At 37.2% G+C, this 57,671-nt stretch carries 55 protein-coding genes, 1 riboswitch and 1 other annotated feature (2 of these 57 cut by a window edge); of the genes, 22 read left to right on the forward strand and 33 right to left on the reverse strand.

Annotated features, from left to right (window positions below; all coding sequences use genetic code 11):
* Positions 1-519, reverse strand: partial view of a hemolysin family protein gene (locus tag BLE01S_RS13505; protein WP_066143035.1) — the beginning only. 804 nt of this gene lie to the left of the window's left edge; 519 of the gene's 1,323 nt are visible here — the first part of the coding sequence; the start codon lies at positions 517-519; its stop codon lies beyond the left edge, outside the window.
* A gap of 385 nt (positions 520-904) precedes the next feature.
* On the opposite strand from BLE01S_RS13505, the gene BLE01S_RS13510 reads away from it, so the two are divergent.
* From BLE01S_RS13510 to BLE01S_RS13550, 9 genes are all read left to right on the forward strand, one after another.
* A complete protein-coding gene (locus tag BLE01S_RS13510) occupies positions 905-1,768 on the forward strand; it encodes an undecaprenyl-diphosphate phosphatase (RefSeq protein ID WP_066143038.1) in 864 nt (287 codons plus the stop codon).
* A gap of 103 nt (positions 1,769-1,871) precedes the next feature.
* A complete protein-coding gene (gene pxpB, locus BLE01S_RS13515) occupies positions 1,872-2,567 on the forward strand; it encodes a 5-oxoprolinase subunit PxpB (protein WP_082788742.1) in 696 nt (231 codons plus the stop codon).
* The gene (locus tag BLE01S_RS13520; protein ID WP_066143043.1) at positions 2,564-3,532 is read left to right on the forward strand and encodes a 5-oxoprolinase subunit C family protein; all 969 of its coding nucleotides are present in this window, start codon (positions 2,564-2,566) and stop codon (positions 3,530-3,532) included. Before pxpB ends, BLE01S_RS13520 begins: the two co-directional genes overlap by 4 nt.
* Positions 3,519-4,274, forward strand: coding sequence for a LamB/YcsF family protein (locus BLE01S_RS13525; RefSeq protein ID WP_066143046.1), 756 nt, complete (start codon positions 3,519-3,521; stop codon positions 4,272-4,274). Before BLE01S_RS13520 ends, BLE01S_RS13525 begins: the two co-directional genes overlap by 14 nt.
* Positions 4,275-4,536: 262 nt before the next feature.
* Positions 4,537-5,946 (forward strand): LysM peptidoglycan-binding domain-containing protein, encoded by a 1,410-nt coding sequence (locus BLE01S_RS13530; RefSeq protein ID WP_066143434.1) that lies wholly within the window; start codon positions 4,537-4,539, stop codon positions 5,944-5,946.
* 169 nt (positions 5,947-6,115) lie between these two features.
* A complete protein-coding gene (locus tag BLE01S_RS13535; RefSeq protein WP_066143049.1) occupies positions 6,116-7,084 on the forward strand; it encodes a ring-cleaving dioxygenase in 969 nt (322 codons plus the stop codon).
* Positions 7,085-7,096: 12 nt separating this feature from the next.
* Entirely contained in the window at positions 7,097-7,705 is a 609-nt protein-coding gene (locus tag BLE01S_RS13540) for an alpha/beta hydrolase (RefSeq protein ID WP_174521733.1), read from the forward strand.
* Positions 7,706-7,842: 137 nt separating this feature from the next.
* Entirely contained in the window at positions 7,843-8,064 is a 222-nt protein-coding gene (locus tag BLE01S_RS13545; protein WP_066143055.1) for a heavy-metal-associated domain-containing protein, read from the forward strand.
* A 17-nt stretch (positions 8,065-8,081) separates the two neighbouring features.
* Positions 8,082-9,938 (forward strand): heavy metal translocating P-type ATPase, encoded by a 1,857-nt coding sequence (locus BLE01S_RS13550; protein WP_066143057.1) that lies wholly within the window; start codon positions 8,082-8,084, stop codon positions 9,936-9,938.
* Positions 9,939-9,974: 36 nt separating this feature from the next.
* Here the strand turns inward: BLE01S_RS13550 and BLE01S_RS13555 are convergent, their stop codons facing one another.
* From BLE01S_RS13555 to BLE01S_RS13570, 4 genes are all read right to left on the reverse strand, one after another.
* Positions 9,975-10,580 (reverse strand): spore coat protein, encoded by a 606-nt coding sequence (locus BLE01S_RS13555; protein WP_066143439.1) that lies wholly within the window; start codon positions 10,578-10,580, stop codon positions 9,975-9,977.
* Between the two features lie 332 nt (positions 10,581-10,912).
* Positions 10,913-12,046, reverse strand: a complete 1,134-nt coding sequence (locus BLE01S_RS13560) for a GerAB/ArcD/ProY family transporter (protein ID WP_066143060.1) — start codon at positions 12,044-12,046, stop codon at positions 10,913-10,915.
* The gene (locus BLE01S_RS13565) at positions 12,027-13,289 is read right to left on the reverse strand and encodes a Ger(x)C family spore germination protein (RefSeq protein WP_066143063.1); all 1,263 of its coding nucleotides are present in this window, start codon (positions 13,287-13,289) and stop codon (positions 12,027-12,029) included. Before BLE01S_RS13565 ends, BLE01S_RS13560 begins: the two co-directional genes overlap by 20 nt.
* A complete protein-coding gene (locus BLE01S_RS13570; RefSeq protein WP_066143068.1) occupies positions 13,279-14,898 on the reverse strand; it encodes a spore germination protein in 1,620 nt (539 codons plus the stop codon). The genes BLE01S_RS13565 and BLE01S_RS13570 overlap by 11 nt, the downstream gene beginning before the upstream one ends.
* A 142-nt stretch (positions 14,899-15,040) precedes the next feature.
* Between BLE01S_RS13570 and BLE01S_RS21540 the strand changes: the two genes are divergently transcribed.
* A complete protein-coding gene (locus BLE01S_RS21540; protein ID WP_066143074.1) occupies positions 15,041-15,271 on the forward strand; it encodes a YczF family membrane protein in 231 nt (76 codons plus the stop codon).
* Positions 15,272-16,030: 759 nt separating this feature from the next.
* On the opposite strand, the gene BLE01S_RS13580 is transcribed toward BLE01S_RS21540, so the two are convergent.
* Positions 16,031-16,963, reverse strand: a complete 933-nt coding sequence (locus tag BLE01S_RS13580; RefSeq protein ID WP_066143081.1) for a sugar phosphate isomerase/epimerase family protein — start codon at positions 16,961-16,963, stop codon at positions 16,031-16,033.
* Between the two features lie 114 nt (positions 16,964-17,077).
* Positions 17,078-18,187: a Gfo/Idh/MocA family protein gene (locus BLE01S_RS13585; RefSeq protein ID WP_066143085.1), complete on the reverse strand. Its 1,110-nt coding sequence runs from the start codon at positions 18,185-18,187 to the stop codon at positions 17,078-17,080.
* A gap of 454 nt (positions 18,188-18,641) precedes the next feature.
* Here BLE01S_RS13585 and BLE01S_RS13590 point away from each other — a divergent pair, with 454 nt between their 5' ends.
* The 6 genes from BLE01S_RS13590 to BLE01S_RS13615 all read left to right on the forward strand — a co-directional run bounded on the left by BLE01S_RS13590 (position 18,642) and on the right by BLE01S_RS13615 (position 26,228).
* On the forward strand, positions 18,642-19,676 hold the full coding sequence (locus tag BLE01S_RS13590) for a LacI family DNA-binding transcriptional regulator (protein ID WP_066143088.1): 1,035 nt from the start codon (positions 18,642-18,644) through the stop codon (positions 19,674-19,676).
* Between the two features lie 304 nt (positions 19,677-19,980).
* Positions 19,981-20,838 carry an MBL fold metallo-hydrolase gene (locus tag BLE01S_RS13595; protein ID WP_066143090.1) on the forward strand — a complete coding sequence of 286 codons (858 nt, stop codon included), beginning with the start codon at positions 19,981-19,983 and terminating at the stop codon, positions 20,836-20,838.
* A 1,545-nt stretch (positions 20,839-22,383) separates the two neighbouring features.
* Positions 22,384-22,497 carry a transposase gene (locus BLE01S_RS21490; RefSeq protein WP_411825146.1) on the forward strand — a complete coding sequence of 38 codons (114 nt, stop codon included), beginning with the start codon at positions 22,384-22,386 and terminating at the stop codon, positions 22,495-22,497.
* 160 nt (positions 22,498-22,657) lie between these two features.
* A complete protein-coding gene (locus BLE01S_RS13605; protein ID WP_066143097.1) occupies positions 22,658-24,013 on the forward strand; it encodes a spore germination protein in 1,356 nt (451 codons plus the stop codon).
* Positions 24,010-25,131 carry a GerAB/ArcD/ProY family transporter gene (locus BLE01S_RS13610; RefSeq protein ID WP_066143100.1) on the forward strand — a complete coding sequence of 374 codons (1,122 nt, stop codon included), beginning with the start codon at positions 24,010-24,012 and terminating at the stop codon, positions 25,129-25,131. The genes BLE01S_RS13605 and BLE01S_RS13610 overlap by 4 nt, the downstream gene beginning before the upstream one ends.
* Positions 25,110-26,228, forward strand: a complete 1,119-nt coding sequence (locus BLE01S_RS13615) for a Ger(x)C family spore germination protein (protein WP_066143105.1) — start codon at positions 25,110-25,112, stop codon at positions 26,226-26,228. The genes BLE01S_RS13610 and BLE01S_RS13615 overlap by 22 nt, the downstream gene beginning before the upstream one ends.
* A 490-nt stretch (positions 26,229-26,718) precedes the next feature.
* On the opposite strand, the gene BLE01S_RS13620 is transcribed toward BLE01S_RS13615, so the two are convergent.
* The 16 genes from BLE01S_RS13620 to BLE01S_RS13695 all read right to left on the reverse strand — a co-directional run bounded on the left by BLE01S_RS13620 (position 26,719) and on the right by BLE01S_RS13695 (position 39,905).
* A complete protein-coding gene (locus BLE01S_RS13620) occupies positions 26,719-26,913 on the reverse strand; it encodes a hypothetical protein (RefSeq protein WP_066143107.1) in 195 nt (64 codons plus the stop codon).
* A 190-nt stretch (positions 26,914-27,103) separates the two neighbouring features.
* Positions 27,104-29,257 (reverse strand): type IA DNA topoisomerase, encoded by a 2,154-nt coding sequence (locus BLE01S_RS13625; protein WP_066143112.1) that lies wholly within the window; start codon positions 29,255-29,257, stop codon positions 27,104-27,106.
* A 127-nt stretch (positions 29,258-29,384) separates the two neighbouring features.
* Positions 29,385-30,164 carry a sulfite exporter TauE/SafE family protein gene (locus tag BLE01S_RS13630; RefSeq protein ID WP_066143117.1) on the reverse strand — a complete coding sequence of 260 codons (780 nt, stop codon included), beginning with the start codon at positions 30,162-30,164 and terminating at the stop codon, positions 29,385-29,387.
* 91 nt (positions 30,165-30,255) lie between these two features.
* The gene (locus tag BLE01S_RS13635) at positions 30,256-31,383 is read right to left on the reverse strand and encodes an MBL fold metallo-hydrolase (RefSeq protein ID WP_066143120.1); all 1,128 of its coding nucleotides are present in this window, start codon (positions 31,381-31,383) and stop codon (positions 30,256-30,258) included.
* Positions 31,384-31,435: 52 nt separating this feature from the next.
* Positions 31,436-32,011: a sulfurtransferase TusA family protein gene (locus tag BLE01S_RS13640; protein ID WP_066143123.1), complete on the reverse strand. Its 576-nt coding sequence runs from the start codon at positions 32,009-32,011 to the stop codon at positions 31,436-31,438.
* A 51-nt stretch (positions 32,012-32,062) separates the two neighbouring features.
* Positions 32,063-32,359: a rhodanese-like domain-containing protein gene (locus BLE01S_RS13645; RefSeq protein WP_066143125.1), complete on the reverse strand. Its 297-nt coding sequence runs from the start codon at positions 32,357-32,359 to the stop codon at positions 32,063-32,065.
* A 19-nt stretch (positions 32,360-32,378) separates the two neighbouring features.
* Complete coding sequence (locus BLE01S_RS13650) at positions 32,379-32,741, reverse strand: rhodanese-like domain-containing protein (protein ID WP_066143129.1); 363 nt, start codon at positions 32,739-32,741, stop codon at positions 32,379-32,381.
* A gap of 46 nt (positions 32,742-32,787) precedes the next feature.
* Positions 32,788-33,267, reverse strand: a complete 480-nt coding sequence (locus BLE01S_RS13655; RefSeq protein WP_066143132.1) for a DsrE/DsrF/DrsH-like family protein — start codon at positions 33,265-33,267, stop codon at positions 32,788-32,790.
* Positions 33,268-33,329: 62 nt separating this feature from the next.
* Positions 33,330-33,557: a sulfurtransferase TusA family protein gene (locus BLE01S_RS13660; RefSeq protein WP_066143134.1), complete on the reverse strand. Its 228-nt coding sequence runs from the start codon at positions 33,555-33,557 to the stop codon at positions 33,330-33,332.
* Between the two features lie 83 nt (positions 33,558-33,640).
* Entirely contained in the window at positions 33,641-33,901 is a 261-nt protein-coding gene (locus BLE01S_RS13665; protein WP_066143137.1) for a metal-sensitive transcriptional regulator, read from the reverse strand.
* Between the two features lie 398 nt (positions 33,902-34,299).
* On the reverse strand, positions 34,300-35,757 hold the full coding sequence (locus BLE01S_RS13670; protein WP_066143140.1) for a sensor histidine kinase: 1,458 nt from the start codon (positions 35,755-35,757) through the stop codon (positions 34,300-34,302).
* A complete protein-coding gene (locus BLE01S_RS13675) occupies positions 35,745-36,425 on the reverse strand; it encodes a response regulator transcription factor (protein WP_066143143.1) in 681 nt (226 codons plus the stop codon). Before BLE01S_RS13675 ends, BLE01S_RS13670 begins: the two co-directional genes overlap by 13 nt.
* A gap of 7 nt (positions 36,426-36,432) precedes the next feature.
* A complete protein-coding gene (locus tag BLE01S_RS13680) occupies positions 36,433-37,203 on the reverse strand; it encodes an ABC transporter permease (protein ID WP_066143145.1) in 771 nt (256 codons plus the stop codon).
* Positions 37,204-37,217: 14 nt separating this feature from the next.
* Positions 37,218-38,045 (reverse strand): ABC transporter permease, encoded by an 828-nt coding sequence (locus BLE01S_RS13685; protein WP_066143148.1) that lies wholly within the window; start codon positions 38,043-38,045, stop codon positions 37,218-37,220.
* Positions 38,042-38,755: an ABC transporter ATP-binding protein gene (locus BLE01S_RS13690; protein WP_066143151.1), complete on the reverse strand. Its 714-nt coding sequence runs from the start codon at positions 38,753-38,755 to the stop codon at positions 38,042-38,044. Before BLE01S_RS13690 ends, BLE01S_RS13685 begins: the two co-directional genes overlap by 4 nt.
* 244 nt (positions 38,756-38,999) lie before the next feature.
* The gene (locus BLE01S_RS13695) at positions 39,000-39,905 is read right to left on the reverse strand and encodes an exonuclease domain-containing protein (RefSeq protein WP_066143154.1); all 906 of its coding nucleotides are present in this window, start codon (positions 39,903-39,905) and stop codon (positions 39,000-39,002) included.
* A 317-nt stretch (positions 39,906-40,222) separates the two neighbouring features.
* Between BLE01S_RS13695 and BLE01S_RS13700 the strand changes: the two genes are divergently transcribed.
* The gene (locus BLE01S_RS13700) at positions 40,223-41,911 is read left to right on the forward strand and encodes a hypothetical protein (RefSeq protein ID WP_066143157.1); all 1,689 of its coding nucleotides are present in this window, start codon (positions 40,223-40,225) and stop codon (positions 41,909-41,911) included.
* A 128-nt stretch (positions 41,912-42,039) separates the two neighbouring features.
* On the opposite strand, the gene BLE01S_RS13705 is transcribed toward BLE01S_RS13700, so the two are convergent.
* Both BLE01S_RS13705 and BLE01S_RS13710 read right to left on the reverse strand, forming a co-directional pair.
* The gene (locus BLE01S_RS13705; RefSeq protein WP_066143159.1) at positions 42,040-42,417 is read right to left on the reverse strand and encodes a hypothetical protein; all 378 of its coding nucleotides are present in this window, start codon (positions 42,415-42,417) and stop codon (positions 42,040-42,042) included.
* A gap of 37 nt (positions 42,418-42,454) precedes the next feature.
* Entirely contained in the window at positions 42,455-43,006 is a 552-nt protein-coding gene (locus BLE01S_RS13710; protein ID WP_066143162.1) for a hypothetical protein, read from the reverse strand.
* Between the two features lie 462 nt (positions 43,007-43,468).
* Here BLE01S_RS13710 and BLE01S_RS13715 point away from each other — a divergent pair, with 462 nt between their 5' ends.
* Together BLE01S_RS13715 and proS are read left to right on the forward strand one after the other, a co-directional pair.
* A complete protein-coding gene (locus tag BLE01S_RS13715) occupies positions 43,469-44,485 on the forward strand; it encodes an SDR family oxidoreductase (RefSeq protein ID WP_066143165.1) in 1,017 nt (338 codons plus the stop codon).
* Positions 44,486-44,658: 173 nt separating this feature from the next.
* Positions 44,659-44,876, forward strand: a binding site (T-box leader).
* 42 nt (positions 44,877-44,918) lie between these two features.
* Positions 44,919-46,358, forward strand: a complete 1,440-nt coding sequence (proS, locus tag BLE01S_RS13720) for a proline--tRNA ligase (RefSeq protein WP_066143167.1) — start codon at positions 44,919-44,921, stop codon at positions 46,356-46,358.
* A gap of 295 nt (positions 46,359-46,653) precedes the next feature.
* Here proS and mgtE read toward each other — a convergent pair whose 3' ends face one another.
* Entirely contained in the window at positions 46,654-47,649 is a 996-nt protein-coding gene (mgtE, locus tag BLE01S_RS13725) for a magnesium transporter (protein ID WP_066143170.1), read from the reverse strand.
* 297 nt (positions 47,650-47,946) lie between these two features.
* Positions 47,947-48,114, reverse strand: a riboswitch (M-box (ykoK) riboswitch).
* A gap of 195 nt (positions 48,115-48,309) precedes the next feature.
* On the opposite strand from mgtE, the gene BLE01S_RS13730 reads away from it, so the two are divergent.
* From BLE01S_RS13730 to BLE01S_RS13740, 3 genes are all read left to right on the forward strand, one after another.
* Complete coding sequence (locus tag BLE01S_RS13730) at positions 48,310-49,314, forward strand: DUF3231 family protein (RefSeq protein ID WP_066143173.1); 1,005 nt, start codon at positions 48,310-48,312, stop codon at positions 49,312-49,314.
* Positions 49,315-49,320: 6 nt separating this feature from the next.
* Positions 49,321-49,782, forward strand: a complete 462-nt coding sequence (locus BLE01S_RS13735; RefSeq protein WP_066143176.1) for a hypothetical protein — start codon at positions 49,321-49,323, stop codon at positions 49,780-49,782.
* Positions 49,783-49,970: 188 nt separating this feature from the next.
* Entirely contained in the window at positions 49,971-51,317 is a 1,347-nt protein-coding gene (locus BLE01S_RS13740; protein ID WP_066143179.1) for an MATE family efflux transporter, read from the forward strand.
* A 224-nt stretch (positions 51,318-51,541) separates the two neighbouring features.
* Here the strand turns inward: BLE01S_RS13740 and BLE01S_RS13745 are convergent, their stop codons facing one another.
* The 7 genes from BLE01S_RS13745 to BLE01S_RS13775 all read right to left on the reverse strand — a co-directional run.
* Positions 51,542-52,249 carry a Crp/Fnr family transcriptional regulator gene (locus BLE01S_RS13745; protein WP_066143182.1) on the reverse strand — a complete coding sequence of 236 codons (708 nt, stop codon included), beginning with the start codon at positions 52,247-52,249 and terminating at the stop codon, positions 51,542-51,544.
* 143 nt (positions 52,250-52,392) lie between these two features.
* The gene (locus tag BLE01S_RS13750; protein WP_082788732.1) at positions 52,393-53,262 is read right to left on the reverse strand and encodes a putative RNA methyltransferase; all 870 of its coding nucleotides are present in this window, start codon (positions 53,260-53,262) and stop codon (positions 52,393-52,395) included.
* A gap of 29 nt (positions 53,263-53,291) precedes the next feature.
* On the reverse strand, positions 53,292-54,410 hold the full coding sequence (locus tag BLE01S_RS13755) for a hypothetical protein (RefSeq protein WP_066143185.1): 1,119 nt from the start codon (positions 54,408-54,410) through the stop codon (positions 53,292-53,294).
* Positions 54,407-55,696 (reverse strand): F390 synthetase-related protein, encoded by a 1,290-nt coding sequence (locus BLE01S_RS13760; RefSeq protein WP_066143188.1) that lies wholly within the window; start codon positions 55,694-55,696, stop codon positions 54,407-54,409. Before BLE01S_RS13760 ends, BLE01S_RS13755 begins: the two co-directional genes overlap by 4 nt.
* Positions 55,689-56,516 carry an MBL fold metallo-hydrolase gene (locus BLE01S_RS13765; RefSeq protein WP_066143191.1) on the reverse strand — a complete coding sequence of 276 codons (828 nt, stop codon included), beginning with the start codon at positions 56,514-56,516 and terminating at the stop codon, positions 55,689-55,691. The genes BLE01S_RS13760 and BLE01S_RS13765 overlap by 8 nt, the downstream gene beginning before the upstream one ends.
* Entirely contained in the window at positions 56,470-57,477 is a 1,008-nt protein-coding gene (locus tag BLE01S_RS13770; protein ID WP_066143194.1) for an NAD-dependent epimerase/dehydratase family protein, read from the reverse strand. The genes BLE01S_RS13765 and BLE01S_RS13770 overlap by 47 nt, the downstream gene beginning before the upstream one ends.
* Positions 57,474-57,671: the 3' end of an ATP-grasp domain-containing protein gene (locus BLE01S_RS13775; RefSeq protein WP_066143198.1), read on the reverse strand. 906 nt of this gene lie beyond the right edge of the window; the window shows 198 of its 1,104 coding nt (coding positions 907-1,104); its start codon lies off the right edge, out of view — the gene reads right to left on this strand; it ends in the stop codon at positions 57,474-57,476. Before BLE01S_RS13775 ends, BLE01S_RS13770 begins: the two co-directional genes overlap by 4 nt.

Consider the following 57,671-nt stretch of genomic DNA (forward strand, 5'->3'; position numbering starts at 1 on the left):
TGATACAGAGTTAAGCCCAAACATTCTTACCAGTAACCGGGCAGATCCATTCAATGCCCAGATAAAGGGGAACAAGATTCTATAAAACCAAACAATCGGTTTTGCGAAAGTGAGAGTAACGGCCTCGGCTTTTTGAATTGCTACAGTTTTAGGCGCCAATTCCCCTACTACAACGTGTAAAAATGTAATGATCAAAAATGCAATAGCAATCGAAACAATATGTGACAGAGACGCATCAATTCCAAGTCTGTCAAGCAAAGGATCAATTAGACTTTTTATGGCAGGCTCTCCAAGCCAACCAATTCCAAGTGCTGTAACTGTAATCCCTAGCTGACAAGCCGATAAGTATTCATCCATGTGCGTTACTACATGCTTAGCTGCTTTTGCCCCGGGCTTTCCTTCTTCCACAAGCTGATCAATCCGCGAGCTTCTAATCTTGACGATAGCAAATTCCGTCGCAACGAAAAATGCGGTTAAAGCAATCAATACTGCAATACAGAGTAAACTGACTATGTCCAAATGGTTCACCTTTCAATGAAAGGTGTACACCTCCTGTGATTTAAATTAGTCCATTGCGCATATCCGGCGATAGACTTTTATAAAATATATTATACTATATGATTTCTCATCTTCATAATACTAAAAACTTTTTTTTTCGTTTTTAAAAATCAACATCGTTAGAGATACCTAGAATGAAAGTTTTTGTTTTTTAAAATACGTTAACTTCCAAGCATTGCTCAACGTATTCCATTATATATTTTCATGAAATATGTAGTCGTAAGTGCATGTAATACGTCTATACATATATTGGTTTTTTCATAAAGAGGGGCTGTTTATCCTCTTTTCTTTTCTTCCAGATAAATGTAGAATAGAAACTTATAGTGAAAGTGAGGAATTAGTAATTATGAATATTTGGGACTTAATTGTTGCTTTAATACTAGGAGTAGTAGAAGGGTTAACTGAATTTGCTCCTGTTTCTTCTACAGGGCATATGATTATCGTCGATGATATGTTATTAAAATCAAAAGACATTTTAGGTTCACAGGAAGTTGCTAATACTTTTAAAGTTGTAATCCAACTCGGCTCCATTATGGCGGTTGTTATTGTTTTCTGGTCACGTTTATGGAGCTTAGTCGGGGTAAATATTGGTAACTCCCCAAAAACAGAATCACCTGATTCTAGATTAAAATTGACACATGTCATTATTGGGCTCATTCCTGCTGCTATTTTTGGTTTTGCATTTGAAGATTTTATCGATAAATACTTATTTAGAGTGGAAACTGTCCTTGTTGGTTTAGTTGCTGGTGCACTACTAATGATTTTAGCCGATTGGAAAACGAAGCGTGCCGAAAAGGAAAATTATCATTATGAAGGAAATTCCTTGGACGAAGTATCTTATAAGCAAGCATTTTTAATTGGTCTATTTCAATGTATCGCTTTATGGCCAGGATTTTCCCGTTCAGGCGCAACAATTTCAGGAGGCGTATTGATGGGCCTTAAATATCGTGCTGCAGCTGACTTCACTTTCATTATGGCTGTGCCAATCATGTTTGGTGCAAGTGCTGTATCACTATTGAAGAAAATGGATGTTTTAACAGTTGATGTTATTCCATTCTTCGCAATTGGTTTCATCAGTGCATTTTTATTTTCATGGTTATCTATTCGCTTTTTCTTAGCGTTGATTAGCCGGATTAAATTATTACCTTTCGCAATCTATCGAATTGTACTTGCTATTATATTAGGTATTGTTTATATCTCGGTCATGTGATCGTATGAAGAGTTCTCCTTTTTAGGGGGACTTTTTTTTTTGTAAAATGCTTTCAGAAAATGGTACGATCACATTAATAAATTCCGTAAGGTCGGTGAAAACAATGAAAAAAGTTACCTTTTCTCCTCTCGGTGATCATGCAATTATCATTGATTTTGGTGACGGTACCAGTTTGGAGAAAAATCATTTCATACATAAATACCGGCAAATGATTGAATCATCTCCTTTCCCTGGATTTATTGAAGCTATACCAGCATATACCACTTTGACTATTTTTTATAATCCAACTGTTGTTGGAACTGATTTTCCATATAAAACAGTTAAAAAACGGTTGCAGCGCTTTTCTTTCCCTGCAAACACATCTACCAATTATATAAAAAAGGTAGAGATACCTGTTTGTTATGAAGAGCCCTTTGCTCTCGATCTTAAAATTGTATCTAACCATACTCAGATGCCAGTTGAAGAAGTAATTAAACTGCATTGTGATAATATATACCATGTACATTTCCTAGGGTTTTCACCAGGCTTCCCTTTCCTTGGTGGTATGAAAAAGAAGCTCGCAATACCTCGTAAAAGTTCACCACGTTTAAAAGTGCCCCGTGGTTCAGTAGGGATTGCGGGGGATCAGACTGGTGTTTATCCACTTGCATCTCCGGGCGGATGGCAAATTATTGGGAGAACACCTTTAAAACTTTTTGATGTAGATTCCGCACCTATCACTTTAATTTCTCCGGGTGATCAAGTTCAATTTATACCGATTAGTACAGAGGAATTTTTATCTTTGGAGGAAGAGCTATGACAATCCAAATATTGAAAAAGGGGTTTATCACTTCAGTACAAGACCTTGGTCGAAATGGCTGGCAAGCATTCGGCATTACTGTTGGCGGCGCAATGGATCGGACCGCAGCTAAACTTGCGAATATTGTGCTTGGAAATGATGAAAATGAAGCTGTATTAGAAATGACACTCGTTGGTCCTTCGCTAAAATTTACAGAAGATGCTGTCATTTCTGTCTTTGGAGCTGATATGTCTCCTACAATTCATCGACATTCCGTCCCACACGGAAAACCTATTCAGATTAAAAAGGATGAGATATTAACATTTGGCGCTGCCAAAAAGGGAATGAGATGTTATTTAGCTGTAAAAGATGGCTTTGCTATACCTGAAGTACTAAATAGCAAAAGTACTGATTTTGGTGCCAAACTTGGTGGTCTACAAGGAGGGATGTTGGAAATTGAAGATAAGTTGCCAATTAAGAAATCATTCATTTCAGCTACTTCCTGGGGATTAACTTATAAACTTGAAAATTATATAAACAATTCCCGGGCAATCCGTTATACACGGGGTCGCCAATACGATTTATTCGAACCTAGATCCAAACAAACTTTCAACGATTCTATTTTTACTATTAGTTCTGCTTCAAATAGAATGGGCTACCGCCTAAACGGACCTTCAATCCAATTGCTTAAAAAGAGAGAGCTAACAACAGAAGGAACGACATTCGGATCGATTCAAATACCACCAGATGGCCAGCCAATTATATTAATGGCAGACCGCCAACCGACTGGTGGCTATCCAAAAATCGGTGAAGTAATCAGCTGCGACCTCCCTCGGCTAAGTCAAATGCGCCCAGGTGAGAAAGTATGTTTTGAAGAAATATCATTAAAAGAAGCACAATTACTATTGCTTGAAGAACACCGACAAATAAAAGCATTACAGGTGGCCTGCAAGTTAAAATGGAGGGAACTTGATGTGTACAATTGATTTAAATTGCGATATGGGAGAAAGCTTTGGGCAATATACACTTGGTCAAGATGAAGAAATGCTTCGCTATATTTCTTCCGCCAATATTGCATGTGGTTTTCATGCAGGTGATCCTTCTATAATGAATAAAACAGTTCAACTTGCGCTTAAATATAATGTAAGTATCGGTGCCCACCCCGGTTTGCCTGATCTCCAAGGATTTGGAAGAAGAATAATGTCTATTACACCAAAAGAAGCATATGAACTTATTTTATATCAAACGGGTGCTTTACATGCATTTGTAGTTGCAAATGGGGGACAACTTCATCATCTCAAACCTCATGGCGCATTATATAATATGGCTGCTGTCGATAACCTGCTCGCTGAAGCAATTGTAGAAGCTGCGTATCACCTAAATCCTGAAATTATTTTGTACGGACTTTCAGGAAGTGAACTGATTCAAGCTGGAAATAAGATTGGATTGAGAACGGCGAGTGAAGTATTTATTGATCGAACATATCAAAGTGATGGTACACTCACTTCAAGATTGCAATCCAATGCTGTCATTAAAGATGTGAATAAAGCCATTTCCCAAGCACTAAGAATGGTAAAAGCTCAGCAAGTTACTTCTACTAATGGTACCAATATTGCCGTTAAGGCCGATACGATTTGCATCCATGGTGATACGGCCAATGCCCTTGATTATGTAAAAAAGATTCATGAAGCATTTACTACAGAAAAGATAATGATCCAAGCAATCTAAAAAATTTTCCTATCATGAAGGAAGACACTTTAAAAGGTGCTAAATAGAAGTATATAGAGGGCTGCTCCAAATTCTAAAAAAGGTGAATTTGGAGTAGCCTTTATTTGTTAGGGGTTTGTCTATTCCCCTTTTACTTTTAGATTGTAATTCCTTTATTCGGATGGCTTTTTCATTAACCTTATCATCAAGGGGTACCTTTTTAGTCTTGTAAATATTCCCCCTGCATACATTAGTTATATGACTAGAATCAGGGGTGGTTATCATTATCATTTATACTGTTAATAAAGGTGATACCTTATGGAATATTGCTAGACGTTATGATAGCAGCGCTGCGCAAATTGCAACAGCCAATGAATTACCAAATCCAGACAGCCTATTAATTGGCCAATCACTTGTAATCCCTATAGCAGCACATCAGCACACCGTTCGCCAAGGGGAAACAATCTGGCAAATTGCTCAGAGGTATGGTGTATCTGTACAATCTATCATCCAGGTAAATCAGGTGACCAATCCTTCTATGATCAATGTCGGTACAGTTTTGATCATTCCACCAAGATTCCATACAGTCCAAGTTGGAGAAAATTTAGGGCAAATTGCTCAATATTATGGCACCACAGTAGAGCAAATATTGAAAGTGAACAAAATCCAAGATCCTAGTCTGATCCATATCGGAGATGTTTTAACTATTCCATTTCCCAAAAGGCTCGTTGATGTCAATGCATATGTAATGAACATGGGGGAAACAGGAGCAAAGGAAGTGAGAGAAGTAGGTCCACTGCTCACCTATCTTTCTCCTTTTGTCTATACGATGAAAGAAGATGGTGGACTCGGGTCTATTAAAGATAGAGAAGTGATTCAAGCCGCTCGCGAAAACCAAGTAATTCCAATCATGTGCCTTACAAATTTTTCCGCAACAGAGGCTGGGACCACACTCGCACATACCATTCTTAACAACACTGACATCCAAGATAAATTATTAACTAATATTATTAATACAATGAAAGAAAAAGGTTATCGTGGATTAAATATTGATTTTGAAAATGTGCGTCAAACAGACCGAGAAGCGTACAATAATTTTTTACAACGTACGGTCAATCAGCTTCACCCTCTTGGCTATTTTGTTTCAACTGCCGTTGCGCCGAAAACGAGTTCAACACAAACAGGCCTCTTATATGAGGCAATTGACTATGCTGCACACGGAAGAATTGTTGACTTCGTTATTTTAATGACATACGAATGGGGTTACCGTTTAGGACCACCGCAAGCCATTTCTCCACTGAATCAAATGAAGCGTGTGCTTGACTATGCTGTCACTGTCATCCCTCGGAGTAAAATATTCATGGGCTTCCAAATATATGCCCGTGATTGGCTGCTCCCTCATGTTAAAGGCATGGAAGCTGAAACATTTGATATGCAGGAAGCCATTAGGCGAGCAGTCAAATACGGTGCCACCATTCAATATAATATACCTGCTGCATCCCCTTTCTATCGATACACAGATGAACAAGGTCGCCAGCATGAAGTTTGGTTCGAAGATGCCCGGAGTGCCCAGTCCAAATTCAATCTAGTGAAAGATTATGGTTTAGCCGGAATTAGTTATTGGGTACTCGGCTATCCTTTCCCACAAAATTGGTTATTACTGGAGGATAATTTTATTGTTAGAAAGGGATAATATTTATTCAAGTCGAACAATACTTGTTCGACTTTTTATGTACCATTCACTTACTTATTGTAAGTTAATAATATTTGACAACCATCAACTAAAGTTGTACAATTATCTCGAAATCAAGATATAATTTTTCTTATAAAGGGAATAACCAACCATAAGGAGGTTATATGATATGGAGCTAAAAGGAATTCACCACGTATCCGCAATGACAGCTAATGCTACAATAAATTTAGACTTTTATACGAATATAATGGGAATGCGCCTAGTAAAAAAAACGGTCAATCAGGATGATACATCCGTTTACCACCTTTTTTATGGAGACGAAAAGGGAAATCCCGGAACGGAATTAACATTTTTCGAAATTCCAATGGCTGCTAGAAATCACGAAGGTGTTAGTAGTATCTCTGCTCTCTCTCTTCGAGTGGCAAATGATGAAGCGCTCACTTTTTGGAAAAAGCGTTTTGAAGAAATTGGCGTAAAGCATGAGGAAATTACTGAACGTGCAAATCGGGCAACATTGGCTTTTACTGATCCGGAAGGTCAACGACTAATCCTAGTTTCTGATGAAAGTAATAACGGTGTAGCTAGTGGCACTCCATGGGAAAAGAGCCCAATCCCCCAAATCCACGGTATTACAGGATTAGGACCCGTAAAACTTACTGTGCGTGATGCCGAACCAACAGCTCATGTGTTAACTGAACTGATGGGCTTCCGACAAAAAGGGCAATACCCTTCCCTTGTACAGGGACAACCTGACATCGCGGTATATGAGACTGGTGAAGGCGGCAGTGGAGCTGAAATTCATCTAGAAGAACGGAGTGACCTTCCCCCTGAACGATTAGGTCGCGGCGGTGTTCATCATGTGGCCTTTCGTGTGGAAAATGAAGAGGAACTACGTAAATGGATTAAACATATTCGTTCAGCAAAATTTCCAAATTCGGGATTTGTCGACCGCTTCTACTTTAAATCACTTTATTTTAGAGAACCGAATGGCATTCTATTTGAACTTGCTACAGATGGTCCTGGTTTCGATACAGATGAACATATTGATCATTTAGGCGAGTCACTTGCACTTCCTCCATTTTTAGAGGAACAACGTGAACAAATTGAAGCTCATTTACAGCCTTTAAATACTAAATAACAGGAGGTCTTCATTATGAAGCATATTTTTCAACAAGGGCAAGATCCAAATGCCCCTACCCTACTTCTTCTTCACGGAACAGGTGGAACAGAACAGGATTTATTAGGAATTGGCAAAATGATATCTACACAATCCTCTCTTTTAAGTGTGAGAGGGAATGTACTGGAGTCGGGTATGCCACGTTTTTTTCGCAGATTAGCCGAAGGTGTATTTGATGAGGAAGATTTGATTTTCCGTACGGAAGAATTAAATCAATTTTTAGATGACAGTGCACAAGAATATCAATTTGATAGAAATAATGTTATCGCAGTCGGCTATTCTAATGGCGCCAACATTGCCGGTAGTTTATTATTTCATTTTCAAGACAGTCTAAAAGGAGCAATTCTCTTTCACCCTATGGTACCGAGACGAGGAATTGATCTGCCAGATTTAAATGGAACGTCTGTCTTTATCGGTGCAGGTAAAAATGATCCGATGTGTCCACCTGAAGAGTCTGAAGAACTGAAGGTCTTATTAGAAAGTGCTGGTGCAAAAGTACAACTCCACTGGGAGCATCAAGGCCACCAGCTAACGATTGGTGAAGTAGAAAAAGCAAAAGAATGGTTTAAGTTAGGATTCTAATGATGAAAAAGCTACCAGATTGGTGGCTTTTTTTTGTTGGGTAATTTTTTAAAACTTGATGCACGTCAAGGTAACTTACTCTAGTCCACCTTATGATATAGATAGAAGCAAACAAATCAATTAGGAGGCCGATTCATATGACTACAGTTAGATTTCAATTAGAGACTCTTTCTTGCCCAACTTGTATTAAGAAAATAGAGGGTGCCCTTAATAGACAACAAGGAGTAAAGGCAGCAAAAGTTCTATTTCACTCAAGCAAAGTCAAAACCAATATTGATGAATCAATTATTTCAGTTGAACAATTAGAAAAAATTATCACAAAGCTCGGATATTCTGTTCTGTCAATAAAGGTTTCATAAAGAAAGGAGCTATCCACATGAACGCCCAAAGACAAGCTTGGCTTGCAATGGTCACCGGCTCGCTGCTCGCCGCAGCACTTACTCTTCATCTAACCGGTTTCGGCCAATATAAAGGTGTACTTTTAATCATCTCTACAATCTTTGCTGGATTACCAATCATTATGAGAGCTGTTCAATCAATAAGAATGAAGGCATTCAGTATCGAGCTTCTCGTCTCAATTGCCATCATTGGCGCTTTATTTATCGGAGAATATATAGAATCAGCAGTCGTCTCCTTTCTCTTTCTATTTGGCAGCTACCTTGAAGCACGGACACTGGAGAAAACAAGAACCTCGCTTCGAACGCTGATTGATATGGCGCCACAAGAAGCAACCATTTTACGAAATGGTGAAAAAGTAACAATTGCAGTTGATAAGGTAGAAAAAGGTGACCGTGTTATCATTCAATCAGGTGAGAAAGTGGCCGTTGATGGAAAAGTAGTTGCTGGAACTGCTTTGATCAATGAATCTGCAATCACAGGTGAATCTGTTCCTGCCAATAAGCAAATGGATCACACAGTTTTCAGCGGAACCATCATTGATCATGGATATATCGAAGTGATCGCTGAAAAAGTTGGTGATGATACTGCCTTCGCTAAAATTATCGAACTTGTGGAAGATGCACAGGAATCGAAAACAAAAACAGAAAAGTTCCTCGAGAAGTTTGCACACATTTATACACCAGCTATTATGGCGTTATCCGTTATTGTCTTTATTTTCACAAGTAATATAGAATTCGCGCTCACATTCCTTGTAATCGCTTGTCCAGGCGCGCTTGTTATTTCTGCACCAGTCTCTATTGTTGCTGGTATCGGTAATGGTGCGAAAAACGGCGTCTTGATTAAAGGCGGAGAGATTATGGAAAAACTCGCTAAAGTAAATACAATTGTTTTTGACAAAACAGGCACATTGACTCAAGGTCAGCCAGCAGTCACTGATATAAAAACCTTTTCGATGAACGAAAATGACTTGTTGCGAATCGTAGCGGAAGCAGAAGTTATTTCTGAACATCATCTCGGTCAAACAATTGTCAAGGAAGCTAAAGCGCGTAATTTAACGCTTAGTAACGAACCTAAAAATGCAGAAGTCATAAAAGGGAATGGAATTAGAGCACTTATTGCTGGCAATCAACTCGTGATTGGAAACCGCAAGTTAATGATGAAATATCAGATTGATATTGCTTCCGAAGAAGAGACTTATGCAATTACTAAAGAAAAACAAGGGAATACAACCATCTTTGCAGCGGTTAATGGAAAAGTAGAAGGGATTATCTCCATCGCAGACCAAATTCGTCCAGAAGCAATAGCTGCATTAAAAAAATTGCGTGCTTCAGGTATTAAAGACATGTATATGCTCACAGGCGATAACAAACATACAGCTGAATTAGTCGCTCAAAAATTGGACATTGAGCATGTATTTGCGGAGTTACTTCCAGAAGATAAAGTAAATAAGATTCGGAAATTAAAGGAAAAAGAACGACACATTGCGATGGCTGGAGATGGGATTAACGATGCGCCTGCAATCGCCACTGCAGACATTGGCCTTGCGATGGGGAGATCTGGGACAGATGTTTCAATGGAAACAGCCGATGTAGTCCTCATGGCTGATGATTTAGATCATTTTGCACATGCTTACTCACTCGCAAAAGCAACTGTCCGCAATATGAAACAAAATACTCTTTTCGCAGTCAGCACAGTCGTACTTCTCCTTATTGGTGTATTAATGCAAAAAGTATTTTTAGCATCTGGAATGCTCATTCATGAGCTAAGCGTACTGCTCGTTATTCTTAATGCAGTTAGACTTGTTAAGTTTAATAATAAAAAAGCATTAAAATAAGGCGACTCCTTTAAGAGATCGCCTTATTTAATTAATTCAATGTGGGGTATTTAAATTCGGCATTTGTCCTGGTGCATATGCATGAAGTAATTGCTGCATATCCTGTTGGTTTAGCTGCGGTACTTGGTAATAATGGTGCTTGTTTTGATAAATAGAAAGTTCATATGCCATTTCAATACAATTTGGTACTGAATCAGCAAGTACCCTACGCACTACAGGATTAGTTACCTCACAGGCCGCCATTGCTTTTGCTGAGGCTCCAGCTTTCACAGAACCAAGCATCATTCCAGAAATGCATGCATCAGTAATTTCATTCACAGATTGCAATGGTTTTTTAGGTTGTGTCGGTTTTAATCCATAAACAAAATCATTCTCTTGATTCATTTTATAACTTTGTGTAGGAACGGCAGGATCTTGCCCAGATTTAAAACAATCCACCGTTGTGTTGTATTCATTTAAAGTAAATTGATATTGACGATCCAAAATATTCAGTAACTCTGGATCTTGCACATGCGGACGTAATAAAGTAAACAGATCTAGAGTGCCTATCGCACCTGACAACACTTCGTGAACATCAAACACTTCATGCCCACCGTGGTTAAGCTGTTGACCTACCATACCAGTCTGCATATTTGGGTGCATTGGACCTTGAGAATTTTGCTGATTTTGTTGGTTGTGCAAAGTAAATTCCTCCCTTTTAAAAAATCTAGTATATTATGTGCCTTAGAGCAAATAAAAATTCAGTATTAAAACTGATTTATTAAACAGATTTTTCTAAGAATAGGCCGAAATATCCTTTCTTTTTACTTATTTATCATTTCCTTCCCCTTTCATTTCATAAAATTCTTACAGACCATATAATGATTGACCAATGATTGACTCGAGACATCTTACTGGCGGTCATCTCGCTTTTATTAGCCATCGTGTGAATCTTACTGGCCGTCATCTTCCTTTTACAAGCCATCCGTTCCTTCTTACTGGCCGTCACCTTGACTTAACTGGCCATCACGCATTTTCCCTACCTTTCTGTTTTTAAAAAATGCAATAATAAGCAGAATTGCAGGAATAATCACTTGAATAGGAAGATGTATGTAAATGGGTATAATTTCCAACCCCTCTTGAAGATGTTCCGTCATATTACTTGCGACGACGATGGACATAAATAGGACAACTAACCCCATCGGAAAAGCTAACTGCGAAGGTTCTTTTATTTTAAACAGATCCGCCGTTCCAATCACAGCAGCATAAAAAAATATGCAGATTTTAAAGAAACCAAGAATGATCATAGTTAGTATAAAAAATATATCGAGTCGTTCCAAAAACTCAGCAAATTGTATCGCTTGGATAGTGCTAAGTAGCGGGAATTGTGTACGTTCAATAAGTGAAACACCGAGCACACTTATATTGATTGCCATACTTATCGCTATATTTATTCCGCTCAATCCTAAGGCCAGTAAACCAGTAATCTTTGCCTTCTTCGGATTATTTAAATAAGGTAAAATCATAGCAAATACGATAGCTTCTCCAAATGGAAAAAATAGAACTTGCCCAAAGGCAACTTTTATTACTGAATATATCCCATCCTCTAATATTGGCTTCAGATTATTAATATGAATGATCCCAGAAAAGATAATTAGTATAAAGCCTATGATGGCAAAGAGGTAAATTAAGAAAAAGGCGAGCTCTCCTGATCTGCCTATTACCTCAATGCCTTTACGAACTGTATAAACAATTACAAACATTAAAAGTGCATGATTGATTGAAAGTGGCGTTTCAGGATATGAAATAACCGCTAACATCTCCCCAAAATCGCGCAGAACTCTTGAAGCCGAGTATGAAAAGTACACTATATAAAGAAAAGCAATTATTCTCCCAAACGTTTTCCCTATTAACTTTTGAACGAAAGTGGTTGGTAAAGAATCAGGGTAATATAAATAAAGGCGATAATAGATGAAATATAAAATAAAACCGCCAATCATACCAAACAAAATGGCGAGCCATGCATCTTGTTTTGCATCCATGGCAAGTGGAACGAGCAAAGCACTGCCAAGTTCAAACATTACAATGAGAACGAATAACTGGTATGCGCTAATTTTCGCCTTCTCCACCCATATCACCTTTTTCTATTCTATCTTTATTTATTTCTACTTCATTAAGAAACGACTTGTTTCGTAGGCCGCTTCGGCGCACATATGCATCAACCCGCACGTTCACTTTCATTTCTGGGAAGTGGTCCTCATTCCACCTCTTTTCTAACTCTCTCCATGCTTTTGGATGTGAGCGGTGAACGGCTTCTCCAAATCCAAATATATCTGCTTTCAATTCTTGCATATGTTGAATTGTGTTTTCTAACTGCTTTTTAATTTCTTCCTCTAATTTCCTTTCTACTCTGTGAATCTCGTCTAAATCATTAAGATTTACAGGCACTAATAAACCATCTATATTCCCTTCTGCTTCAACATGAACAGAAATACTCGGTGTCTTATTTTTGATATGAGCAGAGATATTCGTTTTTTGGCGAATGACATGAAATGTGACTGCATCTTTTTTTTCTTTCCAATCAATGAAGATACTCGTATCTTTAATTTTGTCCATTATCCACACTGCGCCTCTGGACTTATCTCCATGGAGCAACTCGACCAATTTACCATCATAAATGACAGCAAGACCGCTCGCTTCGATGACCACATCAGGTAACGTGTCTTGAAGACTCTCCATTTCACCAATACGTTCTTCATCCCCAATCAAACGCATACTACTAATGACTGGTACCCTACTAGATGAAATAAAGCCCCTTATTAAATCATTCACCTTAACATCAATATTTTGCCCTGTTCTCTGTTGCGTATATTGCATTGTCTTTAATACATTCTCCGCTGAAATTCTATCAATTGGTGTCAAAGTCTTAATTATATTTTCGGCTGATGTATTTTCAGCAATCACAATGGATGCACTTGTCCGAAAATCTGTATCACGATCCAAAATATCAAAGATAGGCATAATTCCTTCTTCCGTTGCTAATTCTTCACCGATCACAACTAAACCCGTGTGAGAAAAGTATTGTTTTCGAGAAATTTTCTTACTTAAGTTATCACTTACCTCAACTAAATTATTGCCAGTGGCCGTGTGGACGATAAAAGGGGTGCCTTCCCCATTTCCCGATCCCATCATGCCCCCTACATTACTAGGAATAATGATTTGGAAGCTACCAACATATTCGCCTTTCTCATTTTTATCAATTCCAAGAGAAGTAATGATTGCCAATTCTGTTAACTCTTTTTGACTCCAACATCCTGACAGTAACAGCATAGTGCCTATAATTGAGAAAAAACATAAAAATCTATGACTCATTTCGATCATCCTTATCAAGGCTACTATTAATCATTCCACGTTTATCATCGGGACCTGGCATTTGGTTTTCACCTTGTCGAGTAAGATTGTCATTGTCTGCAATTAATTCCGGTCTTTTATTAAACTTCCACAGTGGTAAACGAACGACTGTATCATCTGTATTGCCTGGAATAAAAGGAGAAAGTGGTGTCATATACGGAACTCCGAATGAACGTAGACTTGACAAATGAACCATTAATAGGATTCCTCCTAATACGATTCCGTAAATACCAAATGTAGCTGCAGCTATCATAAATCCAAAACGAAGCAAACGTAGCGAGATAGCCATGGCAAAATTAGGAGTAGCAAAGTTTGCAATCGCCGTAATCGCCACAATAATAACCATTGCCGCCGATACGACACCAGCTTCAACAGCTGCCTGTCCGACAACTAACGCTCCTACGATAGAAACGGCCGTACCAACAGGCTTTGGCAATCTCACTCCAGCCTCACGTAAAATTTCAAATGTTACTTCCATAAGTACCGCTTCAAAGAAGGCTGGAAAAGGCACTGTCTCCCGCTGTGCGGCAATGACAATTAACAGTTTTGTAGGAATCATTTCATGATGAAAGGTGGTAGCGGCAATATATAAAGCGGGCGCAAAGATAGAAATTATAAAAATGAGTACTCTTAAAAAGCGAAGTGATGTAGCGATATCAGAGCGAAAATAATAATCATCTGCGGTCTGAAAGAATTGAACAAACACAGCTGGTACCACTAGTACGAAGGGTGAACCATCGACAAATATTGCTATCCTTCCCTCCAGCAAATTACTTGCTACAACATCTGGCCTTTCAGCCCGATATAATGTTGGAAACGGAGTAGTTGCTTCATCTTCAATAAATACCTCAATATAACCACTATCGAGAACACTATCGATATCAATACTTTTTAATCGTTCCCGCACTTCTTTAATTATCTTTTCATTTGCAATTCCATTTATATACATGATTGTCACATCTGTATTCGTCACTTTACCTACTTTTAAAGGTTCGACCCATACATTAGTGTTTTTAATAATTCGGCGGACCATCGCCATGTTTGTACCGAGCGATTCAGTAAACCCGACTTTTGGTCCCATAATGTTTACTTGCGTAGTTGGTTCCTCAATCGAGCGCCGTTCTCCACCTTTAGTATCAGCACTTAGTGCACCATTTACTTTATCAATGAAAATAATGGTTTCACCCGACATGAGGGAGGAAAAAAGCTCATCCCAGTCCTTAATCGGCTTCACACTACCAACCGCCACGACACCTTCTTTCATTACATTAAAAGCTTCCTGTTGCATCAATTTTTCATTCAATTCGTGTTTTTCTAAGATCGCTTCTATTAAAAAGTCATTAATAGACTGACTGTCAACGATCCCATCAACATACACAAGAGCTATATCTGTTTTAAACTCATTTCCAACGGTCAATGTACGGGTGATCACATCAGCACTATTGCCCGTTTTTTGTTTAATGTGAGCAAGATTAGCGTCCAAAGAGCAATCAATAGACGGCGACGGCCGATTATCACGCTTATTTCTTCTATCCTTGTTATTTTTTTTCTGTTTAAAAAATGAAGGCATGGCACAAACATACCCCTTCTTTATTTGTTTAGTCTTCTTTTTATCCATAATGACCGTTTTTTATAACAACGCTTTAAATGTTCTAACTATTTTTGATATCTACACTTAACAAAGGAAAGAATAATAAAGGGAGTGATAAAATTTGAAAATTATTAGTATCACTTTACTGATCACAGTAGCATTAATATGTTTATCTTTAGGTGTGGACATTTTGTTAGGCCTCACATTAAAAGACGCCCTGATAGATGCAGTCAGCCCTTTGCGGGTAATGGAATCCATTGAATTAATTATTTTTCTCCTTTACCTTTTACTTGTAATTATTCCGCCCGTTTATTCTTTTTTCAAAAGGAAATGGCGGAACAGAATGAATTGAAAACGTTAGAGTAGATCTTTTTTCTACCGTTTTTATACTACTTTTAATTGCTTAATAAAACGTGCTTGCGGAATAGGAAAGTTTAATGGGGATGAATAACAGCATGTTTAAATGGATATTAGCGTATATGTTGTAGATATCGATATAAAATCTGCTGTTCAATACTCTTTTGATGTCACTTCTGATTAATTGAAACAATTGCTTGGGATTTTCAGTTGAAAATTTTACGCTTTTAATGGGTTCACCGACGAGGACGTCCACATGAACCCCCTTGGCTTTTTTCATTAGGTGGGTTTGTCTCCATGAGTTCTAGGAAGGATATGTTAAACGCAATCAAAATCTTTCATCTATATATGAATGTAATGACAGTCGAGACGGGTAAAACTCCCCCTGCTTAAGAAATGCAAGAGTATATGTGCAGAAAAAAGAAATTTCAAAAAAAGTGCATTCAATTTTTTTATCTAACTTATTGGTTAATAATAAATGCACCTCAATTTCGGGATGTTTGAGTCAGCAGTCAACCTACTCATACGTTTTCGGATAAATTTGCAGGCATTGGGAATTATGCGACTACTGCTGAAAAGGGCAGGGATCAAGAACATGTATAATCTAGAACCATATTATCCAAGACGACTGAGACTTTAACATCTAAGAATGGATTCAGCCACACAAATAATTATGCGGCTGAACCCATTTATTACTGGTATTTCTCGTTCGGTCGTAGCGCTTGAAGAATTAGCTTACAAACTGGAGCTTTTATTAATCCCATTCTATTCCAGAGTATTTTTGAAATGCTTTCATACTCGTATTAATTGAATCAATTTCATCTAAACTTGAATGGTCCTGTTCTAAAATAATAAAGTCTAGATTTGGTGCTGTTACTGCAGTATCTATAATATCTTGAATTGGTAAAATACCTGTTCCAATCTCAGTAAAGCACTCCGGAGCCTTTGTATCTTCAAACATCGGATAAGTAATCTCTTTATCGGGATCTATGATACCGTCGTACATTACAATTGGTTGTGGTGCTTCCTTCGGAAAATCCTTCTGATGTAGAAGAACAAGGCGATCTTTATATTTTTCAATTAAGTTTAATGGATTTTCTCCTGCACGTGTAATCCAATATGTGTCCATTTCTATGAAAACAAGATTAGGGTCTGTATTTTCCATAATAATTTCATAAACTTTTTTATCACCAAACTTTTGAAATTCCTGATAGTGGTTATGGTAATAGTAGCGCATGCCACGTTCCTTACACATTTCGCCTACCTTATTAAATAATTCACACCTACGTAGTAAGTAATCCATGTCCTCATAGGGATAGAATTCAATATCACAACCAATTTGTTTATTTCCTAATTCTTGATGGTAATCTAAAACAGCGGGAAGCCGTTCTAGTTTCAATGGGTTCACGTGGCAACCAACAATGGATAATCCCAAGTTGTCGAGCGCGTCTTTCATTTTCTTAGCTGACAATCCAAAACCTACCCCATCATCTGTAAGGGCATCATGGTTTGCAGCTTCAACATATTTATAACCCGCAGCCGCCACTTTCTCTAATGTTTCAAATGGCTCCTTTTTCAATGATTGTCGAACTGAGTAAAGTTGAATACCAACTTTCAAAGCCATAGTAACCGCTTCCCTTCCAATTATCTTTAGTTTTCTCTTTAAGTCTATTAGCGAAAGTTTCATTTATTAAATACTCTTTTAACGCTATAGCAAGTTGATTTCCCAGTGTCCGAAAAGTCAGGCGTAATAAACGTTAATACACTTAATATCCCAATAGGTATTTTCACAGATGAATTCCTAATTTAGTTCGATTGCCTTGCCTGTCTCAGCAGATTCATAGATTGCTTCTAATATTTGAGTAACTACATAAGCTTCTTCTGGTTTAACTAAGGGTTCTCCATCATTTATGATGGCGTCAATCCACTGCTTAGCTTCTAGGTAGCCCATATCATCATCTTCCTGCCCTTCAAAATATGCGATCCCAGAAGATCGTGTTGTTTCAGATTCGATTCTTTGACCATACTTCGTAGTATTAAAAGTGACATAACCTTCATTTTTATCCGGGTCGCCAAACATTTCTGCTCCAGCCTCTGTCCCGCATAATGTAACTTGTGCTTCCTTTTCATGTAGCATGTTTAATGCCCAAGACGCTTCTAGGGTGATAGTTGCTCCATCCTCCATTTTTATATATCCAAAAGCTGAATCTTCCACCTTATATTCTTCGGGATTCCATGGACCAAACATATTCCCTTCTGGTTTATCTATAAGCTTTTGATATGCCGAGCCAACAACCAGTTTTGGCTTATAATTATTCAACATCCATAATGCAAGATCTAATGCATGTGTGCCGATATCTATTAATGGGCCACCACCTTGTTTTTTTTTATCCATGAAAACGCCCCAAGTCGGTACACCCCTCCGACGAATAGCATGTGCCTTTGCAAAATATACTTCTCCTAAATCACCTTCCTGACAGGCTTGATTTAATAAAATTGAATCTCTTCTAAAACGATTTTGGTATCCAATTGATAGCTTTTTACCAGTTCGTTTTGCTGCATTAAGCATTTTTTTTGCTTCCTCTGAATTAATAGCCATTGGCTTCTCACACATTACATGCTTACCAGTTTCTAGCGCATCTATGGTAATAGTTGAGTGCGATACATTCGGGGTGCATACATGAACAACATCAATGGATGTATCTTCTAATAGTTTTTTGTAGTCAGTGTAGACTGCAGAATTGTCGTTGCCGTATTGTTGAGCTGCTTGCTCCGCTCTTTCTATTAAAGTATCGCAAAATGCCGTAAGTTCAACTTTGTCCGCTAATTTTGATAAAGAAGGCAAATGTTTTTGTTGTGCAATACCTCCACAGCCAATTATTCCGATCCTTACCTTTTTAATATTCGACATTCCTCTACCTCTTTCCAATAATTAGTAGTAAAAATTGATAACAAATTTCCAATCCTATAGACAAAAACCTTTTCATTGTTTCTTTATACAAGATTATGTACAACTCAAAACGTTTTTCTGTTGAGGAAAAATATAATTCAGCAACCAAAAATCATTTTATTGATTTTTTCATAAAACGTTTTCAGAAACAATACGCTTACAGATTATATTAAAATCTTATTACTGTCAATGGTGAATTGAAAAACTTTTCTAAACCCTTAGGGGTTTATCATTACAGATGATGTATGTTATATTCATTGATATAATGTGTTTTCATAGAACGCTTCCTAAAAAGTTAATTTAGCGTTTTTTATAGCGTTATCCATATGAATTAGCTTCTCTGGGTAAGCTTTTATAGATAAAATTGTTCAAAAAATATTACTATTTCATTAAAGTTAAAAGGTGATGAAGTAATTTGGTTAAAATTCAAGATGTAGCCAAAGATTCCGGATGTTCCATTTCTACGGTATCTAGGGTATTAAATAACCCCGACATTGTTAATCCAGAAACAAGGGAACGAGTCTTAAATAGCGTCCGTAAATTAGGCTATTATCCAAATGAAAAAGCGAAGTCCTTAAGCTCAAAGAAACAAAGTTTATCCTTAGGTTTGTTAATTCCTGATATTACTACTTTCTATTTTGGCGAATTATATAGGGGGATCAGTAGAACAGCAAAGAACGCTAATATTGATTTGCTGTTACGTGATTTAGATCACGAAGGTCCGTTACAAGAACGGATTTTAGACGGGATGATCTCTCTTAAGAAACTTGGTGTATCTGGTATTATTATATCGAGTCGGCTGATTACGGAAGAATATGAGGAAGTTATTAATCGATTAAGAATTCCTGTTGTATTAGTATTAAGCGAACATATAAAATCAAAATTTTCTTCCTTTAAAACAGATGATATTAAGGCTTCTTTTGATGCTATATCTTATTTGGTTTCTCGCGGACACAAAAATATTGGAATGATCTCCTCTTCACCTAGCGAAGATAAACTAGTTGGAGAACCCCGATTTCGAGGATTTAAAAATGCTATAGATTTCTATAACCTTACTTTTAATCCAGGACAGATTGCATACGGAGATAATATCCGCTATGAAGGTGGTTATCACGCAATGGAACAATTACTTGAAAACAGAAGTGAAACAAATATATCTGCAGTATTTGCCGCAACTGATGAGATGGCGATTGGAGCGATGAGATGTATTTACGATAATAATTTACGGGTTCCAAATGACATCTCTATTATAGGATTTGATAATTTATCCATCTCTAATATGGTCACTCCAAAATTAACAACTGTATCTCAATCATTTGAGGAGATTGGTGTGGAAAGTGTCAAATATTTAATTAAAATATTGGAAGAACCCAAAGCGCAAATTGAAAATGGGGTGTTCTATATGCCCCATCATATCGTTGAGCGAGAATCCGTTCTCTCATTTGTATAAGCTTATATTTAAGGACTGTCCAAGTAGTAGTTTACTATTGGGCAGTCCTTCTTTTTTTAGATCATACCGAGATTTGTTTCCTCTCCAGGCATAACAGATTAATATATACCTAAAATGGAGAATGTCTTTTTTTACAGCATTATAGAGACTTATTAAACAGTTCATTATATAAAGCTATTCATTAAATATTACTTTTCTTTAGACACCTTACTACTCCTCAAGATAACAATCCATAAGTTTATTTCATTAAAACAGGGATATGATATAAACACACCTAAATTTAAAAAGGAAATGAGGTTTTCATATGGATAAGGAACTTTCTTATGGTAGTGATTACAAATTTATTCCTGCAACTTCAATTGGAAGTGGCGTTAGTATAAAAGTATTGCCTGATCTGCTTTGTCATACAATCCAAATTGTAAACATTCAATTGGTAGGGAATCCCGAAACTAAGGACTTCGTTTTAGTTGATGCAGGAATGCCTAATTCAGCTGAGGAAATTATATCTATTACAGAAAACCGTTTCGGTGAAAATAGTCGTCCAAAGGCAATCATCTTAACACATGGTCATTTCGATCATGTTGGTGGGATTATTGAGTTAATTCAGCATTGGAATGTTCCTGTCTATGCACATGAATTAGAATTACCTTTCTTAACAGGAAAAATGAGTTATCCTGATCCAGACTCAACTGTTGAAGGGGGGATGGTGGCGAAAATCTCACCAATGTTCCCGAATGAACCTGTAAACTTAGGTGACCATGTAGAAAAACTTCCTTCTGATGGTAGTGTCCCGCATATGCCTGGTTTTCGCTGGATTCATACACCAGGACACGCGCCTGGACATGTATCGTTATTTAGAGAAGAAGATCGAACATTAATCGCTGGAGATGCATTTGTTACAGTTAAACAAGATTCTCTTTATAAAGTATTTACACAGGAACAAGAAATAAATGGACCTCCAAGATATCTTACTACTGATTGGCAAGCGGCTTGGGAGTCGGTAAAAAAATTAGAAGCACTTAATCCATTAGTTGCTGTAACAGGCCATGGTTTACCAATGTCAAGTGAATTATTATCAACTAGTTTACACAAGTTAGCTCGTGAATTTGACCAATTAGCCATTCCGGATTATGGGAAATATGTAGATAAAAACAATCATTAATTAAGATGTTTCTTTAAAGAGGCTGGGATAAAACCCACTTCTAAACGAAAAGAACAGAAAATTTTATGTGCTGATCTGCGCTCCAAAAGTTAGATGAAAAAATCTAACTTTCGGGGTGGAAGCCGCTTTGTATCATATTAAAGTCTGCATAAGTTTGTGGTGTTAGTGTTAAATTTATACCAATATATAAATAGGAATAATCAAAAACATAGTCTGTTGAGTATTTTTCTATTCTACAAATTTTGAGTTCATCAAAGTACGTCGCTATCTTAGATGCTAGGAGCTTTGTTCGCTCATAACTTCTGCTATAGAGAATAATCGTTTTTATTTCCTTTTATCTCATGATTCGATAATAATCTGAATATGGTATGCTAAATAAGCAATTTCACCGTCTTGAATTTCCATAAGAAACTTTTTCACAATTTGCAAGGGATTTTAGAAGCGATACTAAATGAAATAAGTACTCTGATTTTTTATGCAATCAATACACAACCTTTCTATGTTTAAATTTTGTAATGAAATGATGGTAAGCGCTATATTAGATAAATTTCCCAACCTTACCTTTCTCCAGATCTTGAATTAGATTCTTTCTTTCAATATCACCAAAATCAGGACACCAATATTCATTTTCATACAAAAATTCCAAACAGTCTCATGACCTTTTAAGGCTTTGTTTCCTAGTTCTTAGCTATCAATCTTCTAAGGGAAGGAAAGTTTTGCTTTTAATTTCCCTTCTGAATTGGAACGGATGTATAGTACTCATTTTTTCCTCGCAGCAAGAAGAATAATTCTAGAGGAACATTTACACAAACAAATTGTAAAGAAATATAATTATAATTCCTGTTGCCTTTTACGATATTACGACGTATTATTTGAGTCGGTTAAAATGGATGAGTTGAAAAGATTCGTTTTTTCAAGGGACAATACAGTGAACCACATGCAGAGTGCGATGATCCAAGAAAGCTAAAGAAATGCTCTTAATAAGTTGGTAATTCAGCGATTATTGGATTATTTGCTCCATACCAAGGGTGTAGATAATTCAACTGAGAAAATCGAAGCGCCACGATTACATAAGGGCATTTCGCAATAAGGGAACTGAAGATGCCTTTTCTATAATTTTTTTAAAATATAGTATAGAAAATATTTCAACTACGGTCAAACAGGTAAAAGATCAAATTCATATCTACCAAAAAACAAAATTGCTAACGCTATTTAAATGACGTCCCAAGTGAGCTGAAATCACCTGGGATTTTATCTCGTCCTACGTATAGTGACTCCATATTTTGGGCGACAGTCTCCACTTCTTCATTTTTTATTATCCTGAAATTCTTGTACAACAAATTCAGGACATCATCTTCCTTCCACAAATTATACAAATAAACAGTATGGTTTCCATTTAATTCAGACGTATCTTCCTCATCCAACCATTTTTAAACCTCTTTATTCAGTTCATGCTGCCCTTTGTTTGCGGTGATTCAATATTTACGTTCCATTCTTGAAAGTAAGAGAGATGCTTTAGCAAAAAGTATTGAATAATCTAAGATTATCCGATCAATTCCCGATACTGGCGAAAAAACCGAAGCAAAAGTTATTTCTAGAATTGGAGAAATTAAAAGGTTTAATCACTCCAAGAAACTAGTGGATTTTGCCATTTCTTGATCCAAGTGTCGGTGAATATGGTTCCTTTTAATTTGTGAGCGATTTCTAACGTTCCAGGTAAAATCTTGCCTCTTCGTTCGTTTCATGTATCTTTTGTAGCTAATCCGGGAACTTTAAAGACATACTTGTTTTTAAGTTTCCAATGAATGGAGAATTGCAAATGGCTAAAAAAAAGGAAGCTCCTCCTTTATTTATTGAGCTATCTGAACAATTTAAGCCGTCAAATGATATTATTCAAACTCCACTGCATATTCAAGGTCAATTTGCCTTCCTCTTTTTCTTGAAATCGGTGGTTGATGGCGATAGACTTCAGCAAACAGTGATCAGACCTTTTTTCGAATTGTCTTCAGAGGAAAACTATGCATCGTATATCCAATCCTTGCCGAATAAATTAGATGTACCTGACAAAGATAAATTGATAATGATGCTAAGCGCCGGATTTGTCTTAGTCGCTATTGAAGATAACATATTTTCATTGGATATCCGTCTCGTAAAAAATAATGAAGTGCAACAAACCCTGATGGAACCTACAATCCATGGCCCCCAGCTGGCATTAAGCGAAGATATCGAAGTGACGATTAACATAATCAGACAGCGATACCATAAGTCCTCTTTAAATGTGATAGATTTCATTCCGGCTGATGAAACAAACCGGGCAGTCGTTTTGCTCTATGATAACGATCGGGCTGATCCGGACATGGTAAAAAAAGTGAAAAAGCGACTTGATGAGCTCCACGCCCCTTTGTTCCAATCTGCCGGCGATCTACAACGTTTACTCAACAAAGGCATATTTACCCTGCTTCCTTCAACGTTGATCACCGAACGGCCAGATCGAATTGTTTACAATTTACACGGTGGCAAAGTCATCATCGTAATTGACGGAAGTCCGAATGTCATCATAACGCCTGTCATTTTTTTTGATTTCATGTCTTCGATGGAAGACAATTACCACGTCTTTGGCGTAACTGGTTTTACCATTTTATTAAGGTATATCGGTTTACTTACATGTATTATTCTTCCAAGTCTATATGTGGCAATGACATCGTATAATCCTGACATCCTTCGAATCGAACTTGCCTTAACCGTTGCGGGAAGCAGGATCGGTGTACCGTATCCATCTTTTATCGAAGTTATTTTCATGCTGTTTTTTATGGAATTATTGACCGAAGCAAGTATGCGATTGCCGAAAGCTGTCAGCGCCACTGCGACCACTGTTGGCGGACTCATTTTAGGAACGGCGGCAACAGAAGCAGCACTTACGTCAACAATTATGATCATTATCATTTCAGCGGTTGCAATTTCCACATTTGTCATTCCAATTAACGAAATGAGTTTCGCGATGCGGGTTATTAGGCTTTTTCTTCTTATTTACACATCTTTGTTCGGGTTGGTCGGGTTACTCGTCGGATTCATCGGAATCATTATGGTTTTTGCAAATAAAGAAAGCTACGGCGTGCCCTATTTACGGATTCCGTGGATGAATAAAAACGAAGAATTAAGGATGGACAATAAATGAGCCGTTTCATATTCTATTTGATATTGGTTAATCTGATTACAAATATGATTGCGATAACGCCAAGAATACTCATAATCGGAAGCAAAAGCGGAACTGTTCTTGCCATTGTACTTGCGCTTGTCATCGGAATGGTGCTGACATATACGATTGTCAGGTTGTTTAGCCAATTTCCGGGTCAAGGATTACCTGAAATTATGAAAAAGACAATGCCAAAATGGATATCAACACCCATTCTTCTTTTTTTCTCATTAGCTTGGTATTTTGCGGGGCTCATAGTAATTCTCATATATACAGTTATTACGATACGTTTTCTGACACCTGAAATGCCTATCTTTGTGATTTTTTTAGCTTTTTTACTTATCGTCACATATGGTGTCTACATGTCTACTGACAAAATCTTATACTTCAGTGAAATTGTTTTCATTATCTCTATGCCTTTTATCTTCTTCGTTCTACTAAAAGGATATGCCAGTACAGACTTGAATTGGGATTATATACGGGTAGCTGCCTTGCATATTAACCATTTACCGAATTATACATCCTTTTCCACATCGCTTTATATCGTCATAGGAGCGGCAAACTTAGTCATTTTCAATCGTTACTTTACGAAACCGAAAAAACCTACAGGCAAAGGAATGGCACTTTTAACGCTGATTTGCACGTTCATTCTTTTGACAACCTACTTCCTTCCAATCGGCTTTGGAGGGTTTGACTCTCTTGACAATGTTCTGTTCCCATGGATAACGACAAGTGATTCTATACGTATGAAGTTCGGAATCGTAGAAAGAATAGTCTTTCTGTTCATCGGCTTCTTTTTTGCTTTAGGTGTCGTTAGTACTACGACCCTTTGGCATGTTTCAATGCAATTGCTTTCGAGCACCTTCTATTTTAAACGGTTCAAATTTAAATCGTTCAATTTGACACTTCCTTTTTTTATGTTTTTGTTTTGGATTGTCGCAATGTACACGACAAGAGAGATTACAATAGATGGCCTTTTTAAATCAGTTGAATTTTTTGATAAAATATTTTTGCCGATTCTTCTTGTTTTGCTGATCGGCAGTCTGCTATTGGCGAAGCGGAGGGGGTCGGCATCGACATGTCCAAAAAGCAAAAAATGATAAAAAGATGGCTATCCATTGCGATGTTATTTGCCTTGCTTCTACAAGCCGGGTGTGCATTTAAAGACATCGACAAAAGGATGTTTGTAGTCGGGATCGGCCTTGATCCTTCTGAAAAGGTACAAAACGGTTATAGAGTGACATTGAAATTGGCAAAGCCGGTTGGAGATGTCAAACAAGCAACAGCTCCAGTCTATGTCTATTTATCTGAAGACTCCAAGTCAGTAGCGGATGCAGTACATAAGATGGAAACACATGTCGATAAAGTATTAGATTTTGCCCATAACAGAATCATCATGCTCAATAAGGAATTGCTTACTAATAATGTAGACACGTACATGGACTTTTTCACGCGGCGCGGGGATATCCAATTGATCTCTTATGTTGCTGTAGCTGAAACGACTGCCGAAGAAGTGTTGACCTTTGATCCGGAATCCGAATCGCCAGCATCGAATGCCTTATATAACTACTTTGATAATACGGGAACGGAAAGCCCTTACGTGGTCACAACATTTCTATTTGAATTCAGGCGGGAGGTACTCGGCAAAGGCAAAGATACGATTATTCCCATTGTCTCCATTGATGAGGGCGGCACCGAATTCGTCATTGATAAATCGATCGTTGTTAAGCCAGGGAAAAAACCGGTTGAATTGACGCCGCTTGAAACGAAAGATTACAACTCACATGTCAATAACGCGTCTGGTTTCAGTTATACAATTGATGAGAATGATATGATCTTCGTGTTGAACCTTAATGTTATCAAGATGAAGTATGACATCGTTTTTGACGATGGTCCTCCGAGGATTGACATGAAAATAACAAAGTCCGGTGTCATTGGCGAGTCGAATAAGCGTTTGGATATTAAGCATTTGAAAAAATATGATAAAATCGCGGCCGAAGATATAGAAAAGCAAGTGATTAAGTTATTGACAAAATTGCAGGAAAATGAAGTCGATCCATACGGTTTCGGTTTGCGTTTTCGAGCGACAAGATTGCCGTATGAAGGCATGATGGAAGATTGGGACCGAATTTATTCGGAAATTGAATTTAATGTTACGGTGAATATCAAACTAAAAAGTACGGGAGTAATTGAATAAACGAGGGGTTCGATTTATCATTAATGGGTGCTTAACAAAAGGATTTTGAAAAATCATACGTTTTATAAAAACACCTTTTTTTACAAAAACGGGTGTTTTTTATTCAAAAATGAATAGAAAACACTCATTTCTTCCGTTATGTACTCTGTTATTTACTCTGTCATTCGTTCATTAGCTTCACTGATCACTGCGAACATTGTGGTGGTAAAATATTCCTGCCCATTTGGCCGTTTTGGAGCCATGCAGATTCTTTAATTCATATTCTTCGCTTGGCTTGGCTTGCATCTTATACGTTCAAGAGCGATGCGTTTAACTCCTACTCCTTCGTCTATTGAAATACACCTCTTGTTCGGTATCCTCAAGTGATTTCAAAATAGGCCTCTGCTTTGGAGCCGTCCTTATAACAATTTTCACACAATGGACAGACCTTGCATTTCTCTACATCAAAGTAAAAATAATTGATTGTTTTGATCCGAACTTTCGCACGTATTTACGCCAGATCGCTGTGGGGCACACGCATAAGTATCTGCATCTTTGTTAAATTCAAATCTTTTTTTCGATGTGGCTGTCCGGTTGTGATGACTGGGTGTAATTTAGAAACCAGTTGAATTTCTTGTTCCTTCATATAGAGTAAGTTCTCTTTACCAGAGTAATCAGTATCTCCGACTACTGTTTCAATTTCCATGCCTGCAGTTTGACTCTTGCAGATTAATTCTTGTAGCTAAGGACCATCGTCTTTTTCACCTGTTGAAATTACAGCCGTCGTAATGATGCGTTCATCACCATCGCAATATGGGTTATGTTCCCGAAGAAGAATGAACTTGCTGTTTTATGCCCGGTGCGCGCATCTGAATCACTTCTTTTACTTGCTGCAACTATTTAGTAAATTCCATTTTCCAACTATAATATTCATTCTCGGGATTTTTTTCATAACGCAATAGAGCATCGAATTTGTTACCTTTTTTGCTCGTTAATCCTTTAACTGGCGCCACTCCATTTTTCAAAAGTGTTTTCACCATTGTTTTCGTCGGTTTTTTCTTCATCGTCGCTAAAAATTTATCATTTTTCCAGATAACAAATTTACATCCACTTTTCCAATTACTACATCCAAAACCTTTCTGCCCTTCTATGATGACATTTCCACACACCGGGCATTTACCCATTACTTCATTAGTTCGGCGTTTGGCGGTGACCTCATGAATCGTCCCAGCTTGGTGTTCTTTAATTTTCTTGACCGAGTTCGTTGTAAAAGAATAGATTAGTTGAAGAAATTCGTTCTTACTATAATTCCCTTTCTCAATATCATATAGTGACTTTTCTAAACGTCCCGTAAATTCAAGATTAAATAAATCTCTGATCGGAAATGTTTCAACTAATTTCCTTCCTAATTCTGTGCAAATTAAGTTTTTATTTTGTGCAGTAATGTATCCAATATCCTTTAGCTTTTTTATTGTTTCTGCCCTTGTCGCTGGGGTTCCAATACTAAAGCCACTTAAAATTGCCTCGACATCTTCTTCATCTTTATCTTTATTAAAGTTCCTTCCGCATGTTTCCATGATACGTAGCAAGGTTTTTTCCGTATGTTGTTTCGGAGGCTTTGTCACATGAGAAGTTAATTCATGCTTGATTAACTCCACTCCATCATTGATTTTTACAAATGGCAAAAGCGTATCTTTTGATTGAACCTTCTCTACCTTTTTCCATCCTTCAACGAGTTGAACCTTACCTTTTGATAGGAATATACCTTTTAAATCAGTGTCCATTATTTTTGTTTTAATTGTTGTTTCTTCATGTTCTGCCACTGGCATAAATTGCATAATGAATCTATTCTTGATAGCTTGATATACTTGCCCTTCATCTGCAGTAAGTTTCTTTGGCTTCATGTATGTAGGGATTATCGCACTATGACTCTCCACCTTGGCATTATCAAAAATTCTTTTCGTACGGACAAATTTAATTTCATCCTTATACGGTAAATCCTCTGATATTGTTTCCAATACCTTCGCCGTTTTTCCAACTAGACTTTCCTCTAAAGCGATACTAGCTGTTCTTGGGTACGTAATAAATTTCTTCTCATAAAGGGACTGAGCTACTTTTAATACTTTATCCGCAGTCCAGCCACTATATTTACTTGTCATATGCCCCTGTAAATTCGACAAGTTAAATAAAAATGGTGCGAACTCTTTTTTCTTTTGTACTTTTTTCTCGAGAATCATTCCATTTTTATCTTTTAATAGATCTTGAATCGCCTCTAACTTTTCTTTACTCTTAAACTTTTCTTCCTTGCCTTCATAATAGATTCCCTCATATGCATGATTCTCTTTCGTTTGAAAAGTGGCTTGAAGTTTGTAGTAATTCTCTGGAACAAATTTCTCAATCTCTTGATCGCGGTCATATATTACTTTTAAAGTTGGCAAGAGAACCCGACCGATATTTAATGCCTTCCCTTTGCCTTTTTGATATTTAAGCGTTGCGACGGATGTTAGGTTGATACCTATCACCCAATCAGCCCATTGCCTACTCACTCCGGCATCTAGCAATGGCCGCAATTCTGTATTTAACTTTATATTTTCCAAACCTTTTATAACTTCAGCTGGCGTCCACTCATTTAATAATAGTCGATACACCTGTTTATCCGTCTTCAATTTATAAATAATACTATCACCGATGAGTTGCCCTTCTCGGTCATAGTCACATGCAGAGACAATCGCTTGTACATCTTTTCTTTTCATTAACTGATGAATAATCTTTAATTGCTTTTGAGCTCCTCTATCTGGCTTATCCCTATTTCTCGGATCGCTTTTTACTTTATATTGAAATTTGGAAGGAACAAAAGGGAAATTGTCCATTTTCCATGACGACATTTTCTCATCATAATCTTTCGCATCATACAATTGCAGCAAGTGGCCGAATGCCCATGTAACAATATAACCATTTCCTTCAAAATATCCATCTTGGCGATTTTTAATCTTCAACGCATCCGCGATGTTTTTCGAAACGGACGGCTTTTCGGCTATAATTAATTTCATTGAAACTCCTACCTCCAAACAGAAAAAAAACACACGTTCGTTTACTTCATTGTAAATGATAGCGTGTATTTTTGAAAGATCTAAGAAAAAGACGTGCTATTTACGTCTTTTTCTTAGATCTTAATCATCAATATAAAATATCTATCCAAATCTTCACTGCCGTGGCAAATATTAATAGAGCTAAAATTACCTGTAGCACTTTTGTATTTACCTTTTTCCCGGTCATAGCCCCAAGTGGTGATGCAATTAAACTAGCAATAACCATGATAAGAGATGGCAATAATTCCACATGTCCAGTCGTCACCTTTCCCGCTATCGCACCTACCGATGAAATAAGTGTGATTGCTAAGGAAGAAGCAATCGTCATTCTTGTAGGTATCTTTAAAACGGTAAGCATGATGGGTACTAAAAGGAATGCACCTCCTGCACCAACAATGCCGGCTCCTATCCCAACTATTAATGCAAGTATTGAGGCAAGCCATTTATTAAACTTTATTTGGTCAAAGGATATGTCATCTATTCCTTTTTTAGGTATAAACATCATTACAACTGCAATTAAAGCTAAAATCCCATATACTACATTGATTCCACTTTCGGACATATGTGAAGAACCCAATCCCCCAATAAAGCTTCCCATTAATATGCTAACACCCATATAAGCAATTAACTTTTTATTTAAAAATCCACCTTTCCGATATGCTAGGACACCTCCAATCGTAGCAAAGAACACTTGGATTGCAGTTATTCCTGACACTTCGTGGGCTGTAAAATGGGCAACGCCAAGTACAGCAGGGATATACAGTAACAACGGAAAATTAATAATGGCTCCACCTATTCCTAACATTCCTGAAATAAATGAGCCTATCAATCCAATGAAGAAGATGGTAATAATAAAACCTATATCCACTAGTTCCTCCTCCCAAAAAGGGCACCTATCATGGCTCCCTTTTTAATTGACCTTAAGTCTCTTTGAAAAGCTTCATTATCATCAGATTACTTTATCTCACTGCACAACGATTTGGTCCAATTTCCATTTCACGTTGCTTCTCTTCATTAGGCTTCATTTTCCCCATATTTGTTTCACGAATCTCTTGATAGGCATTTGGCTGCGGTGGTAAATTTTCAGTCACAAGTTTCCTAAATTCATTTTCGTTTTCAATGTTTAGCCCATGATTTTTTTCGTAAAGTGTACTTAATTTTTCAGATACACTGCCATCCGCATTTAATTCATCGATTATCATAAAGTGTGCTGGTAAAACAATTAGTTCTCCAGACAATTCTCTGTATCTCATGTATAGACTTTCTCTTAAATCTCCAACCCAGTCTTCTGCTAACCCAGCGAGGTCTGGTCTTCCAATAGAATCAATAAATAAGATATCCCCTGACAGTAAGAACTTTTCGTCCACAACAAAGGATGTGGACCCAATTGTATGACCTGGAGAATATAATGCATGGATATTGATCGCGGTGTTACCAATTTCCACTTCACTTCCATCTTCTAATGGCTGATAATCAAACGTTACTTCTGTTGCATCCTTTGGAGGTAGCCAGTATGTTGCGTTCGTTTTTTCAGCGATCATTCGTCCACCCGAAATATGATCCGCATGTAGGTGTGTATCAAATACTTGGGTGATTTTTGCTCCAATACTATCTGCAAATTCAAGATAATTATTAATCATTCTTGCTGAATCAATAATGGCAGCCTCACCGTTTGAGACAACCATGTAAGATAAGCAGCCCTTACCAATTCGCACAAACTGATAAATTTCTCCACCATCTTTTAAATTCCCAATTTTAACAGGTTCTAAATGTTCACTCCATGCTTTCATTCCACCCTCTAGGTAATAAACAGAAATTCCTGCCTCTGAAAGCATCTCTGCAACCATAATAGATGAACCCTCTTTTGCACAAACGATGACCACATCTTTTTCTGAAGGAATCTTATCCAATATTCCTTCCACTCCATCAAGAAGGTCAAAGTATGGAATATTTAAGTAATCAAAATTTACTCCTTCGATCTTCCAATCTACGAAGTCACTTTCATTACGAACATCTAAAATAAATAGTTCTTCTTTGTTAAATACTTTTTTCGTTATCTCTTTTGAAGTCATTGCCTTTACTGTCACTTTATTTACCCCCTGCCGTATATTTAATTATAAAAAAATTTGATACATATTCTTAGTTATTTATACCTGTTGTTTCTCCAGGCCACTGACTCATGCCTGGTACAACATTAATGACCTTTGTAAATTTGTTTTCAGCCAACCTTTGTGCAGCAAGGTCACTACGGCTTCCCGTACGACATATAACAAAAATTTCATCGTCTTTGTTTAATTCATGTAAGCGACTTTCTAATTCACCTATTGGAATAGAGATTGCATTCGGAATATGGTTGAATGCAAACTCCGCAACTTCCCTTACATCAAGAACAACGATGTTTCCACCTTCTGTTAATTTCTTTTCCAACTCTTCATTAGTTGCTACATTAGGATGCTTTTTTTCAAATGTTTCCTCAATAGATGACTTTCTTACATAATGTTTTAATACATCTCCATCTTCAAGTGTACCTAAATACTGGTGGCCCGTATTATCAGCCCATGCTTTAATGTCAGCTTTTGATCCTTTATCTGTTGCTTGCACCTCTAGAACTAAGCCAGCCTTTAATTCATTCATCGCCTTTTTCGTTTTTACAATTGGCATTGGACAGGCTAATCCCTTTGCATCTAAAGTAATGTTTGGTTTAATGCTCTCCATCTAAATTCCTCCTATTTTTACCACATGGGGTATTAATATCAATAAAAAAACTTACTCCGTTTTTCCTTCCCAAGCTAGCATTCCACCCTGCATGTTGATCACCTTGTAACCATGGCTTTCAAGGAATTGTGTTGCACGACCACTTCTTCCTCCAGAGCGACAAACAACGATAAATTCTTTGGACTTATCTAATTCATGCATACGAAACTCTATTAGACCCAATGGAATGTTTACTACATTCGGAATTTTTCCAGTCGCCACTTCATCCACTTCACGTACATCGATGATATCTAATTCCTTTCCTTCGTTTACTAATAACTCAACTTCTTTTGCAGTTATTTCTCTCATCGTTATGGCCTCCTTTTTATTAGAGCCAAGCACCCATACCACCTTTTACATTTGTCACTTGCTTAAAGCCCTGTTTCTTTAATAATTTACTTGCCTTATTACTCCTCATTCCACTTTGGCATATGACGACTACCTCTTTTTCTATTGAGAGCTCGCTCACCGCCTGTTGTGCTAATTGATGCAGTGGTAGATTTTTAAATCCCTGAATGTTTCTTGCTTTAAATTCTTCAGGTGTTCGAACGTCAATATATTGTTTATTTTTATCATTTAATTCCCTTTTTAAATCGGTTGTAGTTATCTGTCTTACTCCTTTTGTTGGCAAAGCACGATGTATGAGTAAGAATAAGAATAACGCAATAACGATATAATTTACGAATTCTATGTCTTGTACCTCCCTTTCTGAAAGGGGAAGATTCCCCTATCTCTAATTAGATAAACAGATTGACATTGCCATCTTCAGCGTCAGCTAAATAGGCTGCAACACCAGCGTATTCAATGTTATCTAACAGTTCCGCTTGTTGCAGTCCTAGTAAATCCATTGTCATCGTACATGCCACTAATTTTACTTCTTGTTCTATTGCCAAATCGATTAATTGAGGTAGAGGTATCGCATTATGCTTTTTCATTACATCTTTAATCAGCTTCGGACCAAAACCTGCAAAGTTCATTTTTGAAAGTCCCATTTTATCTACGCCTCTTGGCATCAATTTGCCAAACATTTTTTCCATAAAACCTTTATTAACTGAAATATTTTCTTCTTTACGTAATGCATTTAATCCCCAAAAGGTGTGAAAGATGGTTACTTCATGATCATAGGCTGCTGCACCATTTGCAATAATATAGGCCGCCATCGCTTTATCATAGTCACCACTAAATAATACAATGGTAGTCTTTTTCTTTTCTGTCATTTCATATCCTCCTCGCACAAATATATTACGGTTACCCGTACGGGTATTTATTTTATAAAAAATTAACCCTTTTTAATCCAAAACTTAAATACATCATTTTCCTCTTCATGTTTTAATAGCTCATGACCACCGGATTTAGCCCATGCAGTAAGGTCACTTTTAGCACCTTTATCTGTTGTATGAATCTCTAATACTTGACCAGATTCAAGTTCATTTATCGCTTTTCTTGTTTTTACGACTGGCATCGGACATGCTAACCCTTTTGCATCTAATACTTTATCAATAGTCATTTTCATTCCTCCATATAATATTATTACCTCTACCCCTACGGGTATATTAACAAGTAAAAAAAAGAATGTCAACTACTACTTGTTTATCTGCTTTTTACAAGCAAGTTGACAGCTTCTTTAATTAATTCATCCGTGTTTTCACCATTTTTTTCCGCATCAAGCACACATTCAACTAAGTTTGAACTCACAACGACGCCGACAGTTCTATCAACTGCAGAACGAACAGCAGACAACTGAGTGATGACTTCCTTACAGTCTTTGTTTTCTTCCATCATTTTTAAAATTCCTCTAAGTTGACCTTCCATACGCTTGACTCTATTTTTAATTTGATCATTATATTCCAAAGTGATTCTCCTTTCCGTATGATGTTACTATTCTTTATCTTGATTACATATACAGTCAGTTAAAGTATAACCTATATCTTTTTTCAGAAAAATCATCTTCACAAATAAGTAAATCACTGACAATTAAAATGATATACCCTGTTAGGTATTTTGTCAACATTAATTATCAACATTAATTATCACTATTCTATTATTCGTCATACCGATCATATACTCTGATTCTCTAACTACCCTTTTTTTTATGTTCAACTATTCCTATTGAAATGTCTAGTATAAATACGTCTGTCATCCTTATCTTTGGGCGTCGCTTCCTTGTCATTCACATAATATATGCAGAAAAACACACATCCAAATATATTCAATTGTAAACAATGACGTGTGTTTTTATATTCATACATTCACGGCTTTACCTCTACCAACGCTTTAAAGATAATTTTCGTATACGCCCCACCTTGGGCATGATTCTGAACCGTAATCGCTCCATGGTGTTTTTTAACAATCATTTGCGCGATGTATAAACCCAAACCAAAGTTAGAATCCTCTCCAGACCTAGACGCGTCACCCCGGTAGAACTTTTTAAAAACACGTCCAGTCTCCTCCTGTTGAAAACCCGGGCCATTATCCCTTATTTCAAGAATGACTTTGTCGTGCTCTTTTGTTATTATCCACTCAATAACGCCATCTTTGGGACAATAACGGATGCTATTCGTAATGATATTATCCAACACTTGGGATACTCGATAAGGATCCATGTTTATCTTCATTTCTGCTTCGTCTGACAAAATAAAAGACTTTTTTAGGGTAATATTTTTCTTTGCACAAAGCATTTTATATTCTTCTGCCTTATGTTGAATGAACTCAGCGGTATTGACAACTTTTGGTTCCATAATAAAATTTTGTCGACCAATCGCGGATGCTTCATTCAGTTGATCGATTAAACGAATAGAGCGCTGAGTACTCGAAAAAATAGTTTTCAAATAACGATCAAGACGTTCAGGATTTTTAACTCCTCCATCCATTAATCCCTCTACATGTCCGTGAATAATCGTTAATGGTGTTCTTAGATCATGGGCAATCGCCGCCACCATTTCTTTACGCTCCTCTTCCAATTGCCATTGTCGTAGTAATGAAGCCTTAAGGGAGATTCTCATATCTTCAAAAGATCGTACCAATTCATTCAATTCCTTCGACGTTTTAGACTCCATCAATTGAAAATCTAAATCATGACTTTGAATTTTCCGAGCTCCCTCCATTAAATGATTAAATGGCCCCTCGATTTGTTTACTAAACCTTCTCCCGATTAGGTAGGAAAATAAGCTGAAATATATAAATGGGCTTGCAAACGCTAGTAATCCTAGCGAAAAAATAAGCCAGCTATATTGGGGATTGGAAGAAGCTAAGTTAAGACTATAGCGAAATCCAATTGCACCGATTTGCTCATTTTTTCTATCAAATATTGGGTAAAATTGCACAATATCATTTTTATCATATAAATTTGTATTGAAACTATTCAACAGGTCTTTTTGGCTCTTTATATATTGCTTGGAAGTCGAACCATATAGGATGGTACCATTTTTATTTAACACTTGATAATCCATTCCCTCTAATGGAATCATCTCTTCTAAATCTTTTTTCTGATCCTTCTGCAAAAGCTGAGCGTTACTTTGTTCTATATATTGTAAAATAGTAGGAATTTGCTTTTCATAGTAATTGGCCGGATTGATACGATTGGAGTGCAGCATAAAAAGTGTTGCGATAATCGCCCAAGTAAAGATGGTCGCAATGATACTAAATAGTAAAATCAGAAAAAAGGAGGAGATAATTTGCCTGCGAATCGGTCGCTCTATTTTCCCCATTTATATCCTACTCCCCATACTGTTGAGATATAAGACGGGATCATTTCATCATACGTTAACTTTGCTCTAATCTTTTTAATATGCTCCGTAACGGTTGAAGAATCGCCTTCCGCGTCATATCCCCATAATCTTTCATATATTTGCTCACGAGAAAATACTTGACCAGGGTGAAGGGAAAGCAATTCAATGATTTGAAACTCCTTCGTCGTAAAAGCAATTTTTTCATTTTGATAGTAAACTTCATAGCCATCTAAGTCGATCATTAAATGACCAAAGTACAGATGTTTCTTATTCTGGCCACTCTGCCTATGTTCACGACGTATGTGTGCAACCACACGCGCATGTAACTCTTTCATACTAAATGGTTTAACTAAATAATCGTCGCCACCTACTAATAATCCTTTAATTCGATCCTCTTCACTATCTCTGGCACTTAAAAAAATGATAGGGCAAGATATGCTTTTTCTAATCATTTCACAAAGCTCAAATCCATTCATTCCAGGCATCATGACATCAAGAATAATAATACTTGGTTCATGCACAAGAGATTCTATTGCTTCCTCACCACTGTTAGCCGTTATCACTTTGTACCCTTGATCTTGTAAAGAATCCTTCATAAACGCAATGATATCCTCTTCATCATCAACAAGTAAAACTTTGATATCCACGTACCACTCACCCCATCCACTGCTTCCTATTCCATAGCCCTATACTCATTATATGACTTATGATCAATAGTAAAAATAAACTCAAGTAAAATCCATAGCTATCAGCGTTTCCTAATGCCGCAAAAATAGAATCCGAAACAGTCAAAAAATAACTTAGTTGATCAGATATATACACTCCACCTATTAAAATAGCAACCGTTCCAATAAAAGCTAGAATAGAGTTCGTCATAATGATACTCATAAAACAACTAATGCCAATGATAGCTAAAATAATACAATAGGCAATACCATAGAATTTTATTGTATAGAGTAATCCATGAACAGTAGTCATCGAATTCGTCTGATAAAAGGTAGTTTCAATTGTATGTGGCATGAAGCTAAATCCAAAAATAGTAGCGATCACCCAAGTAAAAATGATAATTACCAAAAATAAACTTGCTTGAACGATCCACTTCGCTAAAAATATGTCGAATCTTTTTTGAGGACGTATTAATACTAAACGTAAAGCCCCCGATGTATATTCACCATTAAAGCTATCAACAACAAACATGGGAATTAAAATAAAGTTAATAAATAAGCCCAACTCCCTCAGAAAAAATGGTGCTGTATTAATTGAATTAAGTTGCACAGAATGTTGGGCATTATAGAAACTAATCCCATCCATTAAAAATAAAAAGAAACACTCAAATAGGAGTAAGAAAAAATAAAACAGCAAACTAATAATTGTTTTTTTCCGCTTAAATGTTCGCTCGTATTCACTAAATAATATATCTTTCATTTTTTAACCCCACCTTACAAAAATATATTTCTCTTTTTTATGACGATAAAGGTCAATAAATTAAACAGCAAAATATAACCTAATAGCATGAGAAACATCCAACCTAATAAACTAGATGATTTTGCGAGCATCATTGTTAAACCTTCCCACTGTATCATTGGAATCGAAGTGAAAATTATCTTCATTATAATTTCATTTTTCAATAGCAGTTGAAGCATATTGACGATATTAGGATAGGAAAAGCTAATGAATAAAAATCCAACTCCTACTCCAAGTGTTGTCGTTGTCGAATGGGAGATCGTTGCAATGAAAAACACAACACTACTCATTGCGATCAATGTTAGAAAAGCCAAACCATAAAATTTCAGATTATAAATGAGTCCCTCTATATTAGTAACTTGATCTTCATAATAAAATTGTGGATATGTCTCGGGATGAGAAAACATCGCATATCCTATCCCATAACAAATAATAAAATAAGCAGTCAAATATAGAAAAATGAAGCTTAATAATACAGTAAATTTAGCAATGATAATTTGCTGAAAAGAGTATGTGCGAATGAGCACCATTCTTAATTGACCTGATCTATATTCTTCAGTAATGATAATAGCAGCAATAACAAGAACAACCATATTAAAAATTGTCATGAGCATTTCCGAAAGTCCAAGTACTGGGAAGTTTCCTAAAACAGCATATTGAGGAAGTTCGGATGTAATAGAGTTGTTTTGCTTTTGATAGTATTTTGCCGAAGCAAAAGCCATGATAGGAAGAACTGCAACCATTAACCATGTGACCTTCCGTTTCCATAGCCTTTCCCACTCACTTATCATTAGTTCGTTCATTTGGAAACCAACTCGATAAAGATATCTTCTAGATTTTGCTCATTGTCTAACTCACCTGTCCATACTAATTCTCCTTCTCGAATAATCACAATTTGGTTGCAAATTTTTTGCAATTCATCGAGAAGATGACTAGATATTAAAATAGTTTTACTGTATTTATTCTTTAATGTTAAAATTAATTCGCGTAATTCCCTCATCCCCATCGGGTCAAGCCCGTTCGCAGGTTCATCTAAAATAAGCAATTCAGGATCTCCCAACAATGCTTGAGCAATCCCTAGCCGTTGCTTCATTCCTAATGAATACGTTCGCACCTTTTCCTCTGCTCGATGTTCGATCCCAGTAATTTGTAATACCTCTGAAACTTTTTCATTTGCCTCTCGTTTCGGAATATTATCATGTAATCTTACTAAGTTTTTTAAGTTTTCTCTTCCAGTCATATAAGGGAAAAAAATTGGTGATTCAACGATTGCTCCAACATTTCTTAACGCAAACTCTCTATTTTTCACTACACTTTGCTCATGGATAAGAATATCCCCGGCCGTCGGTCGAATAAGCCCTGTCAACATGCGAATAATCGTCGTTTTCCCAGCACCGTTGGGTCCTAGTAAGCCACAAATTGTTCCTTTCTCTACTTCTAAAGAGACATTTCGAATTAAATACTTCCCTCTAACTTTTTTCGAAACTGTTTCTAATTCTAAAATATTTTTCATCGTCTATTCCCTCCTATACAAAGAGAATAAAACAAAAATATAAAGACTTTATAAAGATGTATTTAAAAATAACCCTGATTTTTCTTTTATATAGAAAAATCAAGGTTATACTTCGCATTAGTACCTATGATGTATGTCCTAATCTGACAATAGAAGCCCTTCATTATATTTAAATTAACCAAGATGGAGAGAGATGAAAAATAAAATAGCCAAATCGAAATGATCCGATTTAGCTACAACCTTTTTATTTTACCAATCTAACAAAATCTTGTTCTCCTACAATTTCAATCGGGTATCCTTGCTCCATCATTTCTTCCGCCTTTTTCATTTTCAAACTTTTAATTCCTTGCACATATTTGTATAAATCTTGCTCTCCCACTATTAAGAAGTTCGTCGCTAAATCCACACGTTCTTTACAGGTAGCACCACAATTGACTGCATATTGAGCAGCCATCGATCTAGTCATCGACATCATTTTACCAGTAAATACAATGTTTGCCCCGTAAAATGGATGCTTTGTATTCGTTATTATATGTTCAGGGACAATTCCTTTTAGTGATGAATCTTGCGAACTTTTCCTTGAACGAGTCGGTTGTTTACTAGCAAGGCTAATAAGTTTAAGCTTGTGCAAACTAGATAGCTCTTGGATAGAGCTAGTTCGTGTTTTTTTCATCGCCTCAAGTATAATCTTTGCGGAAGCACGGGCATCTTCAAGCGCATCATGATGTTTTAGGCTAATACTTAAATAATTCGCGACAGTAGAAAGCTTATGATTATATAAATTCGGCCACACCTTTTTTGCAATACGGTAAGAACATCCATATTGAAAGTTCGGCTCTGTTTCATGAATCCTACCTAAGGAGTCTCGAAGCACTCCGATATCAAAGCTCGCATTATGCGCAATAATCGTTTGATTCTCGATAAATCCTTTAAACCTCGGCCAAAACTCTTCAAATGTAGGTGCATCATGTACCATATATTCTGTAATGCCATGAATTTTCGTATTGTAATAATGAAATTCACTTAACGGATTGATCAATGTATGTAATTCTTCTTGAATTTTTCCGTTTTTTACTTTTACAATGCCGATTGAGCATACACTCGACCGTACACTATTCGCTGTCTCAAAATCTATTGCAACAAAGTTCATCTTTTACTCCACCTTGCTATGTTTGGATACTTTCATTATCTCATAATTAACTGCTCACGCAAAAGCCCCCATCTGAAGCAGTTAATCTTTCTCACAACTAGCAACTTTACGATAGCGCGTGATTTGGAAACGGGGTAATAAATTGTTTATCATCGATTATTTCCCTCTTTCTATATACCAAAATATTTTTCATTCTACTCAAAGTTAAAAATCTTTAGAAAGTAATAAATTAAATTGATATACTATTAATGGTCTCCTTCACGGGAATTAACTATAATAGTATTCAAATAGATAAATGGAAGACAAGGTGAGTTACTTTGATCGAATTAAAGTTGCGTCAAATTTTAAGACAAGTTAAAAGCGATAAACCTAAAATAAGATATGAAGCGCTTGGCAAGCTTTATCAGTATAAGAATCAAGATGGGCTTGAAATCCAAGTAGATGTTCTTAAGGACATGATTAAAACAGCAGCTTCCAAATTTCCCGAACGTGTTGATCGCTGGGATAATCCTTCTTTTTATCTCATCGAATTTGTCTGTGATTTTCCAATGCGGGAAGTAGTTGAGAGCCTGATACAGCACTTTGACGGGCTGGACTTACATGCGAAAGAACAGGCAATCGAACTTTTGATAATGACAGAGAGCAAGGAAGTTTTTTATTTTCTCGAAGAAAAAATCATTAACTTGATGCAAACAGAAGACTTCATTATTCCAGTAAGGGCACTGTCTTCCTATCCAGTACTTATGAAAGGAATACTTGATTCTTCATTGGAAAAACTTAGTTCAAGCCATTACAAATTCATGCTTTATCGCTTATTATTAGCCTTTAATTCTTCTGGTTATGAGCTAGGGTATAATAAAGAGGTTGTTCTCCCTTTCCTACTTGAAGACTATCACAATGAGAAACAGGAATACCTAAAGTTTGATTCTGAATATTCAACAAAACATGCGTATAGTGCTTGGAAGGATAGTTATTTTATTCTCCGTAATCGAATGACATTGTTTATTCATTTAATGGAATATTATTATACTCCAGCTATTGGCTTTGAGTTAGAAGAGGCCTTGAATTTTCAAGACCCATTGATCAGAACAGAAACGCTACTAGTATGTATATCTAAAAATCTTCCTTTTAAGCAAAGTACTTTACTAGAATGTGCCGAACATATTGAAAGTGCAGAAAACATCTATTGGGAATTAAAATTAAGGAATCTAGAGCATCTTTACCCAATAACTGAAAGAAAACAACTACATTTGGCTAAAACCAGACTTTTTTTCACGATCATCAACCTACCTGATCAAGGAAATGAACAGCCCTTTTTTCCTGAAGATATTCAAGTGATTGATAAAGTGGAAGCGGAAAATCCCCTCGGAGAGTTGGAACGTTATTATTTAATGAGATTTAAGGAACAAGGGGATATGTATGTCGGCTGGGCCGGAGGATATGCCTTTGAAGAAGATGATGATGCAGCCAATATAAAAGATGTCACTTATACCGATTTTGTTGAATTTGATTCGGCCACTATTCAAGAACATAAACAGGCTTTTTTCAAAAAAAGAAGGCATTATAAAAGCGCACATGAAAACACTGTTTACTTTGAAAGTTCACCAAAGCTCAGCAAGGGAGCTTGGTTTATTTTAGCCATTCTTATCTCTAGTTGGTTTAGAGTAGTGTCTTCAGGATTTAAAGATCCGCTCTTACCTGCAATTGTTATCACTATTTTAGGAGGAGCTTACTGCTTATATGAAAGTGTAAAGAATAAGAAAAGAAAAATCTCCATTATCGGTCCGACACTTGTAAAGCAGGATGGAGCTAAGCAATACAGTAGTAATTTTCATGACATTAAAAAGATTGAATGTAATAAAAGGCATATTCTTACCTATAATATGGAAAATGAACTTGTTTTTAAATTCCCACTTAGATGGGTGCGTTATGAATTATTTCATCTTGCTATAAAAGAGCATAGCGCCCATTTAAAGAGTAAAATAATCATACAATCGAAAAACTAAAATAGGATCGTTGTACATCCTATCCTTATTTATGAGAAACCAAAAGAAGGAATTTGCTTACATTCCTTCTTTCTTTATTGTAGTAGCAGCTATTATTAGATTACGCCGAAGAACCTCTTCATGAAAGGTTACTCCCTTTTAGGCAATTGAATAGAATGCTTTTTTACATACTCTTCTTTTATAATGGGGTAGTTCTTTGTCATGAATATATGTACAAAATACATAAAGGGCAGTACTGCGGCTGGCAATAGAAACAGCAAGAACCAATATGGACTCTCCTTTATTCCTAATATAGTACCGCCAATAATACCAAAAAGAAGATAAAGCAATGAAACAAAACATAGACTTACGTAGACAGGAAAAAAGCCTGTATTCATATAAATTAAAGCATACATTTTCATCTTTTGGCTTCTTCCTTGTATAAGTTGACTGAACTTCCAATTCGTCTTTATTTCTGTTGCGGATCGTTTTAATACTTCTGATACGTTCCCCCATATTTTCTTCATGTCTTTAGGCCTCCACTCGTCCCTAAACACACACCAATTATTCTTCCAATTCGAATGTAGCATTTTCAAGTTTTACAACTTTGTTTTCCTCTGTCATCAACTGAAGCAGTGCTCCCCCCTCTTCAGTAACAGGAATCGTAAATGGAATCGCATGCCCTGGCTGAATAACACCTGCAAAAGATTCAGATAAGCTGACCTCTTCACGATCAAATACATAGTCTACAGAACCATTCGTCTTCACGCCTGTCGTATATTCAAACTTAATATTTTTAATCGGCTTTTCCAAACGATTAATTCCTATGAATAAAAGGACGCTCTCACCTGCCTTAGTATCTACAAGATCAATTGGATGGATACTAAAATCATCGGTAACACCAATATCAGGGTTTGCTTCTACAAGCCCAGCTAATTGTTGATACATCTCATCTTCTAATGTGACCCCATTTGCTTCGTCTGCTTTTAATAATTGCATCGCAACCGCTTGTTTCTCCTTTTCCATCTCCATGCTTCCGCCTTCTTCACTTTTATTAGTGACATTACAGCCCACCAACATTATTGCAAAGAATAAGATTATGAGTAGATTCCTCACTCCAAAACACCCCTATTCATCTATGATTGAACCCTTCTATTGAAAGGAATCTGTAAAACTAAGATAAATTAAATCTTACCTAATCACTACTTGCCTTCAATTAGTTTTGATTACTAATAAATATCATTACTAGCCTACTATGTCAAAGTAACCTAAGGTAAAAATAAATAATTACTCGACCTTCCCTCCTGTTATTTACTTTCCTATTCTTAAATGATTTATTTTTTCTACTTTTTAGTTGATTAATTATATTTAAGTTACAAAGTAATCTTCTGTTCTTATCTATCCCAGCACTTTCTACACAAATTTCATATTCTCACCTATCGATCACAAGGATAGTAAAACTTTGAGAGTGAAAAGCTTTATTATGTAGTCAACAGCGAGGAAACAAAGTATGATAGAAAGAAGTAATTGAAAGATTAATCCCACTTTTTAAAAATCTCATTTTATGGAGGGGTATTTATGAAGGCACTTTTTATCGGGGGAACTGGAACGATCAGTACTGCCATTACGAAACAATTATTAGAAAAAGGATGCGAACTCTATCTTCTTAATAGAGGCAACAGAAATGAGGCGCTACCAACTGGTGTAAATGTCATTACAGCTGATATAAATGATGAAGATAAGGTTGCTAAACTAATTGAAGACCTCGAGTTTGATGTCGTTGCTGACTTTATCGCATTTGAACCTTCTCAATTAGAAAGAGATTATCGATTATTTAATGGCAAAACGAAACAATTTATGTTTATTAGTTCAGCTTCTGCCTATCAGAGCCCTCTAGCAGATTATAGAATTACAGAGGGAACACCTTTATCCAATCCATATTGGGATTATTCGCGAAATAAGATTGCCTGTGAAGATTACTTGATGAAACAGTATCGGGAAAACGGATTTCCAATTACGATTATTAGACCAAGTCACACCTATGATGAACGTTCCATTCCGCTTGGTGTACATGGTACCAACGGAAGTTGGCAAGTGGCTAAACGGATGTTGGAGAACAAGCCGGTAATTATCCACGGAGATGGTACTTCCTTATGGACAATGACTCATAATAGTGATTTTGCTAAGGGCTTTATCGGTTTAATGGGCAATATTCATGCAATTGGTGAGTCAGTACATATCACTTCCGATGAAACCGTTACTTGGAATCAAATTTATGAGATCATCGCTGATGCATTGGGAGTGAAACTCAACGCTGTTCATGTTTCATCAGAATTCCTGGCTGCGTGCAGTCAAGAGGATCTTACGGGTGGACTTTTAGGAGATAAAGCCAACTCAGTTGTGTTCGATAATTCAAAGTTGAAAAGACTGGTTCCAGATTTTGTTGCAACAACCCGTCTAGACCAAGGTATGAAACAAACAATTCAATATATTTTAGAACATCCTGAGCATCAGAAAGAGGATCAAGAATTTGACGTTTGGTGTGATAAGGTGATCGATGCATTAGATGCTGCGCTCGCGAAAATAAAAGAATAGAGAGAAATCAACGAGCTATCTGCCAAAACTGCGCAATAAAATATATTTACAGTCCCCTCTTGCAATTTAGTTTGACTATGACCAAGAGATTACTGCAAAATATACGTATGGTGGGAGTCCAAACTTTTAACCGAATTGTATTCACTCCAAGTATTTGTTATATTATAGGCAATATTAACTCGTTGATGTGGCCAAGTAAATAAGAATTGTGAAACAGAAAATATAGCAACTTGCTGAGAGCTATATCACCCCTTCTTATAGAAACCTACCACGGAGAAGTTATGAAAACATAACCGAGTCGTTTTCGTTAACAAACGTTTTAGAGGGCTTATATTTAATTAAGCTAAACTAAGGTGGTACCACGTCTATCCAGCACAAAGACGTCCTTAAACAAGGGCAGATTTGTGCTTTTTATTATGAGGAGGAAACAGTAATGACTAATCAACAGAAAAATGATTTTACAAGCTGGTATATCGAGACGATTCAAAAAGCAGATTTAATGGATTACACACCCGTTCGCGGCTGTATCGCATTCAAACCAGATGGCTATGAAATATGGGAACATATTAAAGATGAAATGGACCGACGCTTTAAGGAAACGGGACATCGTAACGCGTATTTTCCGATGTTGATTCCCGAGAATTTTTTTCAAAAGGAAAAGGATCATATTGAAGGATTTTCACCAGAGCTTCCTTGGGTTACAGAAGCCGCAGGTGAAAAATTAGAAGAACGTTTGGCACTTCGCCCTACATCTGAAACAATGATTGGTCATTTATATAGTGATTGGATCAAAAGCTATCGGGATCTTCCTGTATTGATTAATCAATGGGCAAATGTCTTCCGTTGGGAAAAGAAAACACTTCCTTTCATCCGAACTTCTGAATTTTTATGGCAGGAAGGACATACTGCTCACGAAGATGAAAAGGAAGCTCGTGAAGAAACAATGCAAATGCTAAACATTTATAAAGAGATCGTAGAAGAGCTTTTGGCTATTCCAGTATACGACGGTCAAAAAACACCTTCTGAGCGGTTTGCAGGGGCTGTGGACACGTATTCGATCGAAGCAATGATGAAGGATGGGAAAGCAGTCCAAGCAGGAACTTCCCATTACTTAGGTACAAAGTTTGCTGAGGCATTTGACATTAAGTATTTAAATAAAGAAAATAAGCATGAATTTGTGCATACAACATCATGGGGAACGTCTACACGTCTAATTGGCTCTGTTATTATGGTGCATGGCGATGAACAAGGGCTTGTATTACCTCCCCGTATTGCGCCAACACAGGTTGTATTAATTCCAGTAGGACCATGGAAGAAAAATCCTGAAATTATGGAAAAACTAGATGAACTTTTTGCTGCATTGAAAGCAAAAGGCATTCGAGTGCGTCTAGATGATTCTAATCAATCACCTGGCTATAAATTCAATGAGTGGGAACTTAAAGGTGTGCCAATCCGTGTGGAACTAGGACCTCGTGATTTGGAAAAGAATCAAGCACTTATAAAAGCTCGCGATGAGGATGAGAAAGTAGCTATTGATCTTCCAACTATAGCTGACCATATTGAAGGGGCATTACAGACGATGCAAACGCGCTTATTAGAAAAAGCTCGAGCATTCCGTGACATGCATTCCCATACACATGTAGACACACTGCAACAATTAATCAAGCATATTGCTGATTCAACAGAAAACGGAGAAATTCCAGGCTGGATCCTTGCAGGTTGGTGTGGCGATGACGCTTGTGAAGAACATGTAAAAGAAGAAACGAAATTTACGACACGCAATATCCCATTTAACCCACCAGCTAAGAAGTCTACTTGTATAAACTGTGGTAAAGAAGCGAAGCATACCGTTTGGTTTGGCCGCGCCTATTAATCGAAAAAGTCACCTTGCTTCCAGCAAGGTGACTTTTTACTTCTATTATTTTCAGATACGGATAAATCAGCTAGAAAAGCACCTATTTGGGACATAAATAGATGCTTTTCTGTTTTTACTGGCGGTTAGCAGATTGTTACAAGCCGTCGTCCTGAGAGTACTGGCCGTTAGCATGTTTTTACAAGCCATCGCGGGCAGTATACTGGCCGTCGTAGCTCAAATACAAGCCGTTGTCACTTTCACCATCTTGAAAGAAAAGCATTCCTTGGTTTTGAATATATTACTTCATTTATTTTCACATTAGTTTTGAAATGAACATTGTCGCAATGCCAAAATAAATAAGTAGGGACAATATATCATTAATGGTTGTAATGAGAGGTCCAGATGCTACAGCAGGGTCTGTTTTAAACTTGTATAAAATGAGCGGGATAATTGTCCCAGCAAGTGTTCCTATAATCAGAGTAGCGAGAAGTGACGAGCCCACAACGAGACCCAGTGTTAGGCTTCCTCGCCAAACAAATGCAATAATCGCAATAACAATTGCGCATGTAATACCGATAATCACTCCGACAATTAACTCTCGAAACAACAGTTTCAACGTTTTACTGAAATTTAGATCTTCTGAAACGAGACCACGGACGACTACTGCGAGCGATTGTGTTCCTGTATTTCCAGTCATCCCTGCAATCATCGGCATGAAAAATGCAAGAGCAACAACTGCTTCAAGAGTAGCCTCAAACCTTTCAATAATTCCTCCTGAGATAAGTCCGATAAATAATAAAAGAATAAGCCACGGTAGTCTTCTCGCAGCGGCTATAAAAGGGCTCGTTTGAAAGTCAATTTCCTTCCCAGATGCAGAAAGTTTTCCGATATCCTCATCCGCTTCTTGTTGCATAACATCTAAGATATCCTCCACATGTATTACTCCAATAATTTGTTCCCTATTATTAATAACAGGAATTGAAACTAAGTCTTTATCACGAAAGATATGCACTGCTTCTTCCTGATCCAAATCCGTTGGGAAAGAAGTAATTTCCTTCACCATAATATTTTTTATCAAATCGTTATCAGTAGCACCAAGTAATTCTCGAATAGACAAAACTCCCATTAGCCTGCTATCAGTGCTAACAATATACAAATAGTGAATATTCGTTTTATCTCGTACGTTTTGCCGAAGACGTGACAGTGCTTCCTTCACTGTGTATGTTTCTTGAAGAGCGATAAAGCCCTTTTTCATAAGTGTTCCAGTCGTTTCCTGCTTGAAAACGCCATTAGTTATTGTTGTGCCCATATATGTGGACCTCCTTATTCCGCCCACTTATACACTAGGTGTGGGGAAGTGGACGTGCTATTTTTTATTCGAATATCAATTAACCTTAACCAACCAGGGGGTTCCGATTTCTCCACACTACACATCCCCATCACCTCCTTAAAGGAATAAAACGCATGTTATTTAAGCCCTTGCCCTCTTCATTCGGGTGCCTCGAATTCGCTTCTGGTTCATCCGTAAAACTACGCTTTGTCATTTCTTGAATCATTAAAAAACACCCCTCTACAAAGGGGTGTTCAGCATAAAATAATATAAGTGAATAAACCTCCTTCGTAGAGCTTTAGCACTATATGGCATAGGATAGTATGATCCAGCTACATTAAAAACCACCTTAAGCCGATGGTCTCTGTTGACCCATTGGAGTCTTTCGACATTTCTGGGCAGCAGCGTATCTCCATATAGGAGCCTCACCTAACGAGGGTTGTTGATTTTATTTTCAAATTCTTATTAATAATAAGGATCATCTAAGCAATTGTCAAATGATCCTGGTCATTTACTATAGTAATTCCCATATTTAAAACCATCAACTTGAAATTTACCCTTCCTCTTTGTTATTAAACAATAATACTTTATTCTTTTTTGGGAGACACTATTCATGCCGAATGATAAGGAGGTTATTTAATGACAAATCATGACCATATAAAATTAACTTCAAGCGAGTTATCTGTTTTGTTTGGATTGTATATGAAAGAAACATTGGCAGTTTGCGTTAATTCGTATTTTTTAGAACATGTAGAAACTCCTGAGATCAGATCTTGTTTGGAGTATTCATTAAACTTATCAGAATCACATATTGTCACATTAAAGAAAATTTATCATGAGGAGGATCTTCCTACACCAACTGGGTTTACAGAACAAGATGTCAATACGAAAGCACCACGACTATTTAGTGATGAGATGATACTTCATTATGTTCTTAATATCGGTATTATGGGACTAACTTCTTACAGTGTTGTACTTCCAAGTACTACCCGTAATGATATTCGCACACATGTTACATCTTGGTTACATTCATCAACTGATTTATTTAATCGTGCAACAAATCTATTACTTGAAAAAGGGTTGTACATACGTCCCCCCTATATCCCTTATCCAAAGCAAACAGAGTTCGTTAATAAACAACACTTTTTAGCTGGATGGATCGGAGAGCAAAGGCCTTTAACGAGTAATGAAATTTCACTCCTATTTATGAATTTATATCGAAATACGCTGGGAGGTTCCCTATTAACAGGCTTTTCTCAAATCGCGCAATCGAAGGAAGTGCGGAAATTCATGACGAGAGGAACAGAAATTGCCAAGCATCATAGTGCTATTTTCAGTAAGTTTTTAGCAGAAAGCAACTTGGCTACACCTGTTTCTTCCAATCTTACCGTTACAACCTCTCAGGAACCTGTATTTTCCGACAAATTGCTCATGTTTCATACAGATTCATTAAATAATGCCGGTATCGGTTTTTATGGGCAAAGTTTAGCAGGTAGTCCTAGGAGGGATTTAGCAACCGCTTATAGCCGTTTATTAATAGAAACCGGGGAATTTGTTACGGATGGGGCGCAAATAATGATTTCCAATGGATGGCTTGAAAAACCTCCTTCCGCTCCAGATCGAAAAGATTTGGCGAAGGGTTAAAATGATGTGGAAGCAAAAGAGAAGTTATTTTGGAGTATTGCCCTTCCTGGATTCGGTCAATTATTAAACGGAAAATATATCAAAGGAATAGTATTTATTTCCTTGGAGTTTTTAATTAATGTACAGGCGCATTTTAATGAGGTGATTATTTCTAGTTTTCATGGAGATGTTAACCATGCGATTAATCAAGCCGATTTTCAATGGCTTATGTTTTACCCTTGTTTATACTTTTTCGCCATGTGGGATGCATTTAAAGATGCAGGAGGTGGAAAAGAACCATATTCCTATCTGCCATTTGCCTTCTCCGCGTATTTTGTAACATTAGGCACCATTTATTCACCAAAGCTTTCTTTATTTGGTGTATTATTAGGTCCTATTTGGCTTCCGATGTTAAGTGTCATCCCAGGAATCTTTGTTGGTCTATTATTGAAAAGGCTGATGACCAAAAAGTTAAATAACAAAGATTAAGAAACGGCAGAATAACATATCTGCCGTTTCTTTTTTCGTCTCTTTATTCAAGTTAGAATAACTCTTCCTTTATTATACTCTTATCATAACACGGAATAAAGTAAATTATCAGTCTATATTTTAAATTAATGTTAAAGTACAATGAAAACGCCCTAAAATTTATTTTCAGAGGAGAGATAACTAACTTTATGAGTAAAGACAAAGTACAAAGGTTTACTTTATTCGCGCTAACTTGGCCAATATTTATCGAAATTATTCTGAATCGATTAATGGGAATCGCTGATACTATAATGCTTAGTTATTATTCAGACAATGCTGTAGCCGCAGTAGGCTTCTCCAATCAAATAGTTATGATGACTATTATGTTATGCAGTATGTTGACCGTCGGTACAACCATTCTTGTTTCACGACATTTAGGTGCGAAGGGGTATAAAAGTGCTTCTGAAATTGCTCGTGTTTCCATTTCTCTCAATTCTCTATTCGGTTTGTTTATAGGTATAATCTTGATTTTATTCGCTGCCGATCTGTTACGAATCATGGGTCTCCCTGAGGAGCTAATGCAAGATGCATCGATTTACTTAATGATTATCGGTGGTTGTTCTTTCATTCAAGCTTTGATGTTAACAGTATCAGCGGTAATCAGAGGTCATGGTTTTACGAAACAAGTCATGTACGTGATCACTGGGGTCAATATATTAAACATCATAGGAAACTATTTATTTATCTTTGGTCCTTTCGGTATTCCAGTATTAGGTGTTCAAGGAGTTGCGATTGCAACGGTAGTAAGTAGAATAGTAGGTGTTATTGTTCTATTTATTATTTTAGTGAAATGGGTTGGAGAAAGAGTTCCTCTATCAAAACTTTTACACTTTCCGAAACAGCATGTAAAAAGTCTCTTGAAAATAGGAATACCTTCCTCTGTAGACTCAGCTGCGTGGAATCTACAGATGGTTGTAATCACTGTTTTTATTGCTTTGCTAGGAACGGTTGCTCTGACAACTAATGTGTATTCCACAAATATAAGAGTGTTTATTACAGCTTTCTCCGGCGCTATTGGGCAAGGAACATTAATTCTTATATCCCGAAAAATTGGAGCAAGAAAGTTCGACGATGCCTATCAACAAAGTATACGCCTCTATAAAATAGCGGCTAGTGTTGCATTAGGTGTAGCTACATTATTTTTTGTTTTTTCCAAGCCGATACTCCGTATCTTTACAGATAAGCCAGAAATACTTACATTAGGGGGCACTCTTCTTCTTTTAACATTACTATTAGAGCCTGGACGTGCGTTTAATTTAGTGTTTAATAATTCTCTTAAAGCGGCGGGGGATATCAATTATCCGGTGATGGTAGGTATTCTTGGTATGTGGTTAATTAGTGTGCCAATTGCCTATATACTAGGCATACATTTTGGTTTGGGCTTGATTGGGGTCTGGATCGGTTTTATCGTTGATGAGTGGGTCCGTGGACTTATATTAATGCAGCGCTGGCGATCGAGAGTGTGGGTAAACAAGCAAATCGAAAGCGATGATTAGGCGTGGCCAAAAAAACAACGCCCTCATTTAAATGGATTAGCCTAATCCACACTCTGTTGATTGAACTCCTTTGGGAAGAACGGATAACGAGAGATCCTCTGCGGATGCACTAGCACACTGAGGTAGCTCCCTTCCCCCAAAAAGCGAATGCCCATACAACAACGCAATAGCAAGGTTAACATGTTTTATAAGAGAAGGGAACTATCCAGTAGGCATTTTTCTTTCTATATTAGCAGTAACGCGTCTAAATCTAGAATTCGTAGTTTTTTCTGTCCCATTTGCTCAATCCAGCCAGCTTCTTCAAAGCTAGTAAGTTTTCGACTGATCGTTTCCGGCGTTGTTCCAAGATAAGATGCTAGATTCTTCCGCGACATCGGCAACGTAATATTCATCGACTTGCTTTGCTCTGTCTGTTCAGCCAAATAAAGAGCAACTCTAGTATCCACATCTTCTGTAGCAAAGCTAGTCGCTAGTATTTCTACTCGGTCAAGGCGCTTCGAAAATTCGCTTAAAATTTTCAACGAAATTTGTGGATACCTCAGTAGATAGTTTTGGAGAGCATCACGACTCATCATACATATCTCCGTTTTCTCCATCGCTTCTGCATATGAGTCATGAACAGATTCGCTAAAAAGTGCGTGTTCTCCAGTGAAATCACCTGGCTCTAAAATCCTTATAATTTGCTCTTTTCCTGATTCAGATAAACGGTAAATTTTCACTTTTCCCTTATGAATAATATATAAGGAATTAAATGGATCGCCAGCATTATACAAGGATTCTCCTCGTTTGAATGTAATAGATTGAGTTGTTTTCACGATCTCAGACATTTCATCATGTGCTAGATGATTAAAAATTGGCACGATGGAGATACACATTTTTTGCATATCATTCGTATTAATCGTTGGATGGTTACATGTCTTGCTTTCACTCATGTTTTCACCTCTTCATTCGTCCTTCAAGTTCAACTTTTCACCTATGGCTCTTCCGCGTATATTGTTGTTATTTAACCTCTTTGTGAGGTCTTACATTAGCGTGGGCTATTAGTAACAATCTTATTTAAAACGTCCTCATCCATTCATCTCTTCCGTCTTTTTCCTACCAAAATAGTCATGTCAACTGTAATATCCATTGCTGACGTATCACTTACTTGCTTGCGTTTTGCTTCATTTGCTGACCATGATAGCGGGGTCATTTTCACTAAATCATTCAATAGTGGCTGTTCTAACCGAACTTGATACTTAACTTCTTGGGTTTTTATTAAATCAAATTTTTCTTGAAATCGACTCATTGTCTTCTCATTGTCAAAGTTCTCTTTATCCCCATAGAAGATCTTTCGAAGCTCTTGCAGATAAGCGCTGTTTGGTATTACTTTTATAAGCTGGCCATCATCTGTGAGCAATCTATCGAACTCAGAGTAGTTAGACGGAGATAAAACATTCAAGATGAACGGAAACTTTTGATTAGCGAGCGGTGTTTTGGCTAAATCGGCAACTAGCCAAATTGTTTTTGAAGGGTTACTTGCTGCGAGTTGAATTCCTTCTTTTGAAATATCCGCACCAAAACCAATTGTATTTCCGGTAACATATTTCTGTATTTGCGCTAAATGAGATCCCTCCCCACAACCAGCGTCAAAGATAGCTATATTTTCGCTTAACCGTGCGCTTTCGACTAAATCAGCAATGGCTTCTATAAGTGGCGTGAAAAATCCACTTTCGGCAATTCTTTGCCTAGATTGAAACAATGCCTTATCATATTTCGTATCTACAGACTGTGACAGTAGGTGAATATAGCCTTTTTTTGCAAGATCATAGCTATGACCTTCTGTGCAAACTAATGTTGTATTATTTTCAAATAACATCGACCTTGTACAGATTGGACAACTGAAAAAATGAGCGTGCTCTGCAATTAATTCAGCAGTAATCGACTTTCTACTCTGTTGGGACATAATAACCCTTCCTTTTCCTATTTGAACTCTTATCTAAATTTCCAAAGTATTCTACTTCCTACTGTGTATGTGAGGAATTGAATTGCCTGCCAATTTAATCTGTCTTTAATTGGCAAATGCTTCGTATAAATATAACTATACTCCATTTCAGGCTGACAACCACGTGCCTTTTTATAACTTCCCGCTCCACCTGAATTATTCATTAGAATCTTTTTTTCCCGTGCTACTTCATACAGCTGATTTGAAAGCATTCGATAAATACCAGTCTTCTCATCTAGGTCCGTATCCCAGCCGAAAAACGGGGTCGCCATTTGATCATTCATAATAAAATATCCACCAAAAGCCACGCATGTATCGTGATTTAATGTAATCATATCAAATCTTCCATTCCGACACATTTCATACATGAAGTGCGCAGTGTACTGTGGGTTATTCGGTGAATATTTCTGCAAATATAATTTATCATAAAGTCGTTCACATTCATCCATGTCGATTTCATTTAAAATTTCTTTCTTAATAAGTCCTGACTTTTTAAAATTGGAACGGTCGCGCGCATGGTCCTTCTTCTGTCCCTTCGTCATCCTATCTGCCGAATGCCAGTAATAAATGACACGACTTCCATAAGGTTGATAGCCTCCATCTTTTAGCTGATCTATCCAATCCGAAGCTGTCTTTTCATTTAGGGAACGGAAACCGATTGCGTGCTCAGGAAATTCCTGCGCCAGAAATGCAGTTATCTTTTCCACGTCCATCTCACATTTACTGGCATATAGATTTGTGGAAACGAGAAAATTATGTATATAAATAATTCTGTTCTTTACGCGGCGAATACAACCATCTAGAAACCGAATAATTGAACGAATGATACTACGAGTAAAGCGAGAATCAATATACTGTGTTAGCTCATCCTTCAACGAAATGACATACTGCCCATATGGCGACACAATCCAACTGTCATCATAATTCTCCGTCGTCACCGTCATTGGATAAATCCAGTTTCCCGTTCGTATCGCATATACCTCACTATGAATATTGCGAATCTTTTCCGACAATCCTCCCATCATGACTTGAAGAAAAGGTTCTACTTCTTGCCGATTTTCGCATCTAAACCAATCAATACTTTGAAAATCTTTATAAAGTGCAATCATCGCTTCTGAACCCGGCGCAACTTTACGCCTGCCTCTGGCGGTATATATGGAAAAATTGTAAGATCAACTGGGACACAGGCCATTTTTGAAAAGAGTGCTAGGAATGATCGCTTAATAGCATCGCCATCTTGGACGTTTGTCACATAAATCGCTAATGTACCGTCCTTCTCTTGGATTACTCTAAATTGATCGCGCTCATCGCCGTGCAAAATGAGCGTACGACGGATAAAATCTGGAAACATGGCTACTTCCTCACCACTATCGGCTCCCTCAAAAATAAAAATATCATCACTCCGTCCATCAATCCGATCTAACACTGTACATGCACTGCCACATCGACAAAGCTCATCCTTTTCCACAAGCAAATCATTCAATCTATAACGAATAATTGGCTGGGCCATCCGCGAGAAATCGGTAATAATTGGCGAAAATATACCTTTCTCTTCATCGATATACTCCTTTTCAATATACACAAATTCCTCATTCAAATGAAGATTGCCTTCTTTGCAAGTATGTGCGAGAAAGCCCTCTGTACATTGATAGATTTGGTGAATGGTCTGGTCGAATGCTTGTGCTAAATATGCTTGATCCTTTTTCTCCAGCACTTCCGCTACGCTAATCACTCTTTTGAATGGAGGTCGGTCTTTTAAATCGGCAATGATCCGGAGCATACTTGGCGGGGCTATGACAATATCTGGTGAAAGGGCCCGTAATTTATTTACATTTTCATTCACCGGGTCTAGTAAATCATAGAATGTAAACTGAATGGTACTGCTAGAAACCGTCTCATAGAGATTACTGTTAGCTCGAAGAAAAAATGCTACCTTCTGTTTACGGATAATTGACTTTGGCAACATCTTTGCCAGCATAATGCCTGCCCATCTTTCCCTCTCCTCGGGTGATACGAGAAAAAGCCCTCGGTTCCCAGAAGTTCCCGATGATAAGCCAATAGTGACACCATTGAGCATGGGGGAAAAATCTCGAGATTCTTCCGCTTTCAGTGCAACATCGAAAGCCTGTTTTTTTGCAATGCCAACTGTATTTATTTTATCGAAGTTCTTCATCATAAATAGCTTATCCGTGATCGGTAATGTATCAAGCGTATCTATTGATAATTGGTTCCTTTCTAATTGAGATAATCCCGTAAAATAGGCCAAATTAGAAGGTAACTTTTTAAAAAAACGATCTAGTTGCTGACGCTGATGACGTTCAAGTTCTTGTCGTGATGTAAAAGATTGACGATATCGGGTTTTCAAATAATGCTGAAGCACACGAATTTTATTCATGAGAAACCTCCGTACAATGGGATGGAATGATTTGATATTCGGGGTGTAACTTCCGGAAATGCACCACTTGATCAAATGTCTCTTTATACTCTTTCCAAGAGGACATAATCAGCCCTGCCGCTCGGTTCGGTAAAGATTTCGCGCGAATAGCCTCAGATGACCAAGTTGCATCCGCACATAAAAAAACATCGTTAAAGAAGACCCCAAATTGGCCTTTTGCATGGCCTTCTAAAAATACGGCAATGACGGATCCATCTCCGAGAATGTCGTAACCTTTTGAAAAAGGGGCATGTGTTTTATTTATAGGAAGAATTGGAGTCTCTTCGATGAAAACTGCCCGTTCACTAAAATCTTCCGGGATTGTTCCTGGCAAATATGCCTGCCTTACAGCTTTGGCCCCTTTACAATCCCTAACAGCTTCCCATGCCCTATTACTACAAACGATTTTTGCATGAGGAAAGTCAAGCAACCCTCCCGTATGGTCACCATGAAAATGAGAAAGAATAATTGTCTTTATTTCATTGGTATTTATCCCACTATCCTCCAACTGAGTCTTCAAACTATCTTGCGATGAATAAGTTACTGGTGTGCCATAACGATACAATTTATATGGAAGGCGTTCACTAGCAGTAAAGAATTGATCACCATATCCTGTATCAAAAAGAACATATCCCTCCTCGTGATCTATTAGAAATGCAAGAGATGGAAAATGCACTTGTTTGAACTTTCCTCCCGCCCGTGCAATAAAGTCATAGCTCGAACAAGAGCCCGTCTTAAATGCCTTCACACCTTTTATTTTGTTCGTGCCACCAAGTTGCATAACGCTCAATCCCTTCCTGTATGGAAATCACTGGTTCATATCCCAGGTCTTTTCTAGCCTTTTCTATACTCAGAGTCTGGGTTTTCCCTAATACACTAGCACTATATCTCGTCAGTATTGGTTCCTTGTCTGGCATGAACACTTTATGACCCCCTTCAAGGATAGCTGCAAGACAAAATAAAACGGAATAAGGGATTACCTTACTGTTCATAGGCATATGCAGTGCTGTAAATAATTGCTGTAATGCCGCCCTGAGGTAAACTGGCTCTCCATTCGTTATATTGTATGCCTCACCTATACATTGTTTGGGCGCTGTAAGTGCTAGTTCAATCGCTCGCACGACATTGTCTATATACGTGAGATCAACAAGCGACTTCCCTTTGTTTGGAAGCGGAAAACCACGTTGACTATTTAATTCAATCAATCGCGGTAGAATGGTCGTATCACGAGGTCCAAATAATGCACGCGGACGTAAAATAATCGCCTCACGCCCTTGTCTTACTACATTCTGTACATGACCTTCAGCAAGAAATTTCGTTTTAGCATAAGCATTGACGAATTTTTTAGGTACTGGCTCTTCTTCCTCTACAAAATGTCTACTATTATAGCGGAAATAAATGCTCGGTGAAGAAATGTGAATGACCCGCTTCACGTTTGCTTTATTAGCGGCTACTAACACATTTTGAGTACCAATTACATTCGATTGATAAAAATCATCGTATTTTCCCCATGGTTCGGACTTAGCTGCAGAGTGAATAACCACTTCAACTCCTTTGAAAGCTCTTGTCAGCTGCTCAACATCTGACAAATCTGCTTGAACGAATGGGATACCAGCAGCAGTAAGCTCTAACCCCTTCTTATTATTTCTACCTAGACCGATCACATGATGGTCTCTCTCTTGTAAATATTCACATGCTCGTTGGCCTAGAAATCCCGTGGCTCCCGTAATCGCCAATTTCATGGTAAGCTCTCTCCATTCCATTCGATATCCCTTGTTGTAGCTTCTGTCATCGTGCAGCCTAACCTTCTAGCTATCAGAAACCAGCCGGCCAAGACGGCAAATTGGGCAAAAAAAGGTCGAATACCACTTGAAAAACCGATAATATCACTAGCTTTTCGATAATTTTTCAGCATTTCCACTGATGGTTTTCTCAA

The sequence above is a fragment of the Lederbergia lenta NBRC 16444 genome, assembly GCF_001591545.1.
Lineage (GTDB): Bacteria > Bacillota > Bacilli > Bacillales > Bacillaceae_C > Lederbergia > Lederbergia lenta.

Excerpts from the sequence above, each read along its gene's own strand:
- BLE01S_RS13510 (WP_066143038.1), top strand. The coding sequence starts at position 905 with ATGAATATTTGGGACTTAATTGTTGCTTTAATACTAGGAGTAGTAGAA.
- pxpB (WP_082788742.1), top strand. The coding sequence starts at position 1,872 with ATGAAAAAAGTTACCTTTTCTCCTCTCGGTGATCATGCAATTATCATT.
- BLE01S_RS13520 (WP_066143043.1), top strand. The coding sequence starts at position 2,564 with ATGACAATCCAAATATTGAAAAAGGGGTTTATCACTTCAGTACAAGAC.
- BLE01S_RS13525 (WP_066143046.1), top strand. The coding sequence starts at position 3,519 with ATGTGTACAATTGATTTAAATTGCGATATGGGAGAAAGCTTTGGGCAA.
- BLE01S_RS13535 (WP_066143049.1), top strand. The coding sequence starts at position 6,116 with ATGGAGCTAAAAGGAATTCACCACGTATCCGCAATGACAGCTAATGCT.
- BLE01S_RS13545 (WP_066143055.1), top strand. The coding sequence starts at position 7,843 with ATGACTACAGTTAGATTTCAATTAGAGACTCTTTCTTGCCCAACTTGT.
- BLE01S_RS13550 (WP_066143057.1), top strand. The coding sequence starts at position 8,082 with ATGAACGCCCAAAGACAAGCTTGGCTTGCAATGGTCACCGGCTCGCTG.
- BLE01S_RS13555 (WP_066143439.1), bottom strand. The coding sequence starts at position 10,580 with ATGCACCCAAATATGCAGACTGGTATGGTAGGTCAACAGCTTAACCAC.
- BLE01S_RS13565 (WP_066143063.1), bottom strand. The coding sequence starts at position 13,289 with ATGAGTCATAGATTTTTATGTTTTTTCTCAATTATAGGCACTATGCTG.
- BLE01S_RS13570 (WP_066143068.1), bottom strand. The coding sequence starts at position 14,898 with ATGCCTTCATTTTTTAAACAGAAAAAAAATAACAAGGATAGAAGAAAT.
- BLE01S_RS13580 (WP_066143081.1), bottom strand. The coding sequence starts at position 16,963 with ATGAAACTTTCGCTAATAGACTTAAAGAGAAAACTAAAGATAATTGGA.
- BLE01S_RS13585 (WP_066143085.1), bottom strand. The coding sequence starts at position 18,187 with ATGTCGAATATTAAAAAGGTAAGGATCGGAATAATTGGCTGTGGAGGT.
- BLE01S_RS13595 (WP_066143090.1), top strand. The coding sequence starts at position 19,981 with ATGGATAAGGAACTTTCTTATGGTAGTGATTACAAATTTATTCCTGCA.
- BLE01S_RS13605 (WP_066143097.1), top strand. The coding sequence starts at position 22,658 with ATGGCTAAAAAAAAGGAAGCTCCTCCTTTATTTATTGAGCTATCTGAA.
- BLE01S_RS13610 (WP_066143100.1), top strand. The coding sequence starts at position 24,010 with ATGAGCCGTTTCATATTCTATTTGATATTGGTTAATCTGATTACAAAT.
- BLE01S_RS13615 (WP_066143105.1), top strand. The coding sequence starts at position 25,110 with ATGTCCAAAAAGCAAAAAATGATAAAAAGATGGCTATCCATTGCGATG.
- BLE01S_RS13620 (WP_066143107.1), bottom strand. The coding sequence starts at position 26,913 with ATGGAAATTGAAACAGTAGTCGGAGATACTGATTACTCTGGTAAAGAG.
- BLE01S_RS13625 (WP_066143112.1), bottom strand. The coding sequence starts at position 29,257 with ATGAAATTAATTATAGCCGAAAAGCCGTCCGTTTCGAAAAACATCGCG.
- BLE01S_RS13640 (WP_066143123.1), bottom strand. The coding sequence starts at position 32,011 with ATGGAGAGCATTAAACCAAACATTACTTTAGATGCAAAGGGATTAGCC.
- BLE01S_RS13645 (WP_066143125.1), bottom strand. The coding sequence starts at position 32,359 with ATGAGAGAAATAACTGCAAAAGAAGTTGAGTTATTAGTAAACGAAGGA.
- BLE01S_RS13655 (WP_066143132.1), bottom strand. The coding sequence starts at position 33,267 with ATGACAGAAAAGAAAAAGACTACCATTGTATTATTTAGTGGTGACTAT.
- BLE01S_RS13660 (WP_066143134.1), bottom strand. The coding sequence starts at position 33,557 with ATGACTATTGATAAAGTATTAGATGCAAAAGGGTTAGCATGTCCGATG.
- BLE01S_RS13670 (WP_066143140.1), bottom strand. The coding sequence starts at position 35,757 with ATGGGGAAAATAGAGCGACCGATTCGCAGGCAAATTATCTCCTCCTTT.
- BLE01S_RS13680 (WP_066143145.1), bottom strand. The coding sequence starts at position 37,203 with ATGAAAGATATATTATTTAGTGAATACGAGCGAACATTTAAGCGGAAA.
- BLE01S_RS13685 (WP_066143148.1), bottom strand. The coding sequence starts at position 38,045 with ATGAACGAACTAATGATAAGTGAGTGGGAAAGGCTATGGAAACGGAAG.
- BLE01S_RS13690 (WP_066143151.1), bottom strand. The coding sequence starts at position 38,755 with ATGAAAAATATTTTAGAATTAGAAACAGTTTCGAAAAAAGTTAGAGGG.
- BLE01S_RS13695 (WP_066143154.1), bottom strand. The coding sequence starts at position 39,905 with ATGAACTTTGTTGCAATAGATTTTGAGACAGCGAATAGTGTACGGTCG.
- BLE01S_RS13705 (WP_066143159.1), bottom strand. The coding sequence starts at position 42,417 with ATGAAGAAAATATGGGGGAACGTATCAGAAGTATTAAAACGATCCGCA.
- BLE01S_RS13715 (WP_066143165.1), top strand. The coding sequence starts at position 43,469 with ATGAAGGCACTTTTTATCGGGGGAACTGGAACGATCAGTACTGCCATT.
- proS (WP_066143167.1), top strand. The coding sequence starts at position 44,919 with ATGACTAATCAACAGAAAAATGATTTTACAAGCTGGTATATCGAGACG.
- mgtE (WP_066143170.1), bottom strand. The coding sequence starts at position 47,649 with ATGGGCACAACAATAACTAATGGCGTTTTCAAGCAGGAAACGACTGGA.
- BLE01S_RS13730 (WP_066143173.1), top strand. The coding sequence starts at position 48,310 with ATGACAAATCATGACCATATAAAATTAACTTCAAGCGAGTTATCTGTT.
- BLE01S_RS13740 (WP_066143179.1), top strand. The coding sequence starts at position 49,971 with ATGAGTAAAGACAAAGTACAAAGGTTTACTTTATTCGCGCTAACTTGG.
- BLE01S_RS13745 (WP_066143182.1), bottom strand. The coding sequence starts at position 52,249 with ATGAGTGAAAGCAAGACATGTAACCATCCAACGATTAATACGAATGAT.
- BLE01S_RS13750 (WP_082788732.1), bottom strand. The coding sequence starts at position 53,262 with ATGTCCCAACAGAGTAGAAAGTCGATTACTGCTGAATTAATTGCAGAG.
- BLE01S_RS13755 (WP_066143185.1), bottom strand. The coding sequence starts at position 54,410 with ATGATTGCACTTTATAAAGATTTTCAAAGTATTGATTGGTTTAGATGC.
- BLE01S_RS13760 (WP_066143188.1), bottom strand. The coding sequence starts at position 55,696 with ATGAATAAAATTCGTGTGCTTCAGCATTATTTGAAAACCCGATATCGT.
- BLE01S_RS13765 (WP_066143191.1), bottom strand. The coding sequence starts at position 56,516 with ATGCAACTTGGTGGCACGAACAAAATAAAAGGTGTGAAGGCATTTAAG.
- BLE01S_RS13770 (WP_066143194.1), bottom strand. The coding sequence starts at position 57,477 with ATGAAATTGGCGATTACGGGAGCCACGGGATTTCTAGGCCAACGAGCA.